This window comes from Mesorhizobium sp. M1348, assembly GCF_040317925.1.
GTDB lineage: Bacteria > Pseudomonadota > Alphaproteobacteria > Rhizobiales > Rhizobiaceae > Mesorhizobium.
In genome coordinates this window covers 1-55,019 of the sequence record NZ_JAMYLH010000034.1, presented here as the reverse complement: position 1 = coordinate 55,019, position 55,019 = coordinate 1, and the positions used below count along the sequence as shown (strand labels likewise).

46 protein-coding genes and 3 pseudogenes are annotated in these 55,019 nt (G+C 61.7%); 15 read left to right on the top strand and 34 right to left on the bottom strand.

Going from position 1 to position 55,019, the window contains the following annotated elements:
• A pseudogene (locus NKH13_RS31270) lies at positions 1-100 on the top strand (IS5/IS1182 family transposase); the annotation flags it as partial.
• Here the strand turns inward: NKH13_RS31270 and NKH13_RS31265 are convergent.
• The 4 genes from NKH13_RS31265 to NKH13_RS31250 form a co-directional block, all read right to left on the bottom strand.
• A complete protein-coding gene (locus NKH13_RS31265) occupies positions 97-1,134 on the bottom strand; it encodes a phosphatidylglycerol lysyltransferase domain-containing protein (protein ID WP_352721432.1) in 1,038 nt (345 codons plus the stop codon). The pseudogene NKH13_RS31270 and the gene NKH13_RS31265 overlap by 4 nt on opposite strands.
• A 275-nt stretch (positions 1,135-1,409) precedes the next feature.
• The gene (locus tag NKH13_RS31260; protein WP_352721433.1) at positions 1,410-2,132 is read right to left on the bottom strand and encodes a glycosyltransferase; all 723 of its coding nucleotides are present in this window, start codon (positions 2,130-2,132) and stop codon (positions 1,410-1,412) included.
• Positions 2,133-2,240: 108 nt separating this feature from the next.
• Positions 2,241-3,014, bottom strand: coding sequence for a glycosyltransferase family 2 protein (locus tag NKH13_RS31255; RefSeq protein WP_352721434.1), 774 nt, complete (start codon positions 3,012-3,014; stop codon positions 2,241-2,243).
• Positions 3,015-3,127: 113 nt separating this feature from the next.
• The gene (locus NKH13_RS31250; RefSeq protein ID WP_352721436.1) at positions 3,128-4,291 is read right to left on the bottom strand and encodes a glycosyltransferase family 4 protein; all 1,164 of its coding nucleotides are present in this window, start codon (positions 4,289-4,291) and stop codon (positions 3,128-3,130) included.
• A 223-nt stretch (positions 4,292-4,514) separates the two neighbouring features.
• Between NKH13_RS31250 and NKH13_RS31245 the strand changes: the two genes are divergently transcribed.
• Positions 4,515-5,495 (top strand): glycosyltransferase family 2 protein, encoded by a 981-nt coding sequence (locus tag NKH13_RS31245; RefSeq protein ID WP_352721438.1) that lies wholly within the window; start codon positions 4,515-4,517, stop codon positions 5,493-5,495.
• Between the two features lie 30 nt (positions 5,496-5,525).
• Here the strand turns inward: NKH13_RS31245 and NKH13_RS31240 are convergent, their stop codons facing one another.
• From NKH13_RS31240 to NKH13_RS31190, 11 genes are all read right to left on the bottom strand, one after another.
• The gene (locus NKH13_RS31240) at positions 5,526-6,215 is read right to left on the bottom strand and encodes a sulfotransferase family protein (protein WP_502914600.1); all 690 of its coding nucleotides are present in this window, start codon (positions 6,213-6,215) and stop codon (positions 5,526-5,528) included.
• 20 nt (positions 6,216-6,235) lie between these two features.
• The gene (locus tag NKH13_RS31235; RefSeq protein ID WP_352916664.1) at positions 6,236-7,015 is read right to left on the bottom strand and encodes a sulfotransferase domain-containing protein; all 780 of its coding nucleotides are present in this window, start codon (positions 7,013-7,015) and stop codon (positions 6,236-6,238) included.
• Between the two features lie 303 nt (positions 7,016-7,318).
• The gene (locus NKH13_RS31230) at positions 7,319-8,497 is read right to left on the bottom strand and encodes a glycosyltransferase family 9 protein (RefSeq protein ID WP_352721442.1); all 1,179 of its coding nucleotides are present in this window, start codon (positions 8,495-8,497) and stop codon (positions 7,319-7,321) included.
• Positions 8,487-9,674 carry a glycosyltransferase family 9 protein gene (locus NKH13_RS31225; protein ID WP_352721444.1) on the bottom strand — a complete coding sequence of 396 codons (1,188 nt, stop codon included), beginning with the start codon at positions 9,672-9,674 and terminating at the stop codon, positions 8,487-8,489. The genes NKH13_RS31230 and NKH13_RS31225 overlap by 11 nt, the downstream gene beginning before the upstream one ends.
• A gap of 9 nt (positions 9,675-9,683) precedes the next feature.
• On the bottom strand, positions 9,684-10,865 hold the full coding sequence (locus NKH13_RS31220; protein WP_352721446.1) for a glycosyltransferase family 9 protein: 1,182 nt from the start codon (positions 10,863-10,865) through the stop codon (positions 9,684-9,686).
• A 6-nt stretch (positions 10,866-10,871) separates the two neighbouring features.
• Positions 10,872-12,677: an ABC transporter ATP-binding protein gene (locus tag NKH13_RS31215; protein WP_352721448.1), complete on the bottom strand. Its 1,806-nt coding sequence runs from the start codon at positions 12,675-12,677 to the stop codon at positions 10,872-10,874.
• Between the two features lie 204 nt (positions 12,678-12,881).
• Positions 12,882-13,508, bottom strand: coding sequence for a class I SAM-dependent methyltransferase (locus NKH13_RS31210; protein ID WP_352721450.1), 627 nt, complete (start codon positions 13,506-13,508; stop codon positions 12,882-12,884).
• 343 nt (positions 13,509-13,851) lie between these two features.
• Complete coding sequence (locus NKH13_RS31205; RefSeq protein WP_352721451.1) at positions 13,852-14,106, bottom strand: DUF6894 family protein; 255 nt, start codon at positions 14,104-14,106, stop codon at positions 13,852-13,854.
• 231 nt (positions 14,107-14,337) lie between these two features.
• Positions 14,338-14,562, bottom strand: coding sequence for a hypothetical protein (locus NKH13_RS31200; RefSeq protein WP_352721453.1), 225 nt, complete (start codon positions 14,560-14,562; stop codon positions 14,338-14,340).
• A gap of 263 nt (positions 14,563-14,825) precedes the next feature.
• Positions 14,826-14,993: a hypothetical protein gene (locus tag NKH13_RS31195; RefSeq protein WP_352721455.1), complete on the bottom strand. Its 168-nt coding sequence runs from the start codon at positions 14,991-14,993 to the stop codon at positions 14,826-14,828.
• Positions 14,994-15,487: 494 nt separating this feature from the next.
• On the bottom strand, positions 15,488-15,790 hold the full coding sequence (locus NKH13_RS31190; protein ID WP_352474284.1) for a DUF982 domain-containing protein: 303 nt from the start codon (positions 15,788-15,790) through the stop codon (positions 15,488-15,490).
• Between the two features lie 255 nt (positions 15,791-16,045).
• On the opposite strand from NKH13_RS31190, the gene NKH13_RS31185 reads away from it, so the two are divergent.
• The 5 genes and pseudogenes from NKH13_RS31185 (at position 16,046) to NKH13_RS31165 (ending at position 23,858) form a co-directional block, all read left to right on the top strand.
• Positions 16,046-17,107: a glycosyltransferase family 4 protein gene (locus NKH13_RS31185; RefSeq protein ID WP_352721457.1), complete on the top strand. Its 1,062-nt coding sequence runs from the start codon at positions 16,046-16,048 to the stop codon at positions 17,105-17,107.
• A 47-nt stretch (positions 17,108-17,154) separates the two neighbouring features.
• Entirely contained in the window at positions 17,155-19,317 is a 2,163-nt protein-coding gene (locus NKH13_RS31180) for an amylo-alpha-1,6-glucosidase (protein WP_352721458.1), read from the top strand.
• A gap of 179 nt (positions 19,318-19,496) precedes the next feature.
• Positions 19,497-21,278, top strand: a complete 1,782-nt coding sequence (locus NKH13_RS31175) for an alpha,alpha-trehalose-phosphate synthase (UDP-forming) (protein WP_352466252.1) — start codon at positions 19,497-19,499, stop codon at positions 21,276-21,278.
• Positions 21,275-22,036: a trehalose-phosphatase gene (gene otsB / locus NKH13_RS31170; RefSeq protein WP_352721460.1), complete on the top strand. Its 762-nt coding sequence runs from the start codon at positions 21,275-21,277 to the stop codon at positions 22,034-22,036. Before NKH13_RS31175 ends, otsB begins: the two co-directional genes overlap by 4 nt.
• A 365-nt stretch (positions 22,037-22,401) precedes the next feature.
• Positions 22,402-23,858 (top strand): annotated as a pseudogene (locus NKH13_RS31165) (NCS1 family nucleobase:cation symporter-1).
• A gap of 30 nt (positions 23,859-23,888) precedes the next feature.
• On the opposite strand, the gene NKH13_RS31160 reads toward NKH13_RS31165, so the two are convergent.
• The 5 genes from NKH13_RS31160 to tpiA all read right to left on the bottom strand — a co-directional run bounded on the left by NKH13_RS31160 (position 23,889) and on the right by tpiA (position 28,913).
• On the bottom strand, positions 23,889-24,428 hold the full coding sequence (locus NKH13_RS31160; protein WP_352721462.1) for a DUF1697 domain-containing protein: 540 nt from the start codon (positions 24,426-24,428) through the stop codon (positions 23,889-23,891).
• Positions 24,429-24,439: 11 nt separating this feature from the next.
• Complete coding sequence (pyrG, locus tag NKH13_RS31155) at positions 24,440-26,068, bottom strand: CTP synthase (protein ID WP_352448839.1); 1,629 nt, start codon at positions 26,066-26,068, stop codon at positions 24,440-24,442.
• Positions 26,069-26,215: 147 nt separating this feature from the next.
• The gene (locus NKH13_RS31150; RefSeq protein WP_352721464.1) at positions 26,216-27,337 is read right to left on the bottom strand and encodes a L,D-transpeptidase; all 1,122 of its coding nucleotides are present in this window, start codon (positions 27,335-27,337) and stop codon (positions 26,216-26,218) included.
• A gap of 199 nt (positions 27,338-27,536) precedes the next feature.
• The gene (secG, locus tag NKH13_RS31145) at positions 27,537-27,983 is read right to left on the bottom strand and encodes a preprotein translocase subunit SecG (RefSeq protein ID WP_352466256.1); all 447 of its coding nucleotides are present in this window, start codon (positions 27,981-27,983) and stop codon (positions 27,537-27,539) included.
• 162 nt (positions 27,984-28,145) lie between these two features.
• Entirely contained in the window at positions 28,146-28,913 is a 768-nt protein-coding gene (gene tpiA / locus NKH13_RS31140) for a triose-phosphate isomerase (protein WP_352721466.1), read from the bottom strand.
• A gap of 141 nt (positions 28,914-29,054) precedes the next feature.
• Here tpiA and NKH13_RS31135 point away from each other — a divergent pair, with 141 nt between their 5' ends.
• The 5 genes from NKH13_RS31135 to NKH13_RS31115 are packed head-to-tail and all read left to right on the top strand — an operon-like array spanning position 29,055 to position 34,485.
• The gene (locus NKH13_RS31135) at positions 29,055-30,947 is read left to right on the top strand and encodes a SurA N-terminal domain-containing protein (RefSeq protein ID WP_352721468.1); all 1,893 of its coding nucleotides are present in this window, start codon (positions 29,055-29,057) and stop codon (positions 30,945-30,947) included.
• Positions 30,944-31,954, top strand: a complete 1,011-nt coding sequence (gene trpD / locus NKH13_RS31130; RefSeq protein WP_352916658.1) for an anthranilate phosphoribosyltransferase — start codon at positions 30,944-30,946, stop codon at positions 31,952-31,954. Before NKH13_RS31135 ends, trpD begins: the two co-directional genes overlap by 4 nt.
• A 4-nt stretch (positions 31,955-31,958) precedes the next feature.
• The gene (gene trpC, locus NKH13_RS31125) at positions 31,959-32,771 is read left to right on the top strand and encodes an indole-3-glycerol phosphate synthase TrpC (protein WP_352721472.1); all 813 of its coding nucleotides are present in this window, start codon (positions 31,959-31,961) and stop codon (positions 32,769-32,771) included.
• A gap of 2 nt (positions 32,772-32,773) precedes the next feature.
• Positions 32,774-33,280 carry a cyclic pyranopterin monophosphate synthase MoaC gene (gene moaC / locus NKH13_RS31120; RefSeq protein WP_352721474.1) on the top strand — a complete coding sequence of 169 codons (507 nt, stop codon included), beginning with the start codon at positions 32,774-32,776 and terminating at the stop codon, positions 33,278-33,280.
• The gene (locus tag NKH13_RS31115; RefSeq protein ID WP_352721476.1) at positions 33,280-34,485 is read left to right on the top strand and encodes a molybdopterin molybdotransferase MoeA; all 1,206 of its coding nucleotides are present in this window, start codon (positions 33,280-33,282) and stop codon (positions 34,483-34,485) included. The genes moaC and NKH13_RS31115 overlap by 1 nt, the downstream gene beginning before the upstream one ends.
• A 7-nt stretch (positions 34,486-34,492) precedes the next feature.
• Here the strand turns inward: NKH13_RS31115 and NKH13_RS31110 are convergent, their stop codons facing one another.
• Both NKH13_RS31110 and kynU read right to left on the bottom strand, forming a co-directional pair.
• Positions 34,493-35,323 (bottom strand): hormone-sensitive lipase, encoded by an 831-nt coding sequence (locus tag NKH13_RS31110; RefSeq protein WP_352721477.1) that lies wholly within the window; start codon positions 35,321-35,323, stop codon positions 34,493-34,495.
• Between the two features lie 97 nt (positions 35,324-35,420).
• A pseudogene (kynU, locus tag NKH13_RS31105) lies at positions 35,421-36,668 on the bottom strand (kynureninase).
• 449 nt (positions 36,669-37,117) lie between these two features.
• Between kynU and lexA the strand changes: the two are divergent.
• A complete protein-coding gene (gene lexA / locus NKH13_RS31100) occupies positions 37,118-37,852 on the top strand; it encodes a transcriptional repressor LexA (RefSeq protein WP_023674949.1) in 735 nt (244 codons plus the stop codon).
• On the opposite strand, the gene NKH13_RS31095 is transcribed toward lexA, so the two are convergent.
• On the bottom strand, positions 37,846-40,311 hold the full coding sequence (locus NKH13_RS31095; protein WP_352916657.1) for a ComEC/Rec2 family competence protein: 2,466 nt from the start codon (positions 40,309-40,311) through the stop codon (positions 37,846-37,848). The genes lexA and NKH13_RS31095 overlap by 7 nt on opposite strands.
• Positions 40,312-40,407: 96 nt before the next feature.
• Here NKH13_RS31095 and gltX point away from each other — a divergent pair, with 96 nt between their 5' ends.
• Both gltX and gltA read left to right on the top strand, forming a co-directional pair.
• Positions 40,408-41,829, top strand: a complete 1,422-nt coding sequence (gene gltX, locus NKH13_RS31090; RefSeq protein WP_352721480.1) for a glutamate--tRNA ligase — start codon at positions 40,408-40,410, stop codon at positions 41,827-41,829.
• 179 nt (positions 41,830-42,008) lie between these two features.
• Positions 42,009-43,337, top strand: coding sequence for a citrate synthase (gene gltA, locus NKH13_RS31085; RefSeq protein WP_292653520.1), 1,329 nt, complete (start codon positions 42,009-42,011; stop codon positions 43,335-43,337).
• 110 nt (positions 43,338-43,447) lie between these two features.
• Here the strand turns inward: gltA and lpxB are convergent, their stop codons facing one another.
• The 11 genes from lpxB to pyrH all read right to left on the bottom strand — a co-directional run bounded on the left by lpxB (position 43,448) and on the right by pyrH (position 54,841).
• Positions 43,448-44,614 carry a lipid-A-disaccharide synthase gene (gene lpxB / locus NKH13_RS31080; protein ID WP_352916655.1) on the bottom strand — a complete coding sequence of 389 codons (1,167 nt, stop codon included), beginning with the start codon at positions 44,612-44,614 and terminating at the stop codon, positions 43,448-43,450.
• The gene (locus tag NKH13_RS31075; protein WP_502908353.1) at positions 44,604-45,506 is read right to left on the bottom strand and encodes an LpxI family protein; all 903 of its coding nucleotides are present in this window, start codon (positions 45,504-45,506) and stop codon (positions 44,604-44,606) included. Before NKH13_RS31075 ends, lpxB begins: the two co-directional genes overlap by 11 nt.
• 6 nt (positions 45,507-45,512) lie before the next feature.
• Positions 45,513-46,346: an acyl-ACP--UDP-N-acetylglucosamine O-acyltransferase gene (gene lpxA / locus NKH13_RS31070; protein WP_352721484.1), complete on the bottom strand. Its 834-nt coding sequence runs from the start codon at positions 46,344-46,346 to the stop codon at positions 45,513-45,515.
• 13 nt (positions 46,347-46,359) lie between these two features.
• Positions 46,360-46,824 carry a 3-hydroxyacyl-ACP dehydratase FabZ gene (fabZ, locus tag NKH13_RS31065; RefSeq protein ID WP_023674942.1) on the bottom strand — a complete coding sequence of 155 codons (465 nt, stop codon included), beginning with the start codon at positions 46,822-46,824 and terminating at the stop codon, positions 46,360-46,362.
• Positions 46,817-47,875, bottom strand: a complete 1,059-nt coding sequence (gene lpxD, locus NKH13_RS31060) for a UDP-3-O-(3-hydroxymyristoyl)glucosamine N-acyltransferase (RefSeq protein WP_352721486.1) — start codon at positions 47,873-47,875, stop codon at positions 46,817-46,819. Before lpxD ends, fabZ begins: the two co-directional genes overlap by 8 nt.
• A 179-nt stretch (positions 47,876-48,054) precedes the next feature.
• Positions 48,055-50,409 (bottom strand): outer membrane protein assembly factor BamA, encoded by a 2,355-nt coding sequence (gene bamA, locus NKH13_RS31055; RefSeq protein WP_352916653.1) that lies wholly within the window; start codon positions 50,407-50,409, stop codon positions 48,055-48,057.
• A gap of 217 nt (positions 50,410-50,626) precedes the next feature.
• The gene (rseP, locus tag NKH13_RS31050; protein ID WP_352492015.1) at positions 50,627-51,769 is read right to left on the bottom strand and encodes an RIP metalloprotease RseP; all 1,143 of its coding nucleotides are present in this window, start codon (positions 51,767-51,769) and stop codon (positions 50,627-50,629) included.
• A gap of 105 nt (positions 51,770-51,874) precedes the next feature.
• Positions 51,875-52,708, bottom strand: a complete 834-nt coding sequence (locus NKH13_RS31045) for a phosphatidate cytidylyltransferase (protein WP_352721490.1) — start codon at positions 52,706-52,708, stop codon at positions 51,875-51,877.
• Between the two features lie 3 nt (positions 52,709-52,711).
• Positions 52,712-53,434, bottom strand: a complete 723-nt coding sequence (locus NKH13_RS31040) for an isoprenyl transferase (protein ID WP_023674936.1) — start codon at positions 53,432-53,434, stop codon at positions 52,712-52,714.
• Positions 53,435-53,466: 32 nt separating this feature from the next.
• Positions 53,467-54,021 carry a ribosome recycling factor gene (gene frr / locus NKH13_RS31035; RefSeq protein ID WP_352916652.1) on the bottom strand — a complete coding sequence of 185 codons (555 nt, stop codon included), beginning with the start codon at positions 54,019-54,021 and terminating at the stop codon, positions 53,467-53,469.
• A gap of 97 nt (positions 54,022-54,118) precedes the next feature.
• Positions 54,119-54,841 (bottom strand): UMP kinase, encoded by a 723-nt coding sequence (pyrH, locus tag NKH13_RS31030; protein ID WP_023674934.1) that lies wholly within the window; start codon positions 54,839-54,841, stop codon positions 54,119-54,121.
• Between the last annotated feature and the right edge of the window lie 178 nt (positions 54,842-55,019).

The window sequence follows — 55,019 nt, the reverse complement described above, 5'->3', positions numbered from 1 at the left end:
TGTCGCTACACGGTACGACAAACTGGCAGCCAACTTCCTCGCCATGATCCAACTCGCCTCAATGCGACTGTGGCTTCGCGCTTATGAGTCTACGGCCTAGACGGCCCTGATCAGCCGGAGCAGAGAAAGCGCTTCGAAAAAGCTCCCCTTGCGAAAGGCAAGATAGGTCGGCTCTTCGACACCGTGGAACCGGCGCTTGAAGGCCGCCTGCCCCTGCAGGTTGAAACGGGTGCGATTGACCCAGGGCGAGTCATAGGCACGCTGGAAGGCGCGCCGCCAGAAATCGCTTTCGGCAAACCCGCTAGGTCCGATTTCGACAAGCGGCGACAGGCCGAGGGTGACGGCGGAAACACCTTCGTCGCGAAAACGGTCGACCGCAAATTTGGTCAGGCCGATCTCGGCATGCGCCGAGGCATCGATGTGCTTGCGCTTGAACGAGGTGGTGTAGCCGATGATCTTGCCGTCGCTGAACAGCGGATCGAAATCCAGCAAGGCCACGAGCTCCCCATCCGGACCGTGCAGGACGAAACGGCGCATATCGACGCCAAGGTGATCGGCAAAGGGCCTGTTGAGAAATCTCATCTCCCAGCGCTTGACGATGCGGTCGGCCCGCCAATTATGGGAGAGCCTGGCAATCTCGTCGAGGAAGACGGTCCCGTTGTCCTCCGCGAAGGAAAACCCTTTCCTCAAGAGCCAGCGTTCGGAATAGCGCACTGTCTCATTGCGCTTTCCGGAAAAGTCGTGTCCGGGCAGGACAAGCCTGGTGTCGACGCCGAGGCGGTTGACCTGATAGCCAAGCCCGTCAAGCACGCGCGCCGTCTGTTCGCCGATCTGCACGAACCACGGGCTGCCGGCAACCTCGATGAAACGTCTGATATAGTCGCGCCGATCGGCCGGATCAGCCACTGGATCACCGAGCGCGAAATGATGTCGCGTTTTGCTGCCATAAGCGATGTAGCCGTGGGCATCGCCGAAGTAATGAAGCCCCTTCTGCACGGCGGTCGAATAGGCAAGGGAAAAATCACCATGGCGACGAACCAGCGCCAGGCGCTCGACATGGTTCAGCTGCAGCCGCGGTATTTTAGGCCCGTGGTTTTCCAGGAATCGATCGAAGCGTCTTCGCAGTGACGGCATGGTCGACTTTCGCGTGCCGGCTAGGCCGATGAAAGAGTTGACGGACCCCAAACCGATCATATTGCCGCGAGCTGATCCTTAACTGGGTGCGGCATGCTTACCCGGCCGAAACTGCCAGATTCCTAGGCGCAATCTGCCCCCGGTCCCGCCCAAAGGCGCACCACGCATTGTTGCCGACGCCCAGCGCCTGACGGCTGGTTGCTGCTGCGCCCTTGGCGACACGAAAATCGATGCCACTTCGGAAGCGCTCAGGTCACCTGCCAAACACGATGCTCTTATCGAACTGCGCTCTGAGAAGATTCTGCTTGATCGGAAGCCAGGAACTCGTCGCGTTCTGCTATCCACAAATCGGCGTAGTCGACATTCTGCCACTCGGCAAACCACGGGCCGCCGCTGGTATAGTGGACCGCCTTAGGTGTGCCGATCGCAGGCTTTTCGTTCCAACCTTCGAGCCAATTCCACTCTACGGGCAATGAGCCCAGGTCTTTGTCGGCAACCCACTGCATTCGGTGAAGATAGGCGCCACTTTCCTGATTCACGACCTCTGGCGTGAGCGATTTGACCGAAGGATGCGCGCAATTGAACAGCATCAGCGACGACCAGTTTTTCCGAGGATAGGACGTCTGGACCACGCCATCCATCTTGGTCGTGGCCTTCGGCGTATAGTCATGCTGGACGCAATAGACCGCCTTGTCCGAGTCCGTGTATTTCAGCAGGCCCGCGACGTCACCAAGCCACAGGAAATCGCAATCGCAAAACAGGGCCCAACCCGTGTAGTCGGCGAGAAAGGGCGTGAGGAAGCGCGTGTAGGTGAACTCCGTTGAGGCGAGCGGATCTTTTTCCCGCCAATACAGCCCGCGGGCACGCATCTCGTCCTGCTTGATCGGAATGACGGAAACAGGCGCCGACGCATGTTTGAGCAGCGAGTGTCGCGCGACGTCGTACGCGATCGGCTCACGGCTGTCCCATCCGATAAATACCCTAAACGCATCAGTCATATTCACTACCCTGGCTTTCGATTTTAACGGTCGTACACTAACTAGTTGGCGATGGCTCGGCAACAATTGCGGTCAACCAAGCCGGTTTCTCACAGATTTGTCCTGGCCTCAGCCTTGCTTTTTTTGGTGGACCTGGCCTCGCATTCCCACTGCGACACGCGCCCATTTCTGATAGGTGTAGCTGGCCGAATACGCGGCCACCATCGCACCAATGGAACCGTCCAGAAATCCCAGCCGGAAAATATAGCTGCGCACATAAGCCCAGACGGAGCGCAAAACCGCCTTGCTTATCGAGCTTTTTTTGCCCTCGGCAAGCAGCTGCGCGGCGGACGCTTCTGCGTACCGGCCGATCTTGTCGTGGGCATCTGCCAAGTCGGTAATGGAATCGTGCTCGATCGGCTGGGACAATCGGCTGACCTTCCCATTCACCAATACCTTCTCGTGCACGGTGTCGTCGCTGAAGCGCCCGGACCGGCGACGGAAGAGCCTGAGCACCAGATCGGGCGACCAGCCGCTATGGCGGACAATGTGCCCGCAAAAGCGCGATCTTCTCGGTATTTCGAAGCCGTCATAGGCTTTTGGGTCGGCGATTGCGGCCCTGATTTCCGCGCCGAGCGGCGCCTCCACCCACTCATCGGCATCCAGCGAGAGGATCCAATCCCCCGTTGCCGCGGCCAGCGCACGGTTTTTTTGCGCGCCGAAACCGGGCCAATCAACGGTCATCAGAACCTTTGCCCCCAGATCACCCGCAATCTCCCTGGTCCTGTCGCTGCTGTTGTTGTCGAGAACGACGATCTCATCGGCAAAATGGACCGACCGAAGGCATTGCGCGATGGACGCCTCCTCGTTGCGGGTGATGATAATGACCGAGAGCGCCGGCACGGTCAGAAGGTTCCGGCATCAAAGCTGCCACTGTCATTCGAATGCATCTGCAGCATCGGCTCCCGGCCTGTTGGCACACTGAGGGTACTAACCTGATCTAACAAAGTCGAAAATCATTTCAGATCAAGGCTTTCATACAGCGCCATCATTCGCTTGATCATGACATTGAAATCATAGTGTTCGGCCGCCGCTCTCACCCGGGTTGCGGTCTCAGGTCGTGACGACAACTGCAGCGCGTGCGCGAGCGCTGCTGCGAGGTCGCTTTCGCTGGCCGCATCGCAAACGAGCGTCGGCTCGAACCGCTCGACAAGCTCGCGCGCTCCACAGCCGGTGCTTACCACAGCCGGCAAGCCGCTGGCCATGGCTTCGATGACCACTGTGCCGAAAGGATCATAGATGGAAGGCAGCACGGCAATATCGGCCGCGCCGTACCACGGCAGCATGTCTTTCTGCGGCCCCAGCATCTTGAGCCGTGCGCCGAGACCGAGCCTGTCACCGGCCTGCCTGAAGGCGTTGGCGCGCGAATCATGGCCGATGACCCACAATTCAGGCTCGCCATCGAGCCTGGCGACCGCCTTCATCAGTGCAAGCAGTCCCTTTCGCGCAAAGCCCGAGCCGACAAACAGGACGACCGTCCTGTTTTCGTCGACGTCGAGCCGCGCGCGGATTGTCGCCCGATGCAGTTGGCGCAGCTGCGGATTGAAGCGGTCGAGGTCCACACCGTTGGGGATATGGTGCACATTTTCCGCCGGATAATCGTAGTGACGGACAATGTCGTCTGCCACCATCTTCGAAATCGCAATGACAGCTTTGAGCCGTGGGCTGGCATAGGTTGCGCGCTCGAGGCGCAGCGTCTGGCGGTGAAAAGGGCTCAGCGCCATTGCCGCCCTGCCAAGCCGCGTCTCGAAACGCCGCCGCTCGGCAAGATAGGCGGCATGAACGCCCTCCCCGGCCCGGAAGACATCGCAGCACGGCAGGCGATCGTTGCTCTGCACCAGCGCCGGCGGCATCTCGGCGATCTTGCGGCAGGCCGCTTGAGCAAAGGACGTCGCCCGCAGCGAACGCGGAAAGCGGCGGCCGGCACAATGGATGAATTCTACGCCTTCATATCGCGGCCAGTCGCCGGAGAGCACGGCCACCGGCCGCTGACGCGCGGCGAATGCGGCCATGATGTTTTCCAGCATGATCTCGCCTCCACCAAAAGGCGCATAACGCTGGCGCACGAACAGGATCGGCCTGTCGAATTGAATTTCGGTGCCACGAATGCCGGCGTGCATGGGGTCTGGGCTCCGGCCTTGTTGCCATCTGACGATGTCTATAGAGGCCAGCGCGCATCGGCAACAGTTGGAAGCTCACCCGCCGGAACTCAGAACAGGCCTGTGTCCATTGTCCGCGACTGCTTGCGATTTGCCTAACGGTGCTGCATGTAGAAATTAACTGCAAACAGCGGATCAGCGCCAGCTCCAGCCGGGCGGTGACCGCCATGAGGGAATCGACGGCTTGAGCAAAGCAACCTGGCCCGCCATTGTCCGCCGGACGATTACCGACACCGCCATATATCGGCTGAGACACACCTTCGGAAGACGGGCAGAAGTGTCATCGCTGCGGCCGATAACGCCCCTTAAAGCGAATGACCTGCCTTTGATCCTCGTCATCCGCAACGAGGCGGACAGGCTGCGCCCGTTCCTGAAGCACTATCGCGAACTCGGCGTCACCAGATTCGCCGTCCTCGATGATCGCTCGACCGACGGAACAGCTGAGCTTCTGGCCGAGCAGCCAGATGTCGATCTATTCAGTTCGCCGATCACCTATTCGCAGTCGGACCTGGGAAACCTTTGGCGGCAGCGTATTGTGCAGATTTATGGTCAGCCTCGCTGGTATCTGACCGTCGATGCGGACGAATATCTTGTCTATGACGGCATGGATCAGCATCCGCTCGGTGCGATGGCTGACTGGCTCAAGCGGCGCGGAATGACACGCCTGCTGGCGCCGATGATCGACATGTATCCGAGCGGAAACATCTGGGACGTACCCTTCGATCCCATCGTGCCGCCATGGCAAGTTGCGGACCATTTCGACGTCAGCGGCTATGAGGTGACGAGGAGCCCCCGGCATCTCAAGATCACAGGCGGCCCGAGGACCCGGCTTTTCGCCAGGCAGCACAAGTTGACCAAGTTTCCTCTGATATATGTTGATCGCCAGACGATTTTTACGTCGATTCACTCACCGCTGCCTTACTGGCGAAACTATATAAAGGGATTGGGCGGCCTGCTTCATTTCAAGTTCTTCGCCGATTTCAACGACAAGGCGCAGGTCGCGGTGGCGGAAGGTCAGTATTGGAACGGCGCTTCCAAATATCGCCAGTATCATGAGGTATCGAGCGGTAAAGCTGCTCTCAGCGCGATGAGCGAACAGTCAATGCTGTACGAAGGAGCTCACAGCCTGTTCAAAACGGGTTTGATCGACAAGATTGATTGGTAGACGGCATTTCCAGCAGATGCCGAACCGACATCATGCATAACCGAATGCTTTCATAAGCTGGGCACCTCGTCCTTGTACCAGGTCCTGTAACTCGGCGTTTCCAAGTTCGGAGCGCCATCTCCCGCTTCCGTCGTAGATCGGCTGATTGACCTGTTGGTTCCGGAGCACCTCATGTTGGGTCTCGACGCTGGCGTCGGTCGGCTTGAACCATTGCTGCGGGTTCTTGTGGTAGTCGAGGAGATCCGGGCTGAAGGTCACATCGAGAAAGCCGCAGATCTGCTCGACGACTTTGGCCGGATTCTCGACCAGGTCCTCATAGCGATAGATCAGCACATCCGGCTTTCCTCGTTCCGCAAAAACCAGCGCATTGTCGTTGATCCAGCGGTCGAGAGCCTCCTTTGGGTTGCCAAGTCGTTTGATCAGGGACGCTACGACGTCGCGCCCATCTCGCACCGGCATGACGAAACGCGCGCCGGGCACGAGCCGGCGAATGCGGGCGACACGGCGGATATGCCGCGGTGTCTTTTCAAGCAGCACGTTCTTTCCAGCCTCGAGCGCCGCCCGTTTCAGTTTCCAGAAGCGGAACATGGCCAGTGGCGTCCACTTGAAGAAAATGTTGGTTTCCTGGAGCGGCAGGTAGACGTCAGGATGCGACGCAAGGATCGTCGCAATCAACGTCGTCCCGCTATGGCCGCAGCCGCAAATGAATCCGGTCCGCATCACCATGTCGGCAATGCTCCCTAACCCAAGGCGACCCGGGCGCGGTTATCGACGCGAGCGTAGCACAAGCCGTTGGTGCTAAAGACCTTGTCCAGCTTCTCCCAATATTCGAACTTAGCCAACTGCTCGTCACAATAGGCCACGTCGTCCTCGGAAAGATATTCGCCGTAACCGCCTATCTTGCCCTTGCGCACCTTGAAGCTTTCGGGATCATTCGCATCGCGGGGCTGTAATATCTTGCCGTATCGATCGGACAGATCACCGGTCGATTCACTCACTTTCATCTTGTCGAATGTTCGGTTGTTCGCCACCTCGACAAGCGTCCGATCGTCAGCCTGCAGGTTCAGGAATCCAAGGATCGCGCGAAGGACACCAGCTGTATCCCGATGCATGTCTTCATATTGAAGATACCGGATTTCGCGCATCCGGGGCATTGCCGCAAACCAATGCAGGTTAAATCTAATGATCTTTTCGATCCCATGATTGTCGCTTCTGATAAAATCGCTGAACGATCCCGCTGGAAGCATGTGGCGCTTCTGAACCTGAAAGTACCCTGAGACCACCGTATCTCTTGGATCACGAACAAGCATTATTGTTCTTCTCTTCTTGTATCGAGATTTATTCTCCTTGAGGCTCGATTTCGGTCGAAGTAACTTGTGGTCGGTTCCGTCGTGAATGTATTGAACTTCAACTCCTAGATCGTCCAGCATGACACGCAGCCAGGTGCGCCCCGATTTTGGAAAGGATACGATAAGAGGAAGAGGCGGCGCTTTGGCCTGGAAAAATTTTAGAAAGGACATGGGAGAGACCTCCTTTAGATTATCAGAGCTGGCGCCCGAACCGCTGCCGGCCAGACCAACCCTATTACTGGGCGCCTAAGCCTACGGCTGGTTCGAACACAAGGCAGAAATGCCGGCAAGAATTGCGATCCTCTGCGGGGCGAATTGGGCCTTTACTATATCCCGGTTCGGAATGCCTTATGTTTTTTGGCCTGTTGCGACGACTGTTCGACACGGGCGCTCCATTGCGCGGTCCGTCGGCCGAACCCCTTAATGCGCATCGCGTCGAAGCGTATTCAGTGACGCGCTTTTGGACGACATGCATTAGCCACTCACTTTTGTGACCCATGGCGCCAGAATGGACTCGGCCTCGCCCATCACCACGGACCAGGGGCGTTCCCGTTTCGAGACCAGCACGGCCGATGGATAGTAGGGCGTGCGGTCGCCCTCGACCGGCCAGGAGCGCTTGAAGCCGTCGCCCAGAATGAAAACCGAGGGGATGCCGAGCGCGCCGGCCAGATGCGCTCCGGTATTGCTGATGGTCACCACGGCGTCCATCGCGGCAACCTGCGCGGCGAAAAGGTCCATGTCGACGAGCTGATCGACCGATCTGTCATGAAGAATGCGCTCCGGCTCACCGTCGGTCAGGATCTTCAGATCGGTCTCGATCTGGCCATACTGCAGCGAGACGAACCGAAGGTCCGGGCGGCCGATCAGGTTTCGCCAGGCGGCAAGCGGCGGCAGGTCTTTGCCGGGATTGGAGCTGCCCCATGCGATACCGACCAACGGCCGCCCTTCCTTCCGGTAGCGGGCGCGAAGTTCAGCGACCCGGGCCGGATCCGGCTTAAGGGACACGAAATGCTCGCGGATCGTCGCCTCGTCGGTCTCGAAAACGGCAGTCAGATGCTGGACGCCGGCGAAGGCCTGCGCCTCGCCATAGGCAGCCTTGCCATCAGCGCCGACCGGCCGCACATCGGCGGTCGGAAAAGTGCGCTGAAAGAGCGGTACCAGGCGGCGCTCGACCAGCACGATCGAGCGGGCGGCGCGCGCCAGGGCACAGCCCACGGAACTCGCATGATGGATCGCGGTGGCCAGACCCTGCTTTTCGGTTTCCATCAGATCGACCAGCAGTGTCTGGCCCGAAATATCCTGGCCCAGCCACTCCCCATCGACGCGGCCGTTGACGATGTGGCGTCGTGCGATCCTGAGTTCGGCGGCTGCGCCATAGGCGCCCATCCGCATCAGCGCCTTGCTGAGCTCGTCGATCAGGTGGACCTCGCCCCTCGACTTCGCAATGGATCCAAGAGCCAGGGCTTTCGGCAGTGCCGCCGGCCAATCGCGCGACTCGACGCTTCGCCGATAATCCGCCATCTGATCGGCAATGTCGCCGTCGCGCCAGCGAAGGAAAAGCTGCCGGCGGTGACGTCGGAACCAGACCTTGTATTTGTAGCCTGCAAGCGCGACAGCGCGGCGCAACCGGCCGACAAGTTGGTTACCCTCCATCGCCAGCTCCGCCGATGATTTGCATGACCCGTCCGCCTGCTTCCTGCACTGCCGACGCCCAGGCTCGGCCGCCTTTTCGGACCAGTCGAACGGTCGGATATGCGGCGACGGTCTCGCCGAAAGCAGGCCAGGACAGGCGAAACCCGTCGTCGAGCATGACAATCGTCGGCACGCCCAGCGCTCCGGCGAGGTTGGCGCCGGTATTGCTGATCGTCACCACCGCGTCGAGCGCCGCGATTTGGGCGGCAAAGCGGTCCATGTCCGTCAACTGGTCGACGGAAGCGTCATGGATGATGCGCCCCGGCGCGTGGCGCTCGAACTCGGAGAGGGCCGGCCCGACATCGCCATATTGCAAGCTGACGAGGCGCCCCGGCAGGCTGCCGAACAGCGTCCGCCAATCGTCCAGAGCCGGCAGATCCTTGCTCTTGTTCAGGCTTCCCCAGGCAAATCCGATCAGGGGACCTGGGCCGCCATCGAGATAGGTGCCGCGCAGCTCGGCAACCAGTCGGCGGTCCGGCTCCAGCGGAACGAAGGGCGCGCGTGCCGCCGGGTCGTCCGGCCAGAAATGCTTTGCGAGTGTCTCGAAACCGGCAACGACGTCGGCGTCCACCGCCGCCATGTCCTCTTCCCCTTCAATCCTGACATCGAGCGCAGGATATGTTCTGCGATAAAGCGGTGCCAGTCGCGGCTCGACGAAGACGATGCATCGACCGGCAGCCGCGACGACTGGACCAAGCAGCGACGCGAACTGGAAAAAGATCGCCAGGTCGCCTTCGCGACGATCGACGAGAAGCGTGCGACCCGCAAGATCACTGCCATCCCAATCGGGCCTGCCGCGCAGCTGCTTGCTCGCCGCCATCAACTGCCAGATGCGATTTCCTCCGTCGAGACGCCTCAGTCCACGCCCCGCTTTCTTGATCAGCCCGAGATCGCCAAGCTGCTCACCAAGCACGCCAAGCGCCAGTGCATGGTCGCGAGCAGTTTGCCAGTCACCACGCTGCACGCTTTCCTCCATCAGCCTCGTATGCCTTTCGGCATTTTCGTCGGCGTGGCGCGAGGGACGTCTAAGAAGTTCCTTTGCCCGCTCGAGAACCTTCTGCAGCCGCTTGCCGACGGCGCTCTGCGGGCGCAGATCGGCGGTTTTTGCTTTCTGAAGGATGGTTCGTCTGTTCTGCACGGCGATGTTCTATCGTCCTCGGGGAGCGTCGGAAAGCGTCGTCAGGATCGACGAGAGCCGCCGGCCGGCCCCGTCGAGCACCAGCGACCAAGGGCGCCCCTCCTTGCGAATGATAATGCCCTTCGGATACCAGGGTGTCCGGTCGCCGGTCACTGGCCATGCCGTCTGAAAATTGTCGTCGATGAGGAAAACAGTCGGCACGCCAAGGGCTCCGGCAAGATGGGCCGCCGTATTGCTGATCGTCACGACAGCATCAAGTGCGGCGACCTGTGCGGCGAAACGGTCCATGTCGACCATCTGGTCGACGCTGTCGTCAAAGATCAGACGCGCGTCATTGCCGTTGCGAAGGCGCCGCAACGCCGGCTTGATCTGTCCGTACTGGAGCGAAACGAATGTCGCTGGCGTCTGGGCGATGAACCTTGCCCATTCCGGGAAGTCAGGCACGTCCTTGGTGTGGGATTTACTGCCCCAGGAGAGACCCACCAGCGGCAGATCCGTCATCGAGCGATAGCGCCTGCGGAATGTCTCGACGAGTTCAGGATCTGCCCGCAGCGGCACGAAGTCGGCAGCAAGCTTTTCGGCATCGCGTCCGAACACCCAGGCGAGATCTTCGAAAGTCGCACGTTTGTCGCCGACCACATCCTGCTGCGCCGGGATCACGGTCGCCTTCGGGAACGTTCGCTGCAGAATTGATACCAGGCGCGGCTCGACCCGAATTGTTGCGCTTTGCGCATAGGCAGCGGCAGCGCCGGCCAGTCGCGCGTGGCGGATAACCCGGCCAAGGCTGCGCGGGTCATCCTCCACAAGATCGATCAGCAGTGTATCCGATCCGAGATTCTCGCCGGTCCAATCGTTGGCGCTTTTCCCTTTCCGCAGCCTGCGAGCGGAAAGCCGAAGCTCAGCTGCCCGCGCAAAGTTGCCAAGCCGTTCGAATGCCTGGCCCGCCTTCTGCATCAGCTCCGGGTCGCGATTGTGATCGGCCGTGACAGCCATCTCATTGGTACCGGCTTCAAGGCCTTTCCAGTCCCTGCGCACGATCAGCGCCTCAACCTTGGCCTGCAGCTCAAGAATGGAACGCGGCTGCTTGGGACCGGAAAACAACCTGCGCACCGCCTTTTTGTACCGGCGCAGCTGAAGGCCCAGTCCACCAATCACATACCGGACATAGGAACCGTGATAAAAGCTGGTCATCGGCCTTCAGCGCAATACGCTTTGCCGCAGCTTTTTGCCGCTTTCGGCCATCGGATCGGGCGTCTCCAGGTGGAATATCGAACGATATATCTCGCTGTGTTTGGCAAGCTGGTCATGCGTTCCATCATCGACAAGCTGTCCGGCGTCAAACACGAGAGTACGATCGGCCGCCTTGATTGTAGACAGCCTGTGCGCAATGCAGATCACCGTGCGCTGAAATGTGTTGTCGAAGGCTGCCTCCATGACTGCCCGTTCGTTTTCACCGTCAAGCGCCGATGTCGCTTCATCATAGACGATTACCGCAGCATTCTTGAGCAAGGCGCGTGCGATGGCGACGCGTTGTTTCTGCCCGCCCGACAGATTGGTGCCGCTCGGCCCGACAAGCGTGTCGAGCCCGTTTTCGAGCGCCGAAGCAAAGCTGGTGACCCGGGCGAGGTTCGCAGCAGACTCGATTTCCTGATCCGTAGCGTTCGGGCGGCCATCACGAATGTTGTCGCGGATCGAGCCTTCGAACAGGAAGACGTCCTGTGACACAAGTGCGATATTGTCGCGAACGTCGGCCAGGCTGATCTTCGAAATGTCCTTTCCGTCGATCAGGATCCTGCCCTTGTCCGGCTCCATCAGGCGCAGGATCAGATTGACGATGGTGGTCTTGCCGGCGCCGGAGCGGCCGACGATCGCCAGCTTCTCACGAGGTCGCACGTCGAAGGAAACACCCTCGAGCGCCGGGCTGTTGCCGTCATAGGAGAAGGCCACATCTTCAAAGCGGATACCACCATCGACGTCGGTCAGGCGCTCGCCTGCGATTGCGAGTCGCCGCTGCTCGGGCGTGTCGATCAAATCATACATCTGCTCGACGGCAACCATTTGCTTCTGGATGTCGACGTTGACCCGGGCCAACCGCTTGGCAGGCTCATAGGCAAGCAGGAACGCGGTAATGAAGGCCATGAATTCGCCAGGCGTCTTGCCGTTGCCGAGGGTCTGCCAGCTGGCATACATAACGAAAAGCCCGATGATCACGCCGCCGCCGGTCTCCATCAATGGGCTCATCAATGCTGATGTCCGGTTGATCTGGATGCCACGTCTTTCCATCTTGCGGACGGCCTTTGCAAAGCTGGCAACTGCCTTGTCCTCGAGCTGGAAGGATTTGATGGTGCGGATGCCTTCGACGGCTTCCGTGCCGATCGACTGGACTTGTGCGGCCAATTCCGTCTCGCCCCTCGCCAGCGCCTTGAGCTTCCTGGTTATCGCCCCGACTGACAGGAACAGCATCGGCAGAACCGCCACGGATATCAGCGACATTACCGGGTCCTGCTTGACCATGACGCTGGCCAAGGCAATCAGGGTCAGCAGATCAGAGACGGCGCTGCTCGTGAGGGTGAGAATAACGGTCGCCCCGGCGCGCGCGTTGAACATGATTTTGGAGATGAATTTTGCCGGATGCTGGTTGGCGAAACGGCTGATGTCGAAATACACCATTCGGGAAAATTGACGGTTTTGAAGGTCCGAAACGATAGCCCGGCGAATCTTTCCCGTCGTGATGGTCTGGCAGTAGGCAGCTATGCCCTTGACCAGGAAAATGCCGATGATGACGACGCTGATACCCGATACAGCGGCAGCGTCTCGCTCGACATAGATGGTGTTGATCATGACTTTCATAATCCAGGCCGCTGCGCCGGTCGCCGCAGCGGCGGCGATCGAGCACAGCAAACCTGTCACATACAGCATCTTGTGCGGCGGCAGATTTTCGCCGATCAGACGCTTGATCAGCGGATATGCCGGGACCGTTGATACTCGTTTCTTTGTAATCATCTCGTCGCCGCCCGTTGCGATCCCGTCCGGTCTTCGCGTTGTCTTGAAAGCGCGAGACGGTTTCGATCACTGTCTGTGGCTTCGTTCCCGACCGCAGTCAATGCCGAACCGGATCCTTGCACGTCATCGCTTATGACCGTCGGTTCCTCGCATGCCAAGCTATGCGGCTCTTGCGCCATTCGTCGTCGGCCGCGCTATGCCTGGTCAGTGTTTTGCGAGGACCATGAGATGGCTTCCAAGAGGCGATGTGTGATTGCTTTTGATCGAAAAGCCCACATCCGAAAGCACCGCGATCATCTCCTTATCCTTGCCAGGGGGGACGCGGGCAACGATCGTTTGAGCACGCCCGGCGATATCGGACAGCACGCTTCGCGCCTTGTCCGCGCCCAGGCTCCATTGCATGTGATGGTAGACCGCCAGCAGCATGACGATGTCGTACTGCGGTTGGAGAACATTTTGCAGCTTTCGGCTGCCAAGATCGAGACAATCGAACCGGCTTTGGACTGGACAACCCAGGAAGATCATCCTGGCCGTCTCGATATGCGGCTTGAGAATGTCGATCCCATGGATCGAACTCGGTCCTAGCTTGGATATCTCATAGGCGACAACACCCATGTTGCAGCCAACATCGAGAATGGATTTCCCGGCGTAGTCGACCTCTGCGGAGAATAGCCCGTCCAGTCGGTCTTCCCACGTTCCCTTGAATCTCTTTTGCTTATTTGACCACCACAAATCATTGTTCTCCAAAAACGGCGCCGGACTGGTTTCCTTGACGGATGAGGACTGTGCGCCGGGCCTAGCCCGGTCCAGTTGCTGGCGCGCAAACGACACTGTCCAGAACGTCCTGTAAACGTAACCGCGGGAGAAAGGAACTCCTGATCACAGCATCCTGCGAAGACGTTTCGGGAAGGTGACGAACACCCGGCCCGACAAATCGACACATCGGTTGGAAATCGCAATGTCGCTTGGCGCCCCCTACCCGGGCCTGCCCTCGAGTTCCTGAAACGCACGCCTTTTCGGTAAAGCAAGCCATGTTTGTTCTTGCTTTGTGCCGGCAGCTATGCTACTAATTTGCCTATGGTGCTGATTTGCACCAACGACCGTCTTGCCGCGACATGCGGTTTTTCAGCCAGGCTCGATCAAAGCTCGCCCGCATTGCCGGGCTTTTGGCGAATCACGGTCGAGCGCCAGCCTTTTCGGCAGCTTCCGAGAAGGGAAATCGGAAAAGCAGTTTCCGGTTCTCGTCGCAGATTTCGAATGAAAGGCCTGTCAGGACCGGGTTGCCGCTGAGCAGGCCCTCGGCCAGGATTTCCTTGGCCGAAGCCATGGCGTTATCCTGTGCCGCGGACAAACCGTCCAACTCCTGACCCTCGAAATCTTCCGTCAAGCGGCCCTCATTGTTTCGGAAATGGAAAAAATATCTCGGCATGGCTGCTCCGGTTGGTCGGTTTCTCTTTGGTCGGTTTCTCTAATGCATGTCGCGCAAAAAGTGTGCAGCGGTTTTGCGACAACGACATGCATAAAAACAAGAACCTAAGGCGCGTCGCACGAGGCTGATCGACGCGACGCGCTTTAGTCGCGAGCGCCTCAGGAACAGCGTCGGATTTGTGCACGACAGCACCGTGCGATTTTGGTGTTGGGATTCATGGCGTTTAGGCCTTCATGCGTCAGGTCGATCGAACAGCACCCCCAGCCCATGTTCAAACGCACATACCGCAATCATGTCGTCCAGGGCTTTTCCGGAGACCGGGCAATTCGGCATGACAGCCCTGATCGCGATCTCAGCCGCTGCGGTAGAAACCACATCGTGGCGCCTCTTCCTGGTCTCCATATATTGCTCGATGAGAATTTTCAGGCGCCGCGCTGCAATCTCGTCAACGACCATCGTTCTCCCTCGATTCGGCACAATGTCCGTCTTCCGGGGTCCGTCCTCCGGGTGAAGGCCCGGTGCCATTGGGTAGCAGCGGACCACTCGTATGGGTGAGCCAATGGCCCGAGGCGGGGGTGTCTCGGACCGCCACCACAATAGCTTCGGCAGGGCACTCGTTCCATAGAACGCTGTCGTTGGTAATTTTCGTACACTGAGCATTGCCGCAGACAGTCTGCGACCGTGGGATTTTTGCGCTATGCCCGTAGCCTGATACCGGATCAGCTTCGGCTTCGATCGAGATAGCTGTAGATGCCCGCGCCGATCGCGACCGCTCCTACGGTGATCAGAATCGATGGCACCCCCATCGACGTGGCGACGATCCCCCAGACAATGGCGACGGCAATTGCGCCGGCCGTTCCCAGCACCAGTCTAAGCCGTTTCGACATTATCCATTCCCCCAAAAGTGCAGCTTTTGCCTTTTTCTGATCGAAATACCGCAATGCGGCACCATTGTCTGCGCTTCGTCCAACTTTTTATGCCGCCCCTGAGCCCCGACCGCTGAGGCGTAAGCGATCCGTATGCGGCCTTGTCGCAAACACCCACTCGACAACGAGGAAGCTTGGGCGCGAGCCCGAGAAGCGAGGCGTCAGAAAGCGAGGTATCTATGCAAAATTTTCGGAATTTACTCCGGTTCACGATCATGGGCATGGCGGCCACGACAACCGCAATAGTCATCACGGGCCTGACCCCCGAGGCAACCGAAGCGACTTTGATTTGCCATAGGTTGGTCTGCCAGAAGGCGAGCAATGAACGCAGTGCCTTCGGCACCAAATATCAGCGCAAATGCACCTGCGAAAATGTAAGCGAAAGCGCGTCGGTCGCCGATCGGGCGCTCCGGCTGAATGCCATCCTTCATCTGACGATCTGCAGCAGTTGGCGCCTATCGCCTCAACGCGTGATCGCGATGCCGATCCTCGCCGCTCATCGGCAACGGCCTATCGCCCTCGAGCAGGCGGGTGATCCGGGCGAAGCCGGCAAAAGCCTTTCGCGCTTCCTCGGCCGACATCCGGCCGGCCATGGCCGCTGCGCAGCAATTCACCGCACATTGGTAAACCGGCCCGCGCCGCCCAGCCGGCCATTTTCGCAAGAATGCCATTGCTTCGGCAACGCTGTCGATCTCCTCCACAGGCTGTCCCTGTCCGCGCAAAATCCGCACGGGCGAAAAGAATTGCAAGCGGTCCATCATTTCCTCCCCGTCGACCGGATGCGTGCGATCGAACCCCACTAAACTCGCGAACCGGGCTTTGGTTCCCGGCCAAGGAGGGCTTGGCCTGAAAAATGTTGGCCGGACCAGACGAGCAGCGGTGGAAGCGCCAGGCAGCCCCAATTGCCTGACATCTTGCCCCAATTGGGTGACATCTCGCCATTGTACGGGAACGTTAGCGCGGCTGATGCATTTCGATGCCACGAGCAGTCTTTTTGAGGGAAATGCCAAAACATGAGAATAGCCCATGTGGCGCCGCTCCATGAATCCGTGCCACCCCGGTTCTATGGAGGGACGGAGCGCATCGTCTCCTATCTGACCGAGGGATTGGTCGAGCTTGGCCATGACGTGACCCTGTTCGCCAGCGGCGATACCAAGACATCGGCGAAATTGGTGGCGTGTCGCGAGCGCGCGCTCCGTCTCGATCCGCGCCCGCACAAATCCGAAACCGCAGCGCATCTCTCGATGCTCGCAGAGGTGAGGAACCGAGCGCAACAGTTCGACATCATCCATTTCCATCTCAGCCACTTCCTGCATTTTCCTTTCTTCGAACACATGCCCGACCGGACGGTGACGACACCGCATGGCAGGCTCGACTATGTCGACCTGGCCCCGGCCTACGAACATTTTCCGCGTTTTCCGATGATCTCGATTTCCCGCAGCCAGAGAACCGGGCTGGCCAAGGCCAATTGGCTGGCGACCATCCATCACGGGCTGCCGATCAATATGTACGAGTCGACTTTCGAGACGGATGCGGACGAGCCGTATCTGGCCTTTCTGGGCCGGCTGTCGCGCGACAAGCGCCCGGACCGTGCCATCGAGATCGCCTTGCGCTCCGGGCTGAAACTGAAGCTTGCGGCAAAGATCGGCGATGACGACCGCGCCTTTTTCCACGACACGGTCGAGCCGCTGATCGACGGCGACCGTGTCGACTATGTCGGCGAGATCGAAGAGGACAGAAAAGCGGAATTCCTCGGCAAGGCGGCCGGCCTGCTGTTTCCAATCGATTGGCCGGAGCCGTTCGGTCTTGCCGCGATAGAGGCTATGGCCTGCGGCACGCCGGTAATCGCCTGGAAATGCGGTGCCCTGCCGGAGATCATCGACCACGGCGTGACCGGTTTCCTTGTCGATTCAGTCGATGCTGCGGTCGCCTCGATACCGGAATTGCTGCGCCTCGACAGGCGACAGGTGAGAGCCGTATTCGAAAACCGTTTTTCTGCCACGAGAATGGCCCACGACTATGTGGCTGCCTATACGCGCCTGATCGGCGCTCCCGGTGAAGCGAGAGCATCCTGATCGGCGTCATTGTGGACATTGGAAGGAAACGACAGAGCTTGTGACGTATGAATCAACTCGACGAGCGTAAGCTTGATCCCGCCGTAGCCCTTGCCTCCCTCGACGAGGTTGCGCCCCGGGAGCCGCACCGGCTGTTCGCCCTCAAGCAAGGCGACTGCTTCGCGGTGGCCGACGCCTATGGCGACATCCGCGGCGCCGGCGACGGCTTTTTCCGAGACGACACGCGTGTGCTTTCGGAATTCCGGCTGACGGTCGGTGGCCGGCAAATGTCGCTGCTGGGCGCATCGCTCAGCCAGGACAATGTGCTTTTCACCTCGAACTTGACCAATCTGCCGATCCAGAGTGTCGGTGGTCGCGACATTCCGCAAGGCGCGATCCACATAGAACGCGTCAGGCTGCTTTGGCAGGACCGGCTGTTCGAGCGCATCACCCTTTCCAACTACAGCCAGGAATCGTCGGCCATTCGGGTTTCGTTGCATTTCGCAGCAGATTTCCGTGACATGTTCGAGGTGCGCGGTTCGACCCGGCTCAAGCGCGGAATAGCCCACGCCGCCGAGACCAGTCCGACATCCGTGGTGCTTCGATATGACGGGCTAGACCAGCTCGTGCGCCTGTCGGCAATCTCGTTCTCGCGGGCGCCGGACAATTTGACCGCCAGCCGTGCGGATTTCCTGGTTGCGGTGACGAAGCGCAGCAGCGAGGTCCTCTATATCGAGGTCGGCCCGGAAGTGGCGGAGACACCCGACCGCGACCGTTTTCGGGCTGCCGCCGCCCGCGCTCGCTTCGGCATGCGCGCCAAACGCCGCCACGGCGCGACGGTGCACAGCTCCGGCCGCGTCTTCAACGACTGGATCGAACGCGCGCGCGCGGACGTGGCGTTGCTGACCACCGAGCTTGCAACCGGACCTTACCCCTATGCCGGCATACCCTGGTTCTCGACGGCGTTTGGCCGTGACGGGGTGATTTCCGCACTGCAGATGCTGTGGTTGAATCCTGGGCTGGCGCGCGGCGTACTCGCCTTTCTCGCCCAGCATCAGGCAACCGAAACGTCGCCGTTCAGCGATTCGCAGCCGGGCAAGATCATGCACGAGACCCGCAAGGGCGAGATGGCGGCGCTGCGGGAGCTCCCGTTCGGCCGCTATTACGGCGGCGTCGATACCACGCCGCTCTACATTCATCTCGCTTGCGCCTATGCGGATCGTACCGGCGACATGGCATTCGTCGACAGTCTGTGGCCATCGCTCTGTGCAGCGGCCGAATGGACGGAGGAGACAAGCCGCGCGACCGGCTTCGTTACCTACCAGCGCGGCGCCGAGACCGGCCTCGCCAACCAGGGCTGGAAGGACAGTTTCGATTCCGTCTTCCATGCCGATGGCCGCATGCCCAAGGGGCCGATCGCCCTGGTCGAGGTGCAAGGCTACGTCTTTGCCGCGTTCCGTGGGCTGGCAGCGCTCGCCCGCCGCCGCGGCGAGGACGACAAGGCCGATCATTGGGAGGAACGCGCCGAAACCATGCGCGCCGCGGTGGAACGCCATTTCTGGATGGACGATCTCAATTTCTATGCACTGGCGATCGATGGTGCAGGCGAGCTCTGCAAGGTACGGACGTCGAATGCCGGCCATCTTCTCTTCGTCGGGCTGCCCGAGCCGGAACGGGCGCAAATGGTCGCCGATCAGCTGCTCTCCGCGTCGTTCCACTCTGGTTGGGGAGTGAGGACGCTGGCCGACGATGCGATATTCTTCAACCCGATGTCCTACCACAATGGTTCGATCTGGCCGCACGACACCGCCATGTGCGGTGCCGGCTTGGCACGTTATGGCGTGCGCGACAGCGTGGTCCGGCTGATGAGCGGCACGTTCGAATCGGCTGTCCATTTCAACATGCGGCTGCCGGAACTGTTCTGCGGCTTTACCCGGTCGCCGGGCGAAGCGCCGATCGCCTATCCCGTCGCGTGCCTGCCGCAAGCCTGGTCAGCGGGATCGGCCTTCATGCTGATGCAGGCCTGCCTTGGGCTCGAAATCGACGGCTGGAACAGCGAAATCCGGGTCACCCGCCCAAGGCTGCCGATCGGCATCGACACGCTGACATTGCGGCATCTGGGTGTCGGCTCGACAGTGGTCGACCTCACATTCCAGCGTGTCGGCGACCGGGTCGTCGCCTTTCTCGCCGATCGGTATGAGGGGATGGTGCCGCTCATCGTGCGCACTTGATGCCGCCGCGCTGCGGCGCATCGAAAATGACGCGCGGCATTGCAATCGTCCGGAACCGATAGCCTCTTTGTGCGTTGCAAAAATGGGCGGCTGGGGAACGCTGTCGTTGTCACACGGCCGCGAACCAGAAAAACAAATAAAAAACGGCTATCAGCTGGCCGGAGGCGAGATCACATTCCATGTCAGATTATACTGTAAACCTGCTCTGGGTTTTGCTGATCGCAAGTTTTGGCTTTTCCGCTTTTGCCATTCTCCTATCGATATCCCGCCAGCGTCGCGGCCGCGCAACGGCGGCCGCATACACGCCGAGCGAGGATGTCGCGTCGGAAGCGGCACGCAAGGTGCTGCGCGAGTTCGAAAAGAACGGCCAGTCGGCCGACGCGGCACTGGTCACGTGGTCGCCCGACACTTTGCGCAAGATCCTGGCCGACGACCTGCCGGACGCACAGGTCATCGTGGTGTCCAACCGCGAACCCTACATCCACAACATCAAGGATGACGGGGTGCAACTTTTGGTGCCGGCCAGCGGGCTGGTTTCGGCACTCGAGCCCATCACCCGCGCCTGTGCCGGCACCTGGATCGCCTATGGCGGCGGCACGGCAGACCGCCTCACCGTCGACAAGGACGACCGGGTGCAGGTGCCGCCAGGCAATCCGTCCTACACGCTGCGCAGGGTCTGGCTGACGGAGGAGGAATATCAGGGCTACTATCTGGGCTTCGCCAATGAGGGCCTATGGCCGCTTTGCCATATCGCCTTCACCCGCCCCGTGTTTCGCGCCTCGGACTGGGACGCCTACGAGGCCGTCAACCGCAAATTCGCCGATACGGTGGTTGCCGAAGCCCGCAACGAACGGCCGATCGTGCTGGTGCAGGACTACCATTTTGCGCTGCTGCCGCGCATGATTCGCCAGCGCCTGCCGGACGCGATAGTCATCACCTTCTGGCATATCCCGTGGCCCAATTCGGAAGTGTTCAGCATCTGTCCGTGGCGTGAGCGGATCCTGGAAGGACTGCTCGGCAGTTCGATCATCGGCTTTCATACCCAATTCCATGCCAACAACTTCACCGAAAGTGTCGACCGCTTTCTGGAGAGCCGGATCGAACGGGCAGACGCGGCAATCTCCTATGGTGGGCAGACCACATTGGTCCACGCCTATCCCATTTCCATAGAATGGCCGGCCCAATTGCTGGCAAAACTGCCGTCTGTGGAGGAGTGCCGCGCCAGCGTACGCGACAGATTCGGCCTGTCTGCGGATACCAAACTTTGCGTTGGCGTCGAGCGCCTCGACTACACGAAAGGCATTCTCGATCGCTTTCATGCCTTGGACGAATTGTTCACGAGATATCCCGAATGGATAGGTAAGGTGGTTTTCCTGCAGATCGCCGCGCCGAGCCGAGGGACATTGCCCGCCTACCAGCAACTCCATGACGAATGCCGTCGCTGTGCCGAGGAGCTCAACCGGCGATATGGCAGCGAGACATACAGCCCTATCCTGATGGTCGCCGAACATCATCGGCAGGAGCAGGTCTACGAGGTCTATCGCGCCGCCGACATCTGCATGGTCACCAGCCTGCATGACGGCATGAACCTTGTCGCCAAGGAATTCGTCGCGGCGCGCGACGACGAACAGGGCGTGCTTTTGCTCAGCACCTTTGCCGGCGCCTCGCGCGAATTGCTGGAAGCACTGATCGTCAACCCCTACGATGCGGCCATGATGAGCGAGGCGCTGTTGCAGGCGCTGACGATGACGCCGGATGAGCAGCGCGAGCGTTTGCGGCCGATGCGCGAGATGGTCCGCGACAACAACGTCTACCGCTGGGCCGGCAGCATGCTGCTGGATGCCGCGCGCCTGCGCAAACGCGGCGATCTCGACAGGGTGACCGGAACCGGCGAGCGCCCGCCATCGAACACCAACAACGTCATCTCGATGTTCGAGCGGGCACGGAAGGCAGCATCGTGAAAAGCTTTGAACAACCGCCGGCGTTGAACCTGCCGGCAGGGCAATGGGCGCTCTTCCTCGACATCGACGGAACCCTGCTGGAACACGCTGCCCATCCCGACGCGGTGTTCGTCGGCGAGGAATTGCGCAACCTGCTTGGACACATCGAGCGGAGGCTGGATGGTGCGGTCGCCTTCATCACCGGCCGATCGATCCCCGCCGTGGACAAGCTGTTCCATCCGCTGAAGCTGCGGATCGCCGGACTGTATGGGCTGGAGCACCGGCTGACGCCGACCGGTCCGATCGATGCCGCCGACGCGCCGGCCGACATCGCCGCCCTTGCCGACGAGATCGAGGCCGAACTGGGCAGCGGCAAGGTCTATGTCGAGCGCAAGGGGCCGGTCCTTGCCGTTCATACAAGAGCAGCACCGCAATTGCTTGCGCCCGCAATCCAGCTGGTCGAACAGGCATTGGCCCGGCTTCCGAAGGGTTATCGGGTGCTTCCGGGAAACGCCGGCGTCGAGCTCATGCCTTTGGAAGCCGTCAAAGGTGCTGCCATCCGGCGTTTTATGGACATTCCGCCCTTTATCGGCCGGCGGCCGATATTCCTCGGAGACGATACATCGGACGAACACGGTTTCGAGGCGATCAACGAAATTGGCGGCATCTCCATCCGCGTGAAGCCGAACGGACCGACGGCCGCAACCTATGCCCTCGACGACGTGACCGGCGCAGTAGCCTGGCTCGAGGCCAGTTTCGAGACGTCGGCGGTGTCCTGATCGCGCCTTGGTCCGGTTCAGCTGATCTTCCCGTCCACCATGTGAATGCGGCGATCCATTCGTGCGGCCATGTCGAGGCTTTTGAAATTGCCCGATGGAACAATAGAAGCGGCGCAACCCGGATTTGCCCGCGCTTTCCTCGAAGCAGATCCCCTGAGCCGCTGACAAGCGATCAATATCACCATCCGAATCGCCATCGCGGCAAAACTCGGCGATGAACATGGCGTCGCCGATAAGCGCGTTTCTCATTGAATGTCTTTAAGCCCAAAGCCGGCAAATCGTCTGCTTGCCGGTTCCCCAGCGTCAGGCTTAACCTGCGTGCAATGCGTGGAGGCGCGGGGTCGTAACAAGGGGAGGACATTGCAATGACCATACAAGGCGCATCACCGGACCTGTACAATGAGGATCTCGCTCCGGCGAAGGTTCGAAACTGGGGACCGTTCTCGATCTTCAACGTCTGGACGTCGGACGTCCACAGCCTGTGGGGCTACTACCTCGCGGCCAGCCTGTTCCTGTTTTGCGGCGGCTTCGTCAACTTCATCATCGCCATCGGTATCGGTTCGCTGATCATCTATGCGTTGATGAACATGGTCGCTATGCCGGCGTGAAGACCGGGGTGCCCTACCCTGTCCTGGCGCGTGCTTCCTTCGGCATCTGGGGCGCCAACATACCGGCGCTGGTGCGCGCCATCGTCGCCTGCTTTTGGTACGGCGCGCAGACGGCGGCGGCCTCCGGCGCGATCGTAGCCCTGCTGATCCGCTCGCAATGGTTCGCCGACTTCAACCAGAGCACACATTTCCTTGGCCACTCCGGGCTCGAGGTGATCTGCTTCGTCGTCATTTGGGCGCTGCAGCTCCTGATCATCCAGAAGGGCATGGAAACGGTGCGCCGCTTCCAGGATTGGGCCGGACCGGCGGTGTGGGTGATGATGCTGATCCTGGCGATCTATCTTTGCATCAAGGCAGGCACCTTCGCCTTCACCAGCGACATCCCGATGGATGTGCTGCTGGAAAAGACAAAGGACGCGGGGGTGCCGGGCACGCCGGGCTCCTGGACCTCGCTGTTTGCGGTGGCGGCGATCTGGGTGACCTATTTCTCCGCGCTCTATCTCAACTTCTGCGATTTCGCGCGCTACGCCCCGGACAAGGCATCGCTGCGCAAGGGCAACATCTGGGGCCTGCCGGTCAACCTCATTCTGTTCTCGCTGGTCGCCGGCGTCACCACGATCGCCGCCTTCGACGTCTATGGCGAGGTGCTGCTGCATCCCGACCAGATCTCGGCGAAGTTCGACAGCTGGTTCCTGGCGGCACTCGCAGCCCTGACGTTTGCGGTGGCGACGCTCGGCATCAATGTGGTGGCGAACTTCGTGTCGCCGGCTTTCGACTTCTCCAATGTCTTTCCACGCCAGATCGACTTCAAGAAGGGCGGCTACATCGCGGCGCTGATCGCGCTTGTGCTTTATCCTTTCGCGCCCTGGGAAGGCAGTGCTGCCTCCTTCGTCAACATCATTGGCGCGACGATGGGGCCGATCTTCGGCGTGATGATGGTCGACTACTACCTGATCCGGAAGGGCGAGGTCGACGTCGAGGCGCTCTACAGGGAGAATGGCGAATTCCGCTTTCAGGGCGGCTGGCATGTCAATGCCTTCATCGCCGCCGGTATCGGCGCGGTCTTCTCCTCGATCCTGCCCAACTTCACCAGCCTGCTGCCGTCATGGTGGGGCGTCTATGGCTGGTTCTTCGGAGTGGCAATTGCCGGCGTCATCTATTACGTGCTGCGCACGATGGCACTCGGTGCCGGAGCCAGGATAGCCAAGGCCTGAACGGACTAGGGGCGGCGCGAGCCACCCCGTTTATTCTGCGACTATCTCGGCAAGGCGGAGCACTGTATTCCAGTTGCGTGAGGTGCCGATGCCGAGACGTTTGTGGCTCACCGCCGCAAGCAGCCGCGAACTCGGCATCTCGCGGGAAAAGACGATCCAGATGTCGCCGCCGACAATCCGCAGCTTCTCGCCCTTGCCGACATAGGCCTCAAGCGCCGTAGCGGCGCCGGCGGGAACGGGCGCCCGCATCACGCGCACCGCCACCTGGTCCGCGGCCTCGGCCGATTCGGCTGGGAATGGATTGCCTGCCGCCAGCCTCAGCCAGCCGTCGGCGCGGCGCACGATGATGTCGACGTGGCGGCCGAAAGTCTTTGCGAACGCCGCCTCCAGCCGCTGCTCCAACGCCGCGAGTCCTGTTTCTTGCGCCTCAAAAACCAGATTGCCGCTCGCTACCAGCGTGCGCGGGTTGTTCAGCCCCAGGCCTTCGGCCATCGCCTTGAGATCGGACATGACGACCCGCCGCCCCTCGCCCAGGACAATGCTGTAGAGCAGCGCGACGTAAGTTTGCATGGGCGGCTAGTCTAGACCAGCCGCGACTGCTCTACCGCCGCTTCGATGAAGCTGGCAAACAGCGGGTGCGGATCGAGCGGCCGGCTTTTCAACTCGGGATGGTACTGCACGCCGATGAACCAGGGGTGGTCGGGATATTCGACCGTTTCCGGTAGCACGCCGTCCGGCGACATGCCGGCAAACACCAGGCCGCAATCCTCGAGCCGCTCCTTGTAGTCGACATTGACCTCGTAGCGGTGGCGATGGCGTTCGGAAATCTGCGTATCGCCATAGATCTCGGCGATCTTCGATCCCTTGGCGAGGTCGGCCTGGTAGGCACCGAGCCGCATGGTACCGCCGAGGTCGCCGGTTTCCCTGCGCTTTTCCAGCATGTTGCCCTTCAGCCATTCGGTCATCAAGCCGACGACCGGCTCCTCGGTTGGACCGAACTCGGTCGATGATGCGTGCTCGACGCCGGCCAGCGAACGCGCTGCCTCGATGCAGGCCATCTGCATGCCGAAGCAGATGCCGAAATACGGCACCTTGCGCTCGCGCGCGAACTTCGCCGCCAGGATCTTGCCCTCCGAGCCGCGCTCGCCAAAACCGCCGGGGACGAGAATGCCATGGACCTTCTCCAGCCACGGCGCCGGGTCTTCCTTCTCGAATATCTCGCTTTCGATCCAATCGAGCTTGACCTTGACCCGGTTGGCGAGGCCGCCATGCGACAGCGCCTCGATCAGCGATTTGTAGGCGTCCTTGAGGCCGGTATATTTGCCGACGACGGCAATGGTCACTTCGCCTTCCGGATTGTGGATGCGGTTGGATACCGCTTGCCACCGTTCCATGCGCGGCTTCGGCGCCGGATCGATGCCGAAGGCGGCCAGAACTTCCGAGTCGAGCCCTTCGTTGTGATAGGCCATCGGCACGTCGTAGATATGCGGCACGTCGAGCGCCTGGATGACGGCGCTTTCGCGGACATTGCAGAACAGCGACAGCTTTCTGCGCTCTTCCTTGGGGATCGGCCGGTCGGCGCGGACCAGCAGTATGTCGGGTGCAATGCCGATGCCGCGCAACTCCTTGACCGAATGCTGCGTCGGCTTGGTCTTCAGTTCGCCCGCTGTCGGAATGTAAGGCATCAAGGTCAGGTGGACGTAGACGGCGTTGTTGCGCGGCAGGTCGTTGCCGAGCTGGCGGATCGCCTCCAGGAACGGCATCGCTTCGATGTCGCCGACGGTGCCGCCGATCTCGCACAGCACGAAATCGTAGTCGTCATTGCCGTTGAGAACGAAGTTCTTGATCTCGTCGGTGACGTGCGGAATGACCTGCACGGTGGCGCCGAGATAGTCGCCGCGCCGCTCGCGCTCGATGATGTTCTTATAGATGCGGCCGGTGGTGATGTTGTCCTGCTGGTTGGCCGAGCGGCCTGTGAAGCGCTCATAATGGCCAAGATCGAGATCGGTCTCGGCCCCATCATCGGTCACGAAGACTTCGCCGTGCTGGTAGGGCGACATCGTGCCGGGATCGACGTTGAGATAGGGATCGAGCTTTTTGATGCGTGCGCGATAGCCCCGCGCCTGCAAGAGAGCCCCAAGGGCCGCTGCAGCAATGCCTTTTCCAAGTGAGGAAACCACGCCGCCTGTGATGAATACATATCGCGCCATGGGAGTCATCGCTTAACGCGGCTGAATTGATTCCGCCAGAGAAAAAACCGCCGCGAAGGCTTTTTCCCAAGAAGGCGCTCTGGTCGTTGGCGTATCAAAACAAAAGGGCCGGCGAGGCCGGCCATTTTGGCACGATCTGTCAAAGCGTCAGATGATGACGACTTTGGTGCCTACTTTCACCCGGCGGTAAAGGTCCATGACGTGCTCGTTGATCATGCGGAAGCAGCCATTGGAGGCGCTGGTTCCGATCGACTGCGGCGCAATGGTGCCGTGAATGCGCAGGTGAGTATCTTTCTTGCCGTCGTAGAGATAGATGGCGCGCGCACCGAGCGGATTGTCGCCGCCGCCGGGCATGCCGTCCTTGTATTGCCCATAGTGCTTGGGTTCGCGCTTTTGCATATCCAGCGTCGGAATCCAGCGCGGCCATTCCTGCTTGTCGCCGACGGCAACCGTACCCTTGAACTGCAGGCCTTCCCGGCCGACCGCGATGGCATAACGGCGGGCGGTTGACGATGATTCGACGAGGTAGAGACGACGGGCGCTGGTATCGATTACGATGGTGCCGGGGTTGTAGCCGGTGAATTCGACCTCCTGCGGCACGAATTCCGGCTTGACCTTGAACTGCCGCTTGGCCTGTTTCCTTTCGAGCGCGGCGTCGAGCGCGCGTGTTTCCGGAAGCAGCGACATCGACGAAGAGGATGTGCCGCCGAACAGTCCCGCGAACAGCCCGACGCTCTGCGGCTTCTGCCCGACCGGTTCGCTGCGCAACTCGCCATTGTTGCCGGTCAGCGCAACGTTCATGGCCTCGGCCGGGATCGGCTCGGCCGACTGGATCGGCGCAATGGGCGTAATCGGTTCGATGATGTTGACGGTCTTCTTCTTGGCCGGCGTGGCGTCAGCCACCTTGGCCGTCGCGAGCGGCTGGCTCTTCTTGGCAAGGAATGCCTGCCGTTCCGCATCGGCTTTGGCTTTCGCCGCCTCGCGCATCGCCAGCTTCCTGGCTTCGAGTGCCTTGGCGCGAGCGGCTTCCTTGTCGGCTGCGATCTTGGCTTCGATCTTGCGAATCTGCGCAAGGTCGTCCGGCGTCGGATCTTTCTTCTTTTTGAGAAGCTTCAATTGCGCCGCATCGCTTTTGGCAGCGACGTTGACGAGGTCGGTTGTTGTTGCGGCTTTATGGGCCGAATTTGCCGTCGGCATGGCCGCGTAAGCGGGCGCACCTAGGCTGAGCACGGCACAAAGGCCGGCAAAAATGAAGCTGCGAAGCTGCATGGGGAAGATCCGATCGTTCAATGCTTGTTGCCCACGGCGTCGCCCGGCGCCCCCCAAGGACGCCGAGAATGCCGCGTGCAACGTATAATCGATTAGCCGGAAGCGCCTCAAGCGTGAGGCGCGGTCGAATCTTCTTGATCGTGCGGCATTTGCCGCGACTGTGTTCAAACGACAACAGATCGCGGCATAAGTTGCCCGATTACTGGTTGGGGACCTGCGGCGTGGCCGGCGCTGTGGCGCCGTTTGTCGCTGGCGGCGTCGCCGGAGCGGTTGCCGGCGGCGTCGTTGCCGCACCATTGCCGGACGGCGGGGTCGGCGCCGTGGTGCCCGAAGGCGGCGTCGGCGTCGTGGTTCCGGGCAATTGGTTGAGTACGCCCTTGCCGTCCGAGGTTGCCGGCACGCGATCGAGAATGTCGATCGGCTTCTCGCCATAGCGCGCGACAATCGACAGTGTCAGCGAAGTGACGAAGAAAGCCGCGGCCAGGATCGCCGTCGCCCGCGTCAGCGCATTGGCGGCGCCTCGCGCAGTCATGAAGCCCGATCCGCCGCCGATGCCGAGGCCGCCGCCTTCGGAGCGCTGCAGCAGCACCACGCCGACAAGCGCGAGCACGACCATGAGGTGGACGACGATCAGTACGGTTTCCATAATTTATCCTGGCAAGGCCTTGCGCGGCCGCTGATTTGGAGGCGGCTCAATACAATGCTTTGACGGCATTTCCAAGCCCGTGGCCGGAATATGGGGAGCAATGCGTCCTTTGCAACGATTTCGGCGCCGGCCGTCGCTCAAATCCAACAAGCTGTCCCGGTATCAAGCGATGTTTCGATAGGCTTCCGCGATGCCGAGGAAGTCCGCTGCCTTCAGGCTGGCGCCGCCGACCAGCGCGCCGTCGACATTCCTGACGCCGAGCAGCTCGACGGCGTTGGACGGCTTGACCGAGCCGCCGTAGAGAATGCGCATCTTGGCCGCCGTATTGCCAAGCTTCCGCACCAGTTCTTCGCGGATATGGGCATGTGCCTCGGCGACGTCGGCGGCAGTCGGCGTCAAGCCGGTGCCGATCGCCCATATTGGCTCATAGGCAATTACAGTGTTGGACGCCGTGGCGTTTGGCGGGACCGAGCCAGAGACCTGGCGCGACAGCACGTCGAGCGTGGCTCCTGCTTCGCGTTCGGCTCTTGTCTCACCAATGCAGATGATGGCCACCAGCCCGGCGCGCCATGCAGCGGAGGCCTTGGCCTGCACAATGGCATCGTCTTCCTTGCGATCGGCGCGGCATTCGGAATGGCCGACGATGACATGGCTGGCACCTGCATCCTTCAGCATCTCGGCCGAAATGCAGCCGGTATAGGCGCCGCTTTCCTCGGTGTGGCAATCCTCTCCGCCGGCCCGCACCGGCGTGCGCGACAGAATCTCGGCGGCGTGCGCAAGCAAGGTCGCCGGCACGCAGACCACCGCTTCGGTCTCTGCGTCGAGCCCGCTCATGAAGCCGTTGCCGATCATCCTGAGCTCGTTGAGCGAGGCGCTGGTGCCGTTCATTTTCCAGTTGCCAGCGACGAGCGGGCGGATTCCAGGCGTCATGGGATTTGTTCTCCGGGCAATTTCCAGCTGGCCCTCACTATCAAAATCAGGCCACAAAGCAATCGACAGTGGGCAGGAAGGGCGCTATTGCGCTTGTTTCAGACTCGGCGCATGCGAAATGCGCAAAAATCGGAAGTACTCATGCTTGGTATGTTGAGAAGTGCGGCGGGGACCTGGGTCGCGAAACTGCTGCTGTCATTGTTGGTGTTGAGCTTCGCCATCTGGGGCATCTCGGGGCGGCTGATGGGCGGTCTTGCCGGCCATGACGCCGTGATTACGGCCGGAGGCACCAAGGTCTCGATCAACGAATACCGCCTCGCCCACGATCGCCAGCTCAGCGTCATGTCGCAGCAATTCGGCCAGCGCATCAGCCGTGAGCAGGCGACGGCGCTCGGCATCGACAACCAGGTGCTGGGGCAACTCGTGTCGGGCGCCGTCCTCGACGAGCAGGCCCGCAAGCTCGGCCTCGGCCTGTCCAAGGACCGGCTCGCCGAACTGACGCGTGAAGACCCGGCGTTCAAAGGGCCTGCCGGAACCTTCGACAGGAGAACCTTCGAGTACCTGCTTCGGCAGATCGGCATGCGGCCGGAAGACTATTTGAAGAACCGCGCCCAGGTCGCGGTCCGCCAGCAGATCGTCGAGGCGGTTTCGGATGGCCTCAAGGCTCCGGATACGTTCTTCAAGGCGGTCGCGCTCTATCGCGGCGAAGATCGCACCATCGATTACCTGACCTTGCCGAAATCGCTTGTCGAGCCGATAGAAGCGCCGTCCGACAGCGTGCTTTCGGCCTATTTCGGGGAAAACAAGAAGACCTACGCCGCGCCCGAATACCGTAAGTTCTCCTATGTCAGGCTCGAACCGGAAGACATCATGGATTTGAGCGCGGTGACCGACCAACAGGTCAGCGACGACTACAACAAGAACAAGGCGCGCTACACCACGCCGGAGATGCGCACCATCGAGCAGCTTGTATTCAAGACGCCTGATGCCGCAAAGGCGGCGCTCGATTCGCTCAGGACCGGCGCGACCTTCGACAAGATCGTCGCCGCCGAAGGCAAGACGCCGGCCGACACGCTGCTCGGCACGCTGGCCAAGGACAAGATCGCCGACAAGGCGGTTGCCGATGCTGCCTTCAAGCTCAACGTCAATGAAGTCAGCCCGGTCGTGCAAGGCGCCTTTGGCCCCGTTCTGCTGCGCGTCACCGAGATCAAGCCGGAAGTGGTGAAGCCGCTGGCCGAAGTATCCGAGCAGATCCGCAAGGATCTGGCACTGGGCGAGGCAAGCCGCATCTTGCTGGACGTGCACGACAATTACGAGGATACGCGCGCCTCCGGCAGTTCGCTCGCCGAGGCAGCTGCCAAATTGAAGCTGAAGGTCGTCACCATCGACGCCATCGACCGCACCGGCCAACGGCCGGATGGAAGCATCGTCAAAGACCTGCCGGAATCGCCGGCACTCATCAAGGCGGTGTTCGAATCCGAACCCGGAACCGACAATGAAGGCCTCACCACCGCCGATAACGGCTTCGTCTTCTACGACGTGAGCGCGATCACGCCGGCCCGCGACCGCACGCTGGACGAAGTCCGCCAGAAGGTCGTGGCCGACTGGACCGCGGCGGAGACCACCAAACGGCTTACCGCAAAGGCACAAGAGCTCGAGAAGCGTCTCAAGGCCGGCGCCACGCTCGAGGTGATCGCCGGTGAGCTCAAGCTCGAAAAGCAGACCAAGCGCGGCGTCAAGCGCGATGCTGACGACGTCGATTTCGGCAAGGAAGGGGCCGCCGCGATGTTCGGCGTCGGCGAAGGCGGCACCGGGCTGATCCCCTCGCCTACGGGCGACGGACAGATCCTGTTCAAGGTTGCCGAGGTGTTCGAGCCTGCCGGGGCCGATGCCAGCTCAGTACCCCAGGACGCGCAGAAATCCTTCACCTCCGGTTTGTCCGACGACCTGCTCGACCAGTTGGTGGCGCAGTTGCAGACGCAATATGACGTCCGCATCGATCAAACGGCCGTAACCCAAGCCCTGGCCAGATGAGCGCGCTGAAGATCCACATCGCCAAGGTCGCCGCCGGCAGCGCTCTTTCGTTCGAGGAGGCGCGCGAGGCCTTCGACATCATCATGTCCGGCGATGCCACCCCCGGCCAGATCGGCGGCTTTCTGATGGCATTGCGCGTGCGCGGTGAGACCGTCAGCGAGATCGCCGGCGCCGTCGCCACCATGCGCGCCAAGATGCTGCGCGTCGAAGCCCCCGAAGGCGCCATCGACATTGTCGGCACCGGCGGCGACAATTCGCACAGCGTCAACATTTCGACTGCATCCGCCTTCGTCATCGCCGGCAGCGGCGTGCCCGTCGCCAAGCACGGCAATCGCGGACTGTCCTCGCTGACCGGCGCCGCCGATGTGCTGGTCGCATTGGGCGTCAAGATCGACATCCCTCCGGAGACGATCGGCCGCTGTATTCACGAGGCCGGAGTTGGCTTCATGTTCGCACCGGCGCATCACCCGGCGATGAAGCATGTCGGCCCGACCCGGGTCGAGCTCGGCACCCGCACCATCTTCAACCTGCTGGGCCCGCTTTCCAATCCGGCCAGTGTCAGACGGCAGATGGTCGGTGTGTTCCTGCCGGAATGGATCATGCCGGTGGCAGAAACGTTGAAGGAGCTTGGTGCTGACCATGCCTGGGTCGTGCATGGCGACGGCTATGACGAGATCACCACCACCGGCGAGACGCAGGTCGCCGAATTGGCCGGCGGCGAGATACGCAGCTTTACGCTGACCCCTGAAGCAGTCGGGCTGACGCGTCACACCAAGGACGAGTTGCGCGGCGGCGACGCCGCCCACAATGCCCAGGCAATGCGCGACATGCTGGGCGGCGCCGCCGGCGCCTTTCGCGATACGGTGCTGATGAATGCCGGCGCCGGGCTGGTGGTGGCCGGCAAGGCGACGACACTTGCCGACGGCATGGTGACGGCAACGCAGGCCATCGACAGCGGCCGCGCGCTAAAAGTGCTCGACAGGCTGGTCGAGATTTCGAACGGTTAAAACTATGTCCGACATCCTGCGCAAGATCGAGGCTTACAAGCGCGACGAGATCGCGGCGGCCAAAGCGCAAGTGCCGTTTGCCGAGATCAAGGCACGGGCGATGAATGCCGACGCGCCGCGCGGCTTTCTTTCCGCCCTTGAGGCAAAGCGCAAATCCGGCAGGTTCGCGCTGATTGCCGAAATCAAGAAGGCTAGCCCGTCCAAAGGCCTGATCCGCGCCGATTTCGATCCGCCGGCGCTGGCCAGGGCCTATGCGGAAGGCGGTGCCGCCTGTCTTTCGGTGCTGACCGACGCACCCTCCTTCCAGGGGGCGCCCGAATTCCTCACCACTGCGCGCGCTGCCGTCGAGCTGCCTGCCTTGCGCAAGGATTTCCTGTTCGACCCCTATCAGGTCCACGAGGCCAGGGCCTGGGGCGCCGATGCCATCCTGATCATCATGGCCAGCGTCGACGACGCGCTGGCAAGAGAACTCGAAGCGACAGCTTTCGAGCTGGGCATGGACGCGCTGGTCGAAGTGCATGACGAGGCGGAAATGGAACGTGCGCTGCGGCTGTCATCGCGGCTGATCGGCATCAACAACCGCAATCTCCGGACCTTCGAAACCAGCCTCGAGACCTCGGAACGGCTGGTAGCGATGGTGCCGGCCGGCCGCCTTCTGGTCAGTGAGAGCGGGATCTTTTCGCATGACGATTGCCGCCGGCTGGAGCGGAGCGGCATCGCTACTTTCCTGGTTGGTGAGAGCCTGATGCGTCAGCAGGACGTGGCCGCTGCAACGCGCCTGCTTTTGACGGGCAAGGCCCCGGCAGAGGCGATCTGACGATGGCGGCCGCCCTCACCCATCTTGGCGCGCAGGGCGAAGCCAACATGGTCGATGTCGGCGACAAGGCTGAGACGGTGCGCACGGCAGTCGCCGAGGGCTTCGTGTCGATGCGGTCCGAGACGCTGGACATGATCCTCGCCGGCGATGCCAAGAAGGGCGACGTGCTCGGCACCGCGCGCATTGCCGGCATCATGGCGGCCAAGAAAACGCATGAACTGATCCCGCTTTGCCATCCGCTGCTGCTGACCAGGATATCTGTCGATATCGAGCCGGACGCAGCTTTGCCCGGCCTGAAGGTGACAGCATTGACCCGCGTCACCGGCAAGACCGGCGTTGAAATGGAGGCCCTGAGCGCCGTCTCGGTCGCTTGCCTGACCATCTACGACATGGCCAAGGCGGTCGACCGCGCCATGGTCATCTCCGGCATCAGGCTGGTTGAAAAGACCGGCGGCAAATCCGGCGACTACAAGATCACCGGAGATGGGGCCACCGAGGCAGGCCGCTAATGGCGCTGGTCCCAGTTGCCGAGGCGCTCGAGCGCCTGCTGGACGGCGCAGCAGCGCTGCCGGGCGAACGCGTCGCGCTGCTGGATGCCGCCGACCGCGTGCTGGCGGAGCCTGTTGTGGCGCTCCGCACCCAGCCGCCGTTCAACGCCTCCGCCATGGACGGCTATGCCGTGCGGGCGGCCGATATCGCGTCCGTACCAGCAAGGCTTTCGGTGGTCGGCGTGGCGCCGGCCGGACGCGGCTTTACCGGATCGGTGCAGCAGCGGCAGGCCGTGCGCATCTTTACCGGCGCGCCGCTTCCCGAAGGCGCCGACACCGTCGTCATCCAGGAGAACGTCCGCGATCTCGGCGGCGGCAGCGTCGAAGTGACGGAGCCGACGGTGCAGGGGCGAAACATCCGCCGCCTCGGGCTCGATTTCGCCAAGGGCGATGTCCTACTGCCCAACGGCCGCCTGCTCGATCCGGCGGCCTTGTCGCTGGCGGCATCGGCCAACCACCCCGAGGTCGGCGTGGTCAAGCGGCCGGTGGTCGCCATTATCGCCACCGGCGACGAATTGCTGCCGCCGGGCAGCGAGCTTGGCCCCGACCAGATCATCTCCTCCAACGCCTATGGTGTCGCCGCTGCCGCACAGTCGGTCGGTGCGCGCGCGCTCGACCTTGGCATCGCGCCGGACCGCAGGGAGGCGATCGCTGCGCTGGTGGAAAAGGCCGTGAAGGTTGGCGCGAATGTCATCGTCACGCTGGGCGGTGCCTCGGTCGGTGACCACGACTTCGTCCATGACGTGCTGACCGGGCAAGGCATGACGCTCGATTTCTGGAAGATCGCCATGCGGCCGGGCAAGCCGCTGATGTTCGGGCGGCTGGGCGACATTCGCTGCATCGGCCTGCCCGGCAATCCGGTGGCGAGTCTGGTCTGCACTCAGCTCTTCCTGAAGCCGCTGCTGGCGCGGCTCGGCGGCCGCGCCTTTCAGCAGGATATACGTCGGGCACGGCTCGGTGCTGCCATGCCGGCCAACGATCTCAGGCAAGATTATGTGCGGGCTGTTGTCACAGACGACGCCGGTACGCTCGTGGCGACGCCGTTCGGCATCCAGGACTCCTCGATGCTGAAAATGCTGGCCGATGCCAACGGGCTGATCGTCCGCGCGCCGTTCGCGCCCGCCGCGGCGGCGGGCTCCCTCTGCGACGTGCTGATGCTACGCTGAACCTGCCTCACTCCGAGATCAAGGTCCGGGTCAGCGGATGGTCTGGATCGGCCAAACCGTCGATGATGTTGAAATGATGCCGGTCAGGCTCGACCACCGAGCTGGTCGCGGCACCCAGGCCGATCCAGATGTTGGCCAGCAACGCGCTCTGGCGCAGGAATTCGGCGCGCTCGCCGCCGCCGGCCCAGCAGGTCAGGCGGGCCTTGTCCATCGGGCGCAGCAGCACCGGACTTTCGGCCTGCGCCTCGGCCTCATCGATCGCCAGCGTCTCGTTCATGCCGGTGCGCATGATCGGGCGCAAATCATGCACCCCCGAGATCGACAGCACATGACGAACGCGCCGGACCACTTCGGGCGCCAGCGGCGTCGTCGCCGTAACCATCCGGCTAACAAGATGGCCGCCGGCCGAGTGTCCGGTCAGCATCAGCGGCCCTGCGACCATCGCCGCCGCCTTGCCGATCGCCGCGCCGACTTCTTTGACGATGCCGCCAATGCGTATCTGCGGACAGAGAGTGTAGGACGGCATCGCCACCGCATAGCCGCGATCAACAGGGCCAGTGGCAAGATGCGACCAGAAACTCTTGTCGAATGCCATCCAATAGCCGCCATGAACGAACACCACGAGTCCCTTGGGCTTGATGGCCGGCAGGAAAAGATCGAGCCGGTTGCGTGGGTTATCGCCATAGGCCATGTCGAGCCGCGCCCTGCCCTCGGTCGAAAGCACGTTGCGGAAAACCCGCGCGGGCTCGATCCAGGCCGCCGGCCAGCGATCGCTGCCGGCTATGTTGGCGCCGTTGGTATAGGCGTTGTCCCAATCGGCAATGTGACGTTCGAACACCCTGCGCCCTCCCCTGGCAATATGGCCTTGCAACGTAGCCGTAAGCATCGCTCGGCGCGTCGTCGCCAGCCTCACGATTCCAGCTCTCGCATCAATCTCAAGTGACAGCCGCCTTGATGGCGAAGCGCGCATCCTTCCACGCACCGGTGCGCAGAATGTCCTCAAGCACTTCGACGGCCTGTCAGACATCGGCATAGCCGACATAGAGCGGGGTGAAGCCGAACCGCATGGTGGATGGCGCGCGAAAATCGCCGATCACGCCACGTTCAATCAGCGCGCGCATGATCTGGTAGCCATGCTCGTGCATGAATGAAATCTGGCTGCCGCGTTTTTCCGCGTCGCGCGTGCTTTCGAGCGTTAGCCCGTAAGCGCCGCACCTTGCCTCGACAAGCTCGATGAACAGATCGGCCAGCGCGATGCTCTTCTTGCGCACCGCCGTCATGTCGACATCGTTCCAGATGTCGAGCGCGCCCTTCAGCGTGCGCATCGACAGGACCGGCTGCGTGCCGCACAGAAACCGGCGGATGCCGGTGCCGGCCGCATAGCCTGGCTCGAAGGCGAAGGGCCGTGCATGGCCCCACCAGCCGGTGAGCGGCTGCTGGATGTCGGCAAGATGCCGCTCAGCCGCATAGATGAAGGCAGGCGCGCCCGGTCCGCCATTCAGATATTTGTAGGTGCAGCCAACGGCAAAATCGGCGTTTGCCTTGTCGAGCTCGACTGGCATCGCGCCGGCGGTGTGGCAGAGATCCCAGACGATCATCGCCCCGGCCTCCTGGGCCCCGCGCGTCAGCCCCGGCATGTCGCGCAGTTCGCCCGACTTGTAGTTGACGTGGTTGACCAGCACCACGGCAGTGCGTTCGTCGATCAGCTCTTCGATGGTCGGCGCGTCGACCCCCGAGAGGCGCAGCAGCGTATCTTTTCGCGTCGAAACCACACCTTCAGCCATGTAAAGGTCTGTCGGAAAGCTATCGCCCTCGGCGACGATGACCCGCCGCTGCGGACGCATGGCCATGGCGGCGTGCAGCAGCTTGTAGATGTTGACCGACGTCGTGTCGCAGACCACCGTCTGGCCGGTCGCGGCACCGATCAGGCGCCCGAGCTGGTCGCCAAGTTCAAGCGGCATGTTGAACCAGCCGGCCGTGTTCCATGCGCGGATGAGATCATGCGACCATTCCTCGGTCGCGGCCTTGTACAGTTCATCGAAAGCGGCACGTGAAGCAGCTCCTAGCGAATTGCCGTCGAGATAGATCACTCCTTGCGGCAACACAAAACGGTCGCGCATCGCGCGCAGCGGATCTGCGGCATCCATCGCCTTTATGGCCGCGAGATCGGGAATTCCTGTCATGATTTGCCTGCTCCCCCAAAGATTCAACGCAACGCCGGACACGCATCGACTGTTCTTCCATTACCGGGTAGCGCGCAGCAAGGCTCCACCAGCGAGAAGCAGCCTGACCAGGCGGTGGAAACCCGGAGTTAACCCGAGGTTGGCGTTTTGAGTTCGTTTCGTTCACGGTGCATTGACCAAACCGCACAGTCGATACGGGTTCAATTCCGTGCCCTTTTGCCGACCGACGGCCGATGCCAGTGGCGCCTTCTAGGAAGCCAGAAGGGCGCAAACGACAGCAGAATCAAGGCGATGAGGCTCGCGGCGGGTGAAAATGCGGCATTCCGGTAGGGGCGTGGTTTGTTTCCCGAGCCTTAACGCATTCATTAAACTTTAAACAGTTGCGGAACACAACTGGAACAGATAGTGTTTGTTCTGGGTTTGTTTTTCTGATTCTGTTGGGGGTCGCTATGCTGACACGCAAACAACACGAACTGCTTATGTTCATCCACGAAAGGTTGAAGGAAAGCGGTATTCCGCCCTCCTTCGACGAGATGAAGGAAGCGCTCGACCTGGCTTCCAAATCGGGAATCCATCGGCTGATAACGGCGCTGGAGGAGCGCGGCTTCATTCGCCGTTTGCCCAACCGGGCCCGTGCGCTGGAGGTGCTGCGCCTGCCTGACTCGATCGCCCCCGGCCTCAATGCGGCACGCAAGTTCTCGCCGAGTGTCATCCAGGGCAGTCTTGGGCAAGGTGCCCCTCGGCAGGGCAAGCCGACATCGTCGCGCGTCCCTGCAGCCGGCAATGACGACGATGTCGTCGCCGCCGTTTCGATCCCGGTGATGGGCCGCATCGCCGCCGGTGTGCCGATCGACGCCATCCAGCACCAGACGCATTCGATTTCGGTGCCGCCGGATATGATCATGGGCGGCGAGCATTATGCGCTCGAGGTCAAAGGCGATTCGATGATCGAGGCTGGCATTTTCGACGGCGACACGGTGATCATCCGCAATGCCGATACGGCGAGCCCCGGTGAGATCGTGGTGGCACTGGTCGACGAGGAGGAAGCGACGCTGAAGCGGTTCCGCCGCAAGGGCGCCTCGATCGCCCTGGAAGCCGCCAATCCGGCCTACGAGACGCGCATCTTCGGACCAGACAGGGTCAAGGTGCAAGGCAAGCTCGTCGGACTGATCCGCCGCTACTGAGCTCCGCCCTTGGCGCCGGCTTTGGGTTTGTCGGCCCTGCGGTATGGCGGCAGGCCCCGCGCCGCGCGTGAAAATTTCCGCTGCACGTGCCAGGGCCGGTATGATTTTTCGACGGCAAAGCGGATTTCGGCGCGTGTTGCCGCTTGTGGATCGAAATAGACGGCCGCACTTCCCGCGCGCGCCAGTTGCCGTTTGGTGACGACGAGGACCAGCCGGTCGTAGTAGCAGGGATTATGGGCGGTGGCGTCGTCGATGACGATCAAGCTGGCAAAGGCGCAGGCTGGCCGTGCAGTATCGCGGTCCTTGGCTTGCGCGATGATCGCGCCGGATGGATGCCTGGCGAGGCAGAGGCCGTCCGTGCAAATGAACGGCATGCCCGGCGGTAGGTCGGCCGGATCGGCAATGTCGAATTGCGGATCGTTCTTTCCAGGTGTTTCCGGCGCGACGATAGCCTCTGATGTGAGCGCGCGTTTCCAGTTGTCGATGGTGAACTCATTCGGGCGTGCCCGGTTGACCGCGAGTTCACCGCTGCCGATCGGCAGCGCGACCAGCCGTGCGTCCTCCGAGATCAATACATCGGGTACGCGCGTCTGCGTTGTCGTTAGCAAGCCGGCGAGCGCAAAAGGAAGTGCCGCGAGCCGCAACCAGGTCGTCGCCATGCTGGCAATGACGAGGGCGATCGTCACCAAAAGGACGGATCTCAGCGAAATCAGCCCGACCGCATCGATCGGCGAGCGCTCGGAGATCCACCCGGACAGGGCGATCATCGCCGTCAGCCCCTTGCCCATCACGTAGAGGAAAGGCCCATCCGCGCCGAACGGCATCGCCAGCGCACTGAGGACGGCGAAGGGCATGACGACCAGTGAGACGATAGGCATGATGGCCAGATTGGCGAACAGGCTGAGCGGCGCCACGCGCTGGAAATGCCATATGGCGAAAAGCGCCGTGGCGCTCCCTGCAATGATCGAGGTCATCGCCAGGCCGCCCATGCCCAGCAGGACCTTTCGAGTGGCAAAGCGTAGCGGCGACCGCCGGGGCGGCGGCGTGGTGGCCCTGCCGGCGCGGTAATCAGACCAGCCTGCATAGGCGCCGACAAGGGCCGCCGTCGCGGCGAAGGACATCTGGAAGCTCGGACCGACCACCTCGTGCGGCGACACCAGAATGACGGCGATGGCCGAGATCGCCAGGTTGCGCATGGTGAGCGCGGTCCGGTCGAACAGCACGGCGATAAGCATCACCGCCAGCATGATGAAGCTGCGTTCGGCCGCTACCACAATGCCGGAAAAGACGAGGTAGGCCGCAATCGAAAAAAGCGCGGCGGCCGCGGCATATTTCTTGACCGGCCGTCGCGATGAGAAATCGGGAAACAGCGCAAAGGCGCCGCGTAGCAGCGCCATGATGGTGCCGGCGACCAACGCCATATGCAGCCCCGAGATGGAGATGATGTGGTAGATGCCTGTGCGCCGCATCGCTTCGTTGATCTCCTCGGGAATGCCGGCGCGCACGCCGACGATTAGCGCAGCAGCAATCTCGCCCTCGGCGCCGCCGATGCGGCTGCGGATATGGTCGGCGATGGATTCGCGCGCGTCTTCGATCGCGGAAGAAAGCCGCGCGGCAAGCGGCATGCTGCCCGACGACACGACTTTCGGATTGCCGAGAAAAAAGCCGCTGCCGCCGATACCGGCGAAATAGCTGTCGAAGGAGAAATCATAGCTGTCGGGCCGCACCGGCCCGGTCGGCGGCAGCAGCCGCACATAGCCGGCGATCTCGGAACCGGCGGTCAGCTCAGCCGGTATCTTCATCGCCGAAACGCGGACCCGTTCCGGCATGTAGCGCAGTGTCGGCCTGGCGGTTGAGATCACATCGATCGTCAGCCTGATGCGGCCGCTCGCCATGGGCTCGTACGATACGACGCGACCGGTCAGCCGCGTCGAGATTTCGGAACCGAGCATATGCGTCCCGACACGCCAGGTCTCGAACTTGGCGGCAAGCACGCCAAGCGCGCAGAGCAACGCCACCATGAAGCACAGGCGCGTCCTGGGCCATGACCGCGAGACGACCGCACAAAGGGCTGCCAAGGCGACGATAGCTATCGGCTGTGGGAAGGCCAGCTCGGCCGCCATCGCGAAATACACGACCACCCCGCATGCGAGGAACACCGGCACCAGCAGGAAGGCGACGCCGCGGTCGAGTTCCAGGCCGGCCGCCGAGGTTACGCTGTTGCGGATACGGGACGGTGACGGAAGGCGGAAACGCCGGCGTAGGCGCACGATGGACTCGACCGCGGGCACGGGAACCGTTGCAGGGTCGCTGGCCGGCAGCGACGGAGCATCGAAGCGCGGAGCGGGCAGCAATGCCGGTGTCGGCAGGACAGGCAGGGGAGCGGCAAACAGCAAGCGTTCGCTGACGCCGCTACCAGCGTCCTCGCCCTCGCCCGCACCACGGCCTCGCACAGCCATCGGGTCTGCCCCTTGCGCCCTCGACCTCCTATGCTACATGAACGCGCAATGCGCGAAAGTCCGCAAACCCACTTCCTTCGCCCGCCTGAGAGTACCATGCCCGATAAGGTCGTCACCCGTTTTGCCCCCTCGCCCACCGGCTATCTGCACATTGGCGGCGCGCGCACGGCGCTGTTCAACTGGCTGTATGCCAAGCACACAGGCGGCACGATGCTGCTGCGCATCGAGGACACCGACCGCGAGCGCTCCACCGATGCGGCAACCGCGGCCATTCTCGACGGGCTTTCCTGGCTTGGCCTGACATGGGACGGCGAGCCGGTGTCGCAGTTCGAGCGTGCGCCGCGCCATCGCGAGGTGGCCGAGGAGCTCGTTCGCATAGGCAAGGCCTATTATTGTTATGCGACGCCTGCCGAGCTGGAAGCAATGCGCGAGAGCGCACGGGCCAAGGGGCTGCCTCCCCGCTATGATGGACGCTGGCGCGACCGCGACCCGTCGGAGGCGCCGGCCGGCGCCAAGGGGGCGATCCGCATCAAGGCGCCGACAGGCGGCGAGACGGTGGTGCATGACCGCGTCCAGGGCGACGTGCGCTTTCCCAACAAGGATCTCGACGATTTCATTATTCTGCGCTCGGACGGCAATCCAACCTACATGCATGCCGTCGTCGTCGACGATCACGACATGGGCATCACCCACATCATCCGCGGCGACGATCATTTGACCAACGCCGCACGCCAGACCGTAATCTACCAGGCCATGGGCTGGGAGGTGCCGTCGATGTCGCATATCCCGTTGATCCACGGTGCCGACGGCGCCAAGCTGTCGAAGCGGCACGGTGCGCTTGGCGTCGAGGCCTATCGCGCCATGGGCTACCTGCCGGAGGCGCTGCTCAACTATCTGGCGAGGCTTGGCTGGAGCCACGGCGACGATGAGATCATGTCGATCGCCGACATGATCTCATGGTTCGACATTGGCGACGTCAACAAGGGCGCCGCCCGTTTCGACTTCGCCAAGCTCGAAGCGCTCAACGGCGTGCACATGCGCCGCATGAACGAGGCAGCGCTGCTCGACGTCTTCATCGCCACTCTGCCCTATCTAGAAGGCGGCCCGGCAATCGCCGCGCGCCTCGACGACAGACGCAAGGCGCAACTGCTTGCCGCTTTGCCGGGCCTGAAGGAGCGCGCCAAGACGCTGGTCGAACTTGTTGAAGGGGCTGCATTCCTGTTCGTCGAGCGGCCGCTTCCGGTCGACGAGAAGGCGGCGGCGCTGCTCAGCGGTGAGGCGCGCGCGATCCTGCGGGGCGCTCATGCGGCACTAGCGACGGTTTCGGACTGGTCTGCCGCCTCAGCGGAAGCCGCGATCCGCGACTATGCGCAGGCCGGCGGCCATAAACTCGGCTCCGTGGCCCAACCTTTGCGCGCCGCGCTCACTGGCAAAAGTACCTCGCCAGGTGTCTTTGATGTGCTTGCCGTGCTGGGCCGCGAGGAAAGCCTGGGGCGGATCGCTGATCAAATCGATTAGCAAACTGGCCCAAGAAGATTGGCATTGAAAGGTGCGTTTCGCAGTGCAACATTGGGTCTTGGCCTAATCTGGCGCGCAGATTCAATTGCGGGCGCAAATGTGCGTGTTCCGATGCTTTTGACGTGTTGGGTTCAGATATTTTGCCTTTGCCGGCCTGAGGAAACAAAAAGGAGTTTGCTATGACCGAACCTGCGACAAAAATGGAATTTGGCGGCAAAACCCAGGCATCGACGGCAAAGCTGGAACTCGGCGGCAAAACCCATGAATTCAAGATACGAAGTGGTTCGGTAGGACCTGACGTCATCGACATCGGTTCGCTCTACAACACCACCGGCGTCTTTACCTACGATCCCGGCTTTACGTCGACGGCGAGCTGCGAGTCGGAAATCACCTTCATCGATGGCGATGCCGGCATTCTCTTGCACCGCGGCTACCCGATCGACCAATTGGCCGAGCACGGCGACTTCCTCGAAGTCTGCTATCTCTTGCTCTATGGTGAACTACCGACCAAGGCGCAGAAGGACGATTTCGACTACCGGGTGACGCGCCACACCATGGTGCATGAGCAGATGTCGCGCTTTTTCACCGGCTTCCGCCGTGATGCGCATCCGATGGCGGTGATGTGCGGCGTGGTCGGCGCGCTGTCGGCCTTCTATCACGATTCCACCGACATCTCGGACCCTTATCAACGCATGGTCGCCTCAATGCGGCTGATCGCCAAGATGCCGACGATCGCGGCGATGGCCTATAAATACCACATCGGCCAGCCGTTCATTTATCCGAAGAACGAGCTGAATTTCGCAGCCAACTTCCTGCATATGTGCTTCGCCGTGCCTTGCGAGGAATACAAGATCAATCCGGTGCTGGCGCGCGCGATGGAGCGCATCTTCATCCTGCACGCCGATCACGAACAGAACGCCTCGACTTCGACCGTCCGCCTGGCCGGCTCATCGGGCGCCAATCCCTTTGCCTGTATCGCTGCCGGTATCGCCTGCCTGTGGGGTCCCGCACATGGCGGCGCCAACGAGGCAGCCCTGAACATGCTGGGCGAGATCGGCCATGTCGATCACATCCCGGAATTCATTGCGCGCGCCAAGGATAAGAACGATCCGTTCCGATTGATGGGCTTTGGCCACCGCGTTTACAAGAACTACGATCCGCGCGCCAAGATCATGCAAAAGACCGCGCACGAAGTCCTGGGCGAGCTCGGCATCAAGGACGATCCGCTGCTCGACATCGCCATGGAGCTGGAAAAGATTGCGCTGACCGATTCCTATTTCATCGAGAAGAAGCTCTATCCCAACGTCGATTTCTATTCCGGCATCACGCTGAAGGCGCTGGGCTTCCCCACCACCATGTTCACCGTGCTGTTCGCGGTCGCCCGCACCGTCGGCTGGATCGCGCAGTGGAAGGAGATGATCGAGGACCCGCACCAGAAGATCGGTCGCCCGCGCCAGCTTTATACCGGCGCGCCGGAACGGGATTATGTGCCGATCGCGAAGCGGTGAATGGTGAATGGTGAATGGTGAATGGTGAATGGTGAATGGTGAATGGGAGTAGCAAAGCGTCGCTCCCTGTCTATAGAACTACTATTCACTATTCACTATTCACTATTCACTCACTTCCTCACCATCCCCATCACCACCCCCGCCGCCATCTCGCCTGACGGCTTGTCGGTTGCCATACGCCCGGCAATGTCGGCAAAACCGTCCTGCTGCCAGGCGCGGTAGGCGGTGTCGAAGAACAGCGCCTCCAGTTGCCGCGCCAGATAATGCGGCCGCACATATTGATTGTAGTGTTCCGGCACAACCGGCCGGTCGGCGATGAGATTGGGCAAGGCTGCGCTCCATACTTTGATCAGCGGCTGCACCATGCGCATGACCGGATCGAGCCGGTAGCAGGAGATCATCGGCACACCCGCCAGTGCCAGTTCCAGCGATACCGTCCCCGACGCGATCAGCGCCGCATCGGCCTTGCCGAAGGCCTGCCATTTGCGTTCGGCATCAAGGATGATCTCCGGCTTCTCGTCCCAGCTCGCGACCGAGGACCTGACCAGGTCGGCGACGTGCGGCACCGTCGGCAACAGCAGGCGCAAGCGGTGCCCGCGCGCCCGCAGGATCGACACCGTTTCGCCGAACGGCCCAACCAGGCGCCGCACCTCACCACGACGCGAACCGGGCAATACAAGCAACGTTTTGACGTGATCTGCGGACAGGTCACGCGGCTGCGCCTGCGCCCTGGCGGCACTGATTATGCCCGGATCGTGTGCAAGGCGATGCCCGACATAAGTGCCGGGCGGCCCGCCCAGGCGGGCGAGTTCCTTCACCTCGAACGGCAGGATGCAAAGGATGTGATCTACATATGGCCTCATCGCCGGCGCCCTGCCCGGCCGCCAAGCCCAAACGCTCGGGCAGACATAATGGACGATCGGGATCGTCGGGTCGGCAGCACGCACCTTCTTGGCGACGCGCAGCGAGAAATCCGGACTGTCGATGGTGATAAGGCAATCGGGCTTTTCACCGGCAATCGCGTTTGCCGTCTGGCCGATCCGCCGCATCAGGCGCGGCAAGTCGCGCAGGATGGCGCTAAGCCCCATCAGTGCGATCTCGCTGCCGTCGAACAATGGCGCCAGGCCGAGCGCCTGCAAATGGCGGCCGCCGATGCCGACAAGCCGAACTTCGCGCCCGGTCATGCGCTTTAACGCCTGCACAAGGTCGGCGCCAAGCAGGTCGCCGGACTCTTCGCCGGCGACGACGGCTATCTTCAACGGCCGGTCATTCGCCATGCGCCGGCTCCGCAGCAGGCAGGCCGACCACGAAAAGGCCGAGCGCGTTGGCACGTCCGATGGTGGCGGGACCTTCGAGCACCAGCGAGCGACCGGCTTCGACGGCAATGCCGGCCAGTCCGGCGGCATGCGCCGCATCGACGGTCAGCGGACCGATAGAGGGCAGATCGGCGCGCAGTTCCTGACCAGGCTTGGCGCATTTGACCAAAACACCACGGCTCCTGCCAGCCAGCCTGCCGTGCCCGCGTAACTGTTTTGTCCGCTCGAGCAGCCCGTCGGTGCCTTCGACGCCTTCCAACGCAATGGCGCGGCCACCGACCGCAACAGCCGCCTGGCCGATATCCAGCGCGCCAATTGCTTTTGCTGCAGCGTGCGCCGCCTCGATGTCGCGCCAGTCGGATTTGCGTGGCGCCGCCTTGGTCAGCAGGCCTTCGGCGGCGACCAGCTCCGGCACGATCTCGTGAGCGCCGACGACCTTGATGCCGCTGCGCTCGATCCTGCGCACGAACAGTTTCAGCACCGTATCGTCCCCCCGGGTTACACCGACGAAGAGGCTGGGCAGCCAGGCGAGCAGGCCCAAATTGAGGCGCATGGCGCTCAGCCTGGGGCGGCGCGTGATATGACCCGCGGTCACCAGATGCGTAACGTGATGCCGCTTGAGCATCGGCAACAGCGAGCCGACGTCTTCCAGCCTCAAGGTTGCCTGCTCATAGGGCTCGAAATCGGCTATGCGGTCGACCTCGCCCGCCGCCATCACGACGAATGGCAATTTGCCTTGCCGGGCGAGCGCTCGGGCAATTTCGACCGGGAGACTGCCGCCGCCGGCGATGATGCCGACCTTGGCATCTGGCGCGAGATCAAGGCCCTTTCCGGCAGCCTCAATCTTCGTCATCTGCTCTCAGTCTTCATCATCGGTATCGTCGCCGTCGCCACCCTTGAGCGACGGCACGGCATAGTGCCGCTTGCCGCGACCGGCGATGAAATCGACGATCTTCATGGCAGTCGGCGACGAGGCGAACTCCGCCTTGGCGAATTCGATGTTTTCGCCGACGGTCCGAGAACGATCGAAGATCGTCTTATAGGCTTTGCGCAGCAAGTGGATCTCCGAACGCGGCAAGCCGGCGCGCTTCAGGCCAATGATATTGAGGCCGCGAAGGCTGGCACGGTTGCCAACGGCGATGGCGTAGGGAATGACGTCGCCGACGATCGCCGAGCAGCCGCCGAGAAAGGCGTTATCGCCGATGCGTACAAACTGATGAACCGCGGTAAGGCCCCCGATGTAGACATTGTCACCGACTTCGCAATGCCCGCCTAACGTCGCTTGATTGGCGAAGGTGGCGTTCTTGCCGACCACGCAGTCATGGGCAATGTGGGCATAGGCAAGGAAATTGCCGTTGTTGCCGATCGTCGTTTCGCCCCGGCTGGAATCGGTGCCGACATGCATGGTGACGCCTTCGCGGATCGTGCAGTTCTCGCCGATCACCAGCATGGTACGGCCGCCCTTGTGCTTGGTGTTCTGCGGCGGCCCGCCCAGTATCGCCATCGGATAGACCTTGGTCGATGCACCGATGGTGGTCGCGCCCATCACCGAGACATGGCTGACCAGTTCGACACGGTCGCCGATCACGGCGTCGGGGCCGACGTGGCAGAAGGGTCCGATGCGGGCGCCTTCGCCGATTTGGGCGCCTGCCTCGATGACCGACGATGGATGGATGACTGTCTGGATTTTCATTAGCATTCGTTTGTCAGCCGCTTGCGACCATCATCGCCGAGATCTCGGCTTCCGCCGCCTTGGCGCCATCGACGAGGGCCTCGCAAGCGAATTTGAGAAGATTGCCGCGTTTCTTGATTTTCTTCACATGAATTTTCAACTGGTCGCCTGGAACGACCGGCTTGCGGAACTTGGCATTGTCGATGGTCAGGAAATAAACCAGCGACGGCTTTTCCGTACCGAGGCTGCGGATGCAGATGGCGCCGGCCGTCTGCGCCATCGCCTCGATGATCAGCACGCCGGGCATGACCGGCTGGTCGGGGAAATGACCTTGGAAATGCGGCTCGTTTATGGTGACGTTCTTGATGCCGATGGCGGATTCGTCGCCATCTATGTCGACAATACGGTCGATCATCAGGAACGGATAGCGGTGCGGCAGGAGCTTCATCAGCCGCATTATGTCAACCGCTTCGAGCGTCGCCGCTGCGATGTCAGCCATTTCCCCCCTCACCCTGTTTGCGCGTCCGTGCAAGTCTGCGCAAGGCCGCTATCTCGCGCATGGCTTCCGCCATCGGCTGCGCCGGATATCCTCCCCAAATCTCACCGGCAGGCACATTGCTCATAAACCCGCTTCTTGCCGCAAGCTTGGCCCCGGACCCGATGGTCAAATGATCCGCAAGGCCGACGCCGCCACCCATGGTGACGTTGTCGCCTACCGTCACGGAACCGGAAATACCCGAAAGCCCGGCTATTATGCAATTGCGGCCGATGCGAACGTTGTGCGCGATCTGCACCAGATTGTCGATCTTGGTGCCCTGGCCGATGATCGTGTCGGACATGGCGCCGCGATCGACGGTGGTATTCGAGCCGATCTCGACATCGTCCTGGATGATGACGCGGCCGATCTGCGGAACCCGCTCCGGACCCTTGGCGCCGGCTACGAAACCGAAGCCATCCTGGCCGATCCTGGCACCGCCATGGATGATGACGCGATTGCCGATCAACGCATATTGCACGCTGGCACCTGGACCGACATAGCCGTCGCGGCCGATCTGAGAGGACGGACCGATGACCGCATGCGGAGCAATGACGGTTCCGCTGCCGATGGCAGCGCGCGGTCCGATGACCGCACCCGCTTCGATGATCGCGCCGGCCTCGACATGGGCGGTCGCATCGATATGGGCGTGCGGCGAGATACCGGTTTCGCCGGTCATCGGTCCAGGCGTCGCAGCCGCGGGGAAAAGCAGGCGCCCTACCATTGCGAAAGCCTGCTGCGGGCGCGGATGCACCAGAACCGCGATGCCCACCGGCGCCTTGCCGGCAAATTCCGCAGGGCAGAGAACCGCTGCCGCCCGCAGTGACTGCATCAGCGCGAAATTGCGCCTGCCATCGACGAAGACAAGCGCGTTCTCGCCGCCTTCGTTGGCGGGCGCCAGAGCCTCGATCGATACATCGGAGAGACCGGAATCGACAAGTATCGAGCCGGTCAGATTCGCGACTTCGCCGGCCGTATACCGGCGTGATGGCGCGAAGAACACCGGATCGGTCATTCCAGAAGCAATATCCAGCTAGCGCATGACCCCGAAATCGGAAATCGATCCTCGGAAAGGATCATGCGCAAATCAAAGTGCTACAACGTCCTTTGCGCGTCCGCTAGGACGCGCTGCGCTGTAGTTTCGGATCACTGCCATCCGGATCCAAACGAGCCGGAAGCATCGTTACCCACGCATCAGAAGCGGGTCGATATGCCGAAGTTGAATTCCTGCACGTCGTCGGTCTTTTCCTTCTTGACCGGGATCGCATAGTCGATGCGGATCGGGCCGAAAGGCGATGCCCACATCAAACCGACACCGACGGAAGCGCGCCATTCCATGCCGGTTGTCGAAGAATTGACAAGGCCACTTGCGATTTTGCTGCCGTAGAGCGTTGCCGCATCGGCGAACACAGCGCCACGCAAACCGAAGCTTTCGGGGATGACCGGCAGCGGGAACTGCGCTTCCGCCGAGGCATTGAAGTAGGTGGTGCCGCCGAGATGGTCATTGCTGTTGTCCGAAGCAACCGGGCCGATGCCGCCGTATTCGAAGCCGCGGATCATACGGTCGCTGCTCTGGAAATGGTCGAAGACGCGCAGATCGCCGTTGCCATACCCTTGGACATGACCGGCGCCGCCCGAAATGAGGCCCACCAGATCCAATTGTTCGGACAGCGTCTGATAGATGCTGCCGCGCGCCGTAACCTTGATGAACTTGGCGTCGCCGCCGAGGCCTGCCACTTCCGTGCCGACATTGGCATAGATACCGTCATGCGGGTTCTTCATGTCATCGATCGTATTGTAGATCAGGCCGAGACTGACCGAAGACTTGAGCCATGGGCTCTCGTTGACGCCGTTTTGGATCGCCTGGGACACGTCGCAACCGGCCGATGGGTCGCAGCCCTTGTCGAACTCGTACTTCTCTTGCGCGATGTTATACGCCAGCTGCGTCGAGATATTGTCGGTGATCGGCAGGCCGAAGCGAACGGTCGCGCCTGTCGTGTCGCTGTCGTAATGGTCGTAGTTTCGGCTTTGCTTGTAGATGTCGAAGCCGGCCGCGATGCGGCGTCCGAGGAAATAGGGTTCGGTGAAAGAGAAGCTGTAGTCGCGCGAGTTCTTGCCACCGCCCGCCGCCACCTTGATGAATTGGCCGCGACCGAGGAAGTTGCGCTCACTGATGGAGCCTTCGACGGACGGACCTGACGTTTCACCGCCGCTCGAATAACCGGCGCCGACGGTGAACTCACCGGTCGATTTCTCGACCACGTCGACCACCAGCACAACCTGGTCCGGCTCAGAACCCGGAACGGTAGAGATTTCGACTTTCTCAAAATAATCGAGCGCTTCCAGCCGCCTCTTCGCGCGCTGGATGAGGACCTGATTGAAAGCGTCACCTTCGCTGACATCGAACTCGCGGCGAATGACGTAGTCGCGAGTCCGATCGTTGCCGCGAATCTCGATGCGCTCGATATAGGCCTTGGTACCCTGGTCGACCGTATAGACGACCGAGATCGTGTGGTTCTCGAAGTTGCGGTCGCCGCGCGGCGTCACCTGGGCGAAGGCATAGCCGGACCCAGCCACCTTCTCGGTCAGCGCGATGATCGTGTCCTCGACGTTCTTGGCGTTGTAGACATCGCCCTTGTGGGTCTCGACTACTGATTCAAGCGACTTGCTGTCGACCTCGGGGATCGTGCTTTCGACGCTGACATCCCCGAACGTATAACGCTCGCCCTCCTGCACCGTGATGGTGACGGTGTATTTGTTGGTGGTGTCGTCGAGTTCGCCGACGGCCGAGACGACCTGGAAGTCCGCATAGCCGTGATTGTAATAGAAGCGGCGCAGCAGCTCCTGGTCGGCGCGCAGCTTGTCCTCGTCATAAACGTCGTCGCGCAGCACGAACGAAAGGAAGGACGAGCGCTTGGTGGAGATAATGTCCGACAGCCGGCGGCTCGAATAGGCGCTGTTGCCGACGAAATTGATCGCTGCGATCTGGGTGCGGCCGCCTTCGTTGATGTTGAAGACCACGTTTACGCGGTTGTCGCCGAGATCCATGATCTGGGTGGTCACGGCGGCGTCGTCGCGGCCGATACGCCGGTATGCGGCCTTGACCGCCTCGACATCGGCGTCGAGCTGCTGTTGCGAGAAGGTGCCGCGCGGCTTCAACTGCACCGCGGCTTCAAGCGCGTTGTCCTTGAGCTTCTTGTTGCCCTGGAACAGCACCTGGTTGACGACCTGGTATTCGGACACCTTGATGACCAGCGTCGATCCAACCTGGTTGATCTGCACGTCCGAAAACAGCCCGGTGCCGAACAGCGCCTTGACCGCATCGTCAATGTCCGAACTGGAAAACGCCTTGCCGGGCTTGATCGTCACGTAATTGCGGATGGTGTCCGCGTCGACACGCTGATTGCCGGTGACTTCGACTCTGGAGACGACACCCGCCTCGGCGGCCGATGTGGCAACGAACTGCACTGCGAGCGCGCCTGGTACAACCAGAGCGGCGGACATAGCCACCGCGGACGCGGCGCTCAGAAACTTGGATGCTGCCTTCATCGGGCTTTTGTACCTTTTCTCGAAGTCCCCACGGCGAGAAAACCGGACGTGCGGTAATTTCCCCTACCGTATTAACCGGATTTTCCCTACACGCAAGGCTTCTGGTTAATTTGTATTTACTTAACCCTGCGGCGTGGCTTTCGCGTCACGCATATCCCCACGCATGGTAAACGGCGTCTCAACATTGCTCGTGCCGAAGCCAAATTCCTTCATGATTTCAGCACCCAAACAGATCGTTCCAGAAAACAAAGCCCATGAACCCGAGCACCAATATGAGGCCGCTTCGGTAAGCCATTTCCATCATGCGTTCGGACACCGGCCGCCGGATGACAGCCTCCACGCCGTAGAACAGAAGATGCCCTCCGTCGAGGGGGGGAATCGGCAAAAGGTTGAGAATCCCTATCCCGACTGACAGGAATGCAACAAGCTGCACGAGCCATTCAAAGCCAAGCTTTGCCGCCTGACCCGACATCTTGGCGATCTTGATGGGGCCGCCCAGCTGGCACTTGTCCTCGCGACCGACAACGAAACGTTGCAGGAACTGGCCGGTACGCTGGATGACGTGTCCGGTTTCCTGGACCGCTGCCCCGACCGCCCCGGCCGGACTATAGGTGATCAGCCGTGGCTGGCCGAGTTCCTTGTTGTTGACGACGCCGATCACGGCCACCTGGACCTTGTTGCCCAGTGCGTCTTGTTGTTCCATCAAGCGCGGCGTCGCCGTGACGGTGATTTCCTTGCCGCCGCGTAGCATGACGAAGGTGATGCTGTCGCCGGCGCGGCCGGAAACCAGACGCTGGACGTCGGCAAAGGTCTCGACCTTGCTGCCGTCGACGCTGACGAATCGGTCGCCGGGCATGATGCCGGCCGCGGCGGCCGGACTGCCGACGGTGACCTCAGCCACCATCGGCTCCAGCACGGGCCGGCCATGGACGGAAAATAGCACGGCAAAGACGGCGATCGTCAGCAGGAAGTTGAACAGCGGCCCCGCCACGACGGTCGCCGCCCGCTTCCAGATCGGCTGCGTGTGGAAGGCAACCTTGCGTTCTTCATCGCTCAGCGCCTCGATCTCCTCCGAGCTGGGCTGGCTCGATGTCGCGTTCATGTCGCCGACGAACTTGACGTAGCCGCCGAGCGGTATGGCGCAAAGCTTCCAGCGCGTGCCGCGGCTATCGTTGAAGCCTATGATCTCAGGGCCGAAACCGATCGAGAAAGCTTTTGCGCCGATACCGCACCAACGCCCGACGAGGTAATGGCCCATTTCGTGGACAAAAACGACCACGGTCAGCACGAACAGGAAAGGCACCAGCGTGCCGAGGACAAAGCCCTCTGTGCTGAAAACCGCGTGAAGAATCTCGTTCAATTCATGCCCTCAAATTCATCCACGGCACAGATCACGCCGCGACTGTGACATCAATCCAGGCGAATCCATGACGCAGCCCCGCGCCCGGCCCACCGACGATGCCGCTCAAACCGGAAACAGCCCCTGTGCCGGATGATCGGCGGTCGCGGCAATCCAGCCGATGACGTATAGGGCGAAAGCCGCCGCGACAAGCCCATCGACCCGGTCCATGATGCCGCCGTGGCCGGGTATCAGCGTGCCGGAATCTTTACGGCCGTGGCGTCGCTTGACCCATGATTCGAACAGATCGCCGGCCTGCGCGACGATCGAAAGTACCAGTGCGACCACGCCAAGCACGACGAGGTTGCCCGTTCCGGCTACGGCGGCCAGAAGCAGCCCGGCCACTACGCCGCCGACCACCCCACCGAGCGCCCCGCTCCGCGTCTTGCCCGGCGAGATCGACGGCGCCAGCCTTGGGCCGCCGACGGAGCGGCCGACGAAATAGGCAAAAATATCGGTCGCCCAAACCACGGCGAATAGGAACAGAATGGCTAGCAGCCCGGAAAGGTCGCCGTCGCGCAGCAAAGCCAGCGACAGGCCGGACGCGGCCGCATAGGCCAGGCCGGATGCTTCCCACGGTCCTGCCCTGCGCATGAAAGCCGCGACGGCAGCGACAGCAACCAGAGCCGCGACGAGCGGCAGCAGCAAAGACGCAGGCAGGCTGGCGACGAGGGCACCAATAAAGACCACGATCAGCGCCTCGGGCAGAAAGCCGAGACCTGCCGTAGCATTAGCACCTGCCGGGGCAACGGGGCGGCTCATCCGCGTCCACTCGTAGAAGATCCCCGCCGCCATGGCAGCGCAAAGCAACCGGAAGGGCAGTCCGCCGAGCCAGGTCAGGCCAAGCGTGACGATGGCAAGCACGACGGCCGAAATGACCCGGAGCTGAAGGTTGCTCATTCCTCAGCCTGAGGCGACATCTTGGGCGGCAAGTCCACCGAAGCGGCGCTCGCGGCCGGCGAAATCGCGCAGTGCATCGGACAGGTGCTCGCGACTGAAGTCGGGCCAGTAGCAAGGCAGGAAAACGAGCTCGCTATAGGCTGCCTGCCACAACAGGAAATTGGACAGCCGAAGCTCGCCGCTGGTGCGGATGACCAGTTCCGGATCCGGAATGCCCTCTGTATCGAGCGAGCTGGCAAAGGAATCGGCCGTGATCGCCTCGCTCTCGATCTCACCGCGCGCCACCGCCGCTGCGAGCTTGCGCGCAGTGCGCACGATCTCGTCGCGCCCGCCGTAATTGAAGGCAATGACCAGTGTCAGCGCCTCGTTGCTGAGAGTGAGCGTTTCGGCTTCCTCGAGCAGGCCCCTTATGTCGGGCTGCAGCCCTGCCCTGTCACCGATGACCCTGATCCGCACCCCACTCTGGTGCAGCTCGGCGAGGTCACGTCGGATGAAAAGCTTCAGCAGGCCCATGAGGTCGCTGACTTCGGATTTCGGCCGTGACCAGTTTTCCGATGAAAAAGCATAGACCGTCAGGAAGGAGATGCCGAGGCCGGGGGCGGCGCGCACTGTCTTGCGCAGCGCCTCGACGCCGGCGCGGTGACCGGCCAGCCGCGGCAAGCCGCGCGCCTTGGCCCAGCGTCCGTTTCCGTCCATGATGATCGCGACATGCGCGGGCGTTGCCATATTCTCGCTTCCGGGCCAGCCGTGGCCAGACCCTAGACCTGCATGATTTCCGCTTCCTTATCGGAAAGCAGGTGGTCGATGGTGCTGATTGTCTCGTCGGTCAGTTTCTGAACCTGGTCGGCCCGTTTGCGATGGTCGTCCTCACTGATGTCGCCGTCCTTTTCTGCCTTTTTCAGAAAGTCCATCCCGTCCCGGCGAACGTGACGCACGGCGACGCGGGCATTCTCGGCATAACCGTGCGAGATCTTGACCAGCTCCTTGCGGCGCTGTTCGTTGAGCTCGGGCAGCGGAATCCTGAGATTGGTACCGTCGACGATAGGATTGAAGCCGAGATTGGCTTCACGGATGGCGCGGTCGACGGCGCTGACCATCGACTTGTCCCAGATCGAAACCGAAATCATGCGCGGTTCCGGCACCGACACTGTTGCCACCTGGTTGATCGGCATGGTGGTGCCATAGGCCTGCACCTGGACGGCATCGAGCAGGTTGCTCGACGCGCGGCCCGTGCGCAGCGAAGCCAGATCATGCTTGAACGCGGCGATCGCCCCGTCCATGCGCCGTTTGAGATCGTCGTATTCGCCACTCATCATCGTCTCCTCGACCCGTTAACCCGGGTTCACTGCTTAGGGTAAGCCCTGTTCGAGCCTCATCCGCAACCGGTCCCTTTCGGGTTCATGGGTCCGGTCAATCGTCTGCTACAACCGTGCAACGGCCGCCGCCCCTCAGGATATCGCCGAAACCACCCTTCTCGTGGATCGAATAGACGATTATCGGAATGTTGTTTTCGCGCGCAAGTGCAATCGCCGCCGTATCCATGATCGAAAGCCCGCGTTTGATGACTTCGTCATGGCTGATCCGCTCGAAACGTGTCGCGTGCGGGTCCTTCTTGGGATCAGCCGAATAGACTCCGTCGACCTGGGTGCCCTTGAACAGAGCATCGGCGCCGATCTCGGCGGCGCGAAGGGCTGCAGCCGAATCGGTGGTGAAGAACGGATTGCCGGTGCCGCCGGCGAAGATAACGACCTTGCCCTGGTTCATGTAGGCGGTCGCCTGACGCTGCGAAAAACTTTCGCAAAGCTCGGGCATAGCGATCGCCGACAGCACCACGGCGTCGACGCCGATCTTGTTGAGCGAGGTGCGCAGCGCCAGCGAGTTTATGACGGTGGCGAGCATGCCCATATGGTCGCCGGTAACACGGTCGCCGCCCTTCGAGGCAACCGCGACGCCACGGAAGATGTTGCCGCCGCCGATGACGACACCGACTTCGATGCCCAGTGCGCGGGCCTCGGCGATGTCGGCGGCGATGCGGTCGACCACCGATACGTCGATGCCGAAATGCTGCTCGCCCATCAACGCTTCGCCCGATGCTTTCAGCAAGACACGTCGGTAGAGGGGCTTCACCGTCATCTGGTCCTCGTCATCGTGCGTGTGACGCGTTTCGGTGCGCCCCGAAACACTGGGCGTTCCGATACACGAAGGGGGGGCCGCCGGACACCCCCGCCCCCGCCCCGAAAATGTTGAACTCGGACGGCGGAAGCCGCAAGCAAACCCCGCCCAAAAAAACAGAGAGATGAAGGCAGCGCGC

Excerpts from the sequence above, each read along its gene's own strand:
- NKH13_RS31265 (WP_352721432.1), bottom strand. The coding sequence starts at position 1,134 with ATGCCGTCACTGCGAAGACGCTTCGATCGATTCCTGGAAAACCACGGG.
- NKH13_RS31260 (WP_352721433.1), bottom strand. The coding sequence starts at position 2,132 with ATGACTGATGCGTTTAGGGTATTTATCGGATGGGACAGCCGTGAGCCG.
- NKH13_RS31250 (WP_352721436.1), bottom strand. The coding sequence starts at position 4,291 with ATGCACGCCGGCATTCGTGGCACCGAAATTCAATTCGACAGGCCGATC.
- NKH13_RS31240 (WP_502914600.1), bottom strand. The coding sequence starts at position 6,215 with ATGCGGACCGGATTCATTTGCGGCTGCGGCCATAGCGGGACGACGTTG.
- NKH13_RS31235 (WP_352916664.1), bottom strand. The coding sequence starts at position 7,015 with ATGTCCTTTCTAAAATTTTTCCAGGCCAAAGCGCCGCCTCTTCCTCTT.
- NKH13_RS31230 (WP_352721442.1), bottom strand. The coding sequence starts at position 8,497 with ATGGAGGGTAACCAACTTGTCGGCCGGTTGCGCCGCGCTGTCGCGCTT.
- NKH13_RS31220 (WP_352721446.1), bottom strand. The coding sequence starts at position 10,865 with ATGACCAGCTTTTATCACGGTTCCTATGTCCGGTATGTGATTGGTGGA.
- NKH13_RS31215 (WP_352721448.1), bottom strand. The coding sequence starts at position 12,677 with ATGATTACAAAGAAACGAGTATCAACGGTCCCGGCATATCCGCTGATC.
- NKH13_RS31205 (WP_352721451.1), bottom strand. The coding sequence starts at position 14,106 with ATGCCGAGATATTTTTTCCATTTCCGAAACAATGAGGGCCGCTTGACG.
- NKH13_RS31200 (WP_352721453.1), bottom strand. The coding sequence starts at position 14,562 with ATGGTCGTTGACGAGATTGCAGCGCGGCGCCTGAAAATTCTCATCGAG.
- NKH13_RS31195 (WP_352721455.1), bottom strand. The coding sequence starts at position 14,993 with ATGTCGAAACGGCTTAGACTGGTGCTGGGAACGGCCGGCGCAATTGCC.
- NKH13_RS31190 (WP_352474284.1), bottom strand. The coding sequence starts at position 15,790 with ATGGACCGCTTGCAATTCTTTTCGCCCGTGCGGATTTTGCGCGGACAG.
- NKH13_RS31185 (WP_352721457.1), top strand. The coding sequence starts at position 16,046 with ATGAGAATAGCCCATGTGGCGCCGCTCCATGAATCCGTGCCACCCCGG.
- NKH13_RS31180 (WP_352721458.1), top strand. The coding sequence starts at position 17,155 with ATGAATCAACTCGACGAGCGTAAGCTTGATCCCGCCGTAGCCCTTGCC.
- NKH13_RS31175 (WP_352466252.1), top strand. The coding sequence starts at position 19,497 with ATGTCAGATTATACTGTAAACCTGCTCTGGGTTTTGCTGATCGCAAGT.
- NKH13_RS31160 (WP_352721462.1), bottom strand. The coding sequence starts at position 24,428 with ATGCAAACTTACGTCGCGCTGCTCTACAGCATTGTCCTGGGCGAGGGG.
- pyrG (WP_352448839.1), bottom strand. The coding sequence starts at position 26,068 with ATGGCGCGATATGTATTCATCACAGGCGGCGTGGTTTCCTCACTTGGA.
- NKH13_RS31150 (WP_352721464.1), bottom strand. The coding sequence starts at position 27,337 with ATGCAGCTTCGCAGCTTCATTTTTGCCGGCCTTTGTGCCGTGCTCAGC.
- secG (WP_352466256.1), bottom strand. The coding sequence starts at position 27,983 with ATGGAAACCGTACTGATCGTCGTCCACCTCATGGTCGTGCTCGCGCTT.
- tpiA (WP_352721466.1), bottom strand. The coding sequence starts at position 28,913 with ATGACGCCTGGAATCCGCCCGCTCGTCGCTGGCAACTGGAAAATGAAC.
- NKH13_RS31135 (WP_352721468.1), top strand. The coding sequence starts at position 29,055 with ATGCTTGGTATGTTGAGAAGTGCGGCGGGGACCTGGGTCGCGAAACTG.
- trpD (WP_352916658.1), top strand. The coding sequence starts at position 30,944 with ATGAGCGCGCTGAAGATCCACATCGCCAAGGTCGCCGCCGGCAGCGCT.
- trpC (WP_352721472.1), top strand. The coding sequence starts at position 31,959 with ATGTCCGACATCCTGCGCAAGATCGAGGCTTACAAGCGCGACGAGATC.
- moaC (WP_352721474.1), top strand. The coding sequence starts at position 32,774 with ATGGCGGCCGCCCTCACCCATCTTGGCGCGCAGGGCGAAGCCAACATG.
- NKH13_RS31115 (WP_352721476.1), top strand. The coding sequence starts at position 33,280 with ATGGCGCTGGTCCCAGTTGCCGAGGCGCTCGAGCGCCTGCTGGACGGC.
- lexA (WP_023674949.1), top strand. The coding sequence starts at position 37,118 with ATGCTGACACGCAAACAACACGAACTGCTTATGTTCATCCACGAAAGG.
- NKH13_RS31095 (WP_352916657.1), bottom strand. The coding sequence starts at position 40,311 with ATGGCTGTGCGAGGCCGTGGTGCGGGCGAGGGCGAGGACGCTGGTAGC.
- gltX (WP_352721480.1), top strand. The coding sequence starts at position 40,408 with ATGCCCGATAAGGTCGTCACCCGTTTTGCCCCCTCGCCCACCGGCTAT.
- gltA (WP_292653520.1), top strand. The coding sequence starts at position 42,009 with ATGACCGAACCTGCGACAAAAATGGAATTTGGCGGCAAAACCCAGGCA.
- lpxB (WP_352916655.1), bottom strand. The coding sequence starts at position 44,614 with ATGGCGAATGACCGGCCGTTGAAGATAGCCGTCGTCGCCGGCGAAGAG.
- NKH13_RS31075 (WP_502908353.1), bottom strand. The coding sequence starts at position 45,506 with ATGACGAAGATTGAGGCTGCCGGAAAGGGCCTTGATCTCGCGCCAGAT.
- lpxA (WP_352721484.1), bottom strand. The coding sequence starts at position 46,346 with ATGAAAATCCAGACAGTCATCCATCCATCGTCGGTCATCGAGGCAGGC.
- fabZ (WP_023674942.1), bottom strand. The coding sequence starts at position 46,824 with ATGGCTGACATCGCAGCGGCGACGCTCGAAGCGGTTGACATAATGCGG.
- lpxD (WP_352721486.1), bottom strand. The coding sequence starts at position 47,875 with ATGACCGATCCGGTGTTCTTCGCGCCATCACGCCGGTATACGGCCGGC.
- bamA (WP_352916653.1), bottom strand. The coding sequence starts at position 50,409 with ATGAAGGCAGCATCCAAGTTTCTGAGCGCCGCGTCCGCGGTGGCTATG.
- NKH13_RS31045 (WP_352721490.1), bottom strand. The coding sequence starts at position 52,708 with ATGAGCAACCTTCAGCTCCGGGTCATTTCGGCCGTCGTGCTTGCCATC.
- NKH13_RS31040 (WP_023674936.1), bottom strand. The coding sequence starts at position 53,434 with ATGGCAACGCCCGCGCATGTCGCGATCATCATGGACGGAAACGGACGC.
- frr (WP_352916652.1), bottom strand. The coding sequence starts at position 54,021 with ATGAGTGGCGAATACGACGATCTCAAACGGCGCATGGACGGGGCGATC.
- pyrH (WP_023674934.1), bottom strand. The coding sequence starts at position 54,841 with ATGACGGTGAAGCCCCTCTACCGACGTGTCTTGCTGAAAGCATCGGGC.